The organism is Martelella mediterranea, assembly GCF_021021415.1.
Lineage (GTDB): Bacteria > Pseudomonadota > Alphaproteobacteria > Rhizobiales > Rhizobiaceae > Martelella > Martelella mediterranea_C.
This window is the reverse complement of the sequence record NZ_JAINWJ010000009.1, coordinates 170,379-223,877: the sequence shown is the minus strand read 5'-3', so window position 1 is coordinate 223,877 and position 53,499 is coordinate 170,379. Positions and strand designations below refer to the sequence as shown.

The 53,499-nt window shown below is 63.0% G+C and carries 55 protein-coding genes and 1 pseudogene (2 of these 56 running past the window's edge); 44 read left to right on the top strand and 12 right to left on the bottom strand.

Annotated elements, in window-relative coordinates; all coding sequences use genetic code 11:
- Positions 1-36: 36 nt before the first annotated feature.
- Positions 37-261: pseudogene (locus K7H91_RS07835) on the bottom strand (Lrp/AsnC family transcriptional regulator); the annotation flags it as partial.
- Between the two features lie 114 nt (positions 262-375).
- Here K7H91_RS07835 and K7H91_RS07830 point away from each other — a divergent pair.
- The 8 genes from K7H91_RS07830 to K7H91_RS07795 all read left to right on the top strand — a co-directional run bounded on the left by K7H91_RS07830 (position 376) and on the right by K7H91_RS07795 (position 7,578).
- Complete coding sequence (locus K7H91_RS07830) at positions 376-1,419, top strand: ornithine cyclodeaminase (RefSeq protein WP_230719649.1); 1,044 nt, start codon at positions 376-378, stop codon at positions 1,417-1,419.
- Between the two features lie 3 nt (positions 1,420-1,422).
- Entirely contained in the window at positions 1,423-2,352 is a 930-nt protein-coding gene (ctlX, locus tag K7H91_RS07825; RefSeq protein ID WP_230719648.1) for a citrulline utilization hydrolase CtlX, read from the top strand.
- Between the two features lie 81 nt (positions 2,353-2,433).
- The gene (locus K7H91_RS07820) at positions 2,434-3,363 is read left to right on the top strand and encodes a LysR substrate-binding domain-containing protein (RefSeq protein ID WP_230719647.1); all 930 of its coding nucleotides are present in this window, start codon (positions 2,434-2,436) and stop codon (positions 3,361-3,363) included.
- Between the two features lie 152 nt (positions 3,364-3,515).
- Entirely contained in the window at positions 3,516-4,286 is a 771-nt protein-coding gene (locus tag K7H91_RS07815) for an ABC transporter ATP-binding protein (protein ID WP_180902463.1), read from the top strand.
- Between the two features lie 96 nt (positions 4,287-4,382).
- A complete protein-coding gene (locus K7H91_RS07810; protein ID WP_180902462.1) occupies positions 4,383-5,147 on the top strand; it encodes a transporter substrate-binding domain-containing protein in 765 nt (254 codons plus the stop codon).
- A 5-nt stretch (positions 5,148-5,152) separates the two neighbouring features.
- Positions 5,153-5,842 carry an ABC transporter permease gene (locus K7H91_RS07805; protein WP_269066075.1) on the top strand — a complete coding sequence of 230 codons (690 nt, stop codon included), beginning with the start codon at positions 5,153-5,155 and terminating at the stop codon, positions 5,840-5,842.
- Positions 5,839-6,531, top strand: coding sequence for an ABC transporter permease (locus tag K7H91_RS07800; protein ID WP_230719643.1), 693 nt, complete (start codon positions 5,839-5,841; stop codon positions 6,529-6,531). The genes K7H91_RS07805 and K7H91_RS07800 overlap by 4 nt, the downstream gene beginning before the upstream one ends.
- Positions 6,532-6,606: 75 nt before the next feature.
- Positions 6,607-7,578 (top strand): arginase family protein, encoded by a 972-nt coding sequence (locus tag K7H91_RS07795; protein WP_230719642.1) that lies wholly within the window; start codon positions 6,607-6,609, stop codon positions 7,576-7,578.
- 102 nt (positions 7,579-7,680) lie between these two features.
- On the opposite strand, the gene K7H91_RS07790 is transcribed toward K7H91_RS07795, so the two are convergent.
- The gene (locus K7H91_RS07790) at positions 7,681-8,604 is read right to left on the bottom strand and encodes a LysR substrate-binding domain-containing protein (RefSeq protein ID WP_230719641.1); all 924 of its coding nucleotides are present in this window, start codon (positions 8,602-8,604) and stop codon (positions 7,681-7,683) included.
- A gap of 146 nt (positions 8,605-8,750) precedes the next feature.
- Between K7H91_RS07790 and K7H91_RS07785 the strand changes: the two genes are divergently transcribed.
- From K7H91_RS07785 to K7H91_RS07745, 9 genes are all read left to right on the top strand, one after another.
- Entirely contained in the window at positions 8,751-10,358 is a 1,608-nt protein-coding gene (locus K7H91_RS07785; protein ID WP_230719640.1) for an ABC transporter substrate-binding protein, read from the top strand.
- Positions 10,355-11,458, top strand: a complete 1,104-nt coding sequence (locus tag K7H91_RS07780) for an NAD(P)/FAD-dependent oxidoreductase (protein WP_230719639.1) — start codon at positions 10,355-10,357, stop codon at positions 11,456-11,458. The genes K7H91_RS07785 and K7H91_RS07780 overlap by 4 nt, the downstream gene beginning before the upstream one ends.
- Before the next feature lie 31 nt (positions 11,459-11,489).
- Complete coding sequence (locus K7H91_RS07775) at positions 11,490-11,840, top strand: RidA family protein (RefSeq protein ID WP_230719637.1); 351 nt, start codon at positions 11,490-11,492, stop codon at positions 11,838-11,840.
- A 63-nt stretch (positions 11,841-11,903) separates the two neighbouring features.
- A complete protein-coding gene (locus tag K7H91_RS07770; RefSeq protein ID WP_230719636.1) occupies positions 11,904-12,911 on the top strand; it encodes an ABC transporter permease subunit in 1,008 nt (335 codons plus the stop codon).
- The gene (locus K7H91_RS07765; protein ID WP_230719635.1) at positions 12,904-13,818 is read left to right on the top strand and encodes an ABC transporter permease subunit; all 915 of its coding nucleotides are present in this window, start codon (positions 12,904-12,906) and stop codon (positions 13,816-13,818) included. Before K7H91_RS07770 ends, K7H91_RS07765 begins: the two co-directional genes overlap by 8 nt.
- 2 nt (positions 13,819-13,820) lie before the next feature.
- A complete protein-coding gene (locus K7H91_RS07760) occupies positions 13,821-14,639 on the top strand; it encodes an ATP-binding cassette domain-containing protein (protein WP_230719634.1) in 819 nt (272 codons plus the stop codon).
- Positions 14,639-15,523 (top strand): ATP-binding cassette domain-containing protein, encoded by an 885-nt coding sequence (locus K7H91_RS07755; protein WP_230719633.1) that lies wholly within the window; start codon positions 14,639-14,641, stop codon positions 15,521-15,523. Before K7H91_RS07760 ends, K7H91_RS07755 begins: the two co-directional genes overlap by 1 nt.
- Entirely contained in the window at positions 15,513-16,619 is a 1,107-nt protein-coding gene (locus K7H91_RS07750) for an alpha-hydroxy acid oxidase (protein ID WP_230719632.1), read from the top strand. The genes K7H91_RS07755 and K7H91_RS07750 overlap by 11 nt, the downstream gene beginning before the upstream one ends.
- The gene (locus tag K7H91_RS07745; protein WP_230719631.1) at positions 16,616-17,701 is read left to right on the top strand and encodes an NAD(P)/FAD-dependent oxidoreductase; all 1,086 of its coding nucleotides are present in this window, start codon (positions 16,616-16,618) and stop codon (positions 17,699-17,701) included. The genes K7H91_RS07750 and K7H91_RS07745 overlap by 4 nt, the downstream gene beginning before the upstream one ends.
- 678 nt (positions 17,702-18,379) lie before the next feature.
- On the opposite strand, the gene K7H91_RS07740 is transcribed toward K7H91_RS07745, so the two are convergent.
- The 5 genes from K7H91_RS07740 to K7H91_RS07720 all read right to left on the bottom strand — a co-directional run bounded on the left by K7H91_RS07740 (position 18,380) and on the right by K7H91_RS07720 (position 23,215).
- Complete coding sequence (locus K7H91_RS07740; protein WP_230719630.1) at positions 18,380-19,411, bottom strand: methionine synthase; 1,032 nt, start codon at positions 19,409-19,411, stop codon at positions 18,380-18,382.
- Between the two features lie 29 nt (positions 19,412-19,440).
- On the bottom strand, positions 19,441-20,418 hold the full coding sequence (locus K7H91_RS07735; RefSeq protein WP_269066079.1) for a DUF1852 domain-containing protein: 978 nt from the start codon (positions 20,416-20,418) through the stop codon (positions 19,441-19,443).
- A 274-nt stretch (positions 20,419-20,692) separates the two neighbouring features.
- Complete coding sequence (locus tag K7H91_RS07730; protein WP_230719628.1) at positions 20,693-21,565, bottom strand: LysR family transcriptional regulator; 873 nt, start codon at positions 21,563-21,565, stop codon at positions 20,693-20,695.
- Positions 21,566-21,662: 97 nt separating this feature from the next.
- Positions 21,663-22,286, bottom strand: coding sequence for a class I SAM-dependent methyltransferase (locus K7H91_RS07725; protein ID WP_230719627.1), 624 nt, complete (start codon positions 22,284-22,286; stop codon positions 21,663-21,665).
- Positions 22,286-23,215, bottom strand: coding sequence for an NAD(P)/FAD-dependent oxidoreductase (locus K7H91_RS07720; protein ID WP_230719626.1), 930 nt, complete (start codon positions 23,213-23,215; stop codon positions 22,286-22,288). Before K7H91_RS07720 ends, K7H91_RS07725 begins: the two co-directional genes overlap by 1 nt.
- 134 nt (positions 23,216-23,349) lie before the next feature.
- Here K7H91_RS07720 and K7H91_RS07715 point away from each other — a divergent pair, with 134 nt between their 5' ends.
- The 16 genes from K7H91_RS07715 to K7H91_RS07640 all read left to right on the top strand — a co-directional run bounded on the left by K7H91_RS07715 (position 23,350) and on the right by K7H91_RS07640 (position 36,822).
- Positions 23,350-23,826: an RrF2 family transcriptional regulator gene (locus K7H91_RS07715; protein ID WP_230719625.1), complete on the top strand. Its 477-nt coding sequence runs from the start codon at positions 23,350-23,352 to the stop codon at positions 23,824-23,826.
- Positions 23,827-24,288: 462 nt separating this feature from the next.
- A complete protein-coding gene (locus K7H91_RS07710; protein WP_230719623.1) occupies positions 24,289-25,737 on the top strand; it encodes a YfcC family protein in 1,449 nt (482 codons plus the stop codon).
- A gap of 14 nt (positions 25,738-25,751) precedes the next feature.
- The gene (locus tag K7H91_RS07705) at positions 25,752-26,981 is read left to right on the top strand and encodes an arginine deiminase (protein ID WP_230719621.1); all 1,230 of its coding nucleotides are present in this window, start codon (positions 25,752-25,754) and stop codon (positions 26,979-26,981) included.
- Positions 26,982-26,992: 11 nt separating this feature from the next.
- Entirely contained in the window at positions 26,993-27,994 is a 1,002-nt protein-coding gene (argF, locus tag K7H91_RS07700; RefSeq protein WP_230719619.1) for an ornithine carbamoyltransferase, read from the top strand.
- 2 nt (positions 27,995-27,996) lie between these two features.
- Positions 27,997-28,911, top strand: coding sequence for a carbamate kinase (arcC, locus tag K7H91_RS07695; RefSeq protein ID WP_230719618.1), 915 nt, complete (start codon positions 27,997-27,999; stop codon positions 28,909-28,911).
- 15 nt (positions 28,912-28,926) lie between these two features.
- Entirely contained in the window at positions 28,927-29,694 is a 768-nt protein-coding gene (locus tag K7H91_RS07690) for an SDR family NAD(P)-dependent oxidoreductase (RefSeq protein WP_230719617.1), read from the top strand.
- Positions 29,695-29,722: 28 nt separating this feature from the next.
- Positions 29,723-31,129, top strand: coding sequence for a F0F1 ATP synthase subunit beta (atpD, locus tag K7H91_RS07685; RefSeq protein WP_230719616.1), 1,407 nt, complete (start codon positions 29,723-29,725; stop codon positions 31,127-31,129).
- Between the two features lie 2 nt (positions 31,130-31,131).
- Complete coding sequence (locus K7H91_RS07680; protein ID WP_230719615.1) at positions 31,132-31,536, top strand: ATPase; 405 nt, start codon at positions 31,132-31,134, stop codon at positions 31,534-31,536.
- Complete coding sequence (locus tag K7H91_RS07675) at positions 31,533-31,829, top strand: AtpZ/AtpI family protein (protein WP_230719614.1); 297 nt, start codon at positions 31,533-31,535, stop codon at positions 31,827-31,829. Before K7H91_RS07680 ends, K7H91_RS07675 begins: the two co-directional genes overlap by 4 nt.
- A complete protein-coding gene (locus K7H91_RS07670) occupies positions 31,810-32,118 on the top strand; it encodes an ATP synthase subunit I (protein WP_230719613.1) in 309 nt (102 codons plus the stop codon). Before K7H91_RS07675 ends, K7H91_RS07670 begins: the two co-directional genes overlap by 20 nt.
- Entirely contained in the window at positions 32,109-32,804 is a 696-nt protein-coding gene (locus K7H91_RS07665; RefSeq protein WP_230719611.1) for a F0F1 ATP synthase subunit A, read from the top strand. The genes K7H91_RS07670 and K7H91_RS07665 overlap by 10 nt, the downstream gene beginning before the upstream one ends.
- Positions 32,801-33,091, top strand: coding sequence for a F0F1 ATP synthase subunit C (locus K7H91_RS07660; protein WP_230719610.1), 291 nt, complete (start codon positions 32,801-32,803; stop codon positions 33,089-33,091). The genes K7H91_RS07665 and K7H91_RS07660 overlap by 4 nt, the downstream gene beginning before the upstream one ends.
- A gap of 4 nt (positions 33,092-33,095) precedes the next feature.
- Positions 33,096-33,854, top strand: a complete 759-nt coding sequence (locus K7H91_RS07655; protein ID WP_230719609.1) for a F0F1 ATP synthase subunit B — start codon at positions 33,096-33,098, stop codon at positions 33,852-33,854.
- Positions 33,844-35,373, top strand: coding sequence for a F0F1 ATP synthase subunit alpha (locus tag K7H91_RS07650; protein WP_230719608.1), 1,530 nt, complete (start codon positions 33,844-33,846; stop codon positions 35,371-35,373). Before K7H91_RS07655 ends, K7H91_RS07650 begins: the two co-directional genes overlap by 11 nt.
- Positions 35,357-36,268 (top strand): F0F1 ATP synthase subunit gamma, encoded by a 912-nt coding sequence (locus K7H91_RS07645; RefSeq protein WP_230719607.1) that lies wholly within the window; start codon positions 35,357-35,359, stop codon positions 36,266-36,268. Before K7H91_RS07650 ends, K7H91_RS07645 begins: the two co-directional genes overlap by 17 nt.
- Before the next feature lie 143 nt (positions 36,269-36,411).
- Positions 36,412-36,822, top strand: a complete 411-nt coding sequence (locus tag K7H91_RS07640; protein ID WP_230719605.1) for a CBS domain-containing protein — start codon at positions 36,412-36,414, stop codon at positions 36,820-36,822.
- A gap of 41 nt (positions 36,823-36,863) precedes the next feature.
- Here K7H91_RS07640 and K7H91_RS07635 read toward each other — a convergent pair whose 3' ends face one another.
- From K7H91_RS07635 to K7H91_RS07625, 3 genes are all read right to left on the bottom strand, one after another.
- Complete coding sequence (locus K7H91_RS07635) at positions 36,864-37,604, bottom strand: Crp/Fnr family transcriptional regulator (RefSeq protein ID WP_230719604.1); 741 nt, start codon at positions 37,602-37,604, stop codon at positions 36,864-36,866.
- A 61-nt stretch (positions 37,605-37,665) separates the two neighbouring features.
- The gene (locus K7H91_RS07630; protein ID WP_230719603.1) at positions 37,666-38,031 is read right to left on the bottom strand and encodes a DUF5368 domain-containing protein; all 366 of its coding nucleotides are present in this window, start codon (positions 38,029-38,031) and stop codon (positions 37,666-37,668) included.
- Between the two features lie 12 nt (positions 38,032-38,043).
- Positions 38,044-39,345 carry an NAD(P)/FAD-dependent oxidoreductase gene (locus K7H91_RS07625; protein WP_230719602.1) on the bottom strand — a complete coding sequence of 434 codons (1,302 nt, stop codon included), beginning with the start codon at positions 39,343-39,345 and terminating at the stop codon, positions 38,044-38,046.
- Positions 39,346-39,851: 506 nt separating this feature from the next.
- On the opposite strand from K7H91_RS07625, the gene K7H91_RS07620 reads away from it, so the two are divergent.
- The 6 genes from K7H91_RS07620 (at position 39,852) to K7H91_RS07595 (ending at position 46,551) form a co-directional block, all read left to right on the top strand.
- Entirely contained in the window at positions 39,852-40,559 is a 708-nt protein-coding gene (locus K7H91_RS07620; protein WP_230719601.1) for a gluconate 2-dehydrogenase subunit 3 family protein, read from the top strand.
- Positions 40,560-40,562: 3 nt separating this feature from the next.
- Positions 40,563-42,335 (top strand): GMC family oxidoreductase, encoded by a 1,773-nt coding sequence (locus K7H91_RS07615; protein WP_230719600.1) that lies wholly within the window; start codon positions 40,563-40,565, stop codon positions 42,333-42,335.
- Between the two features lie 10 nt (positions 42,336-42,345).
- Complete coding sequence (locus tag K7H91_RS07610) at positions 42,346-43,674, top strand: c-type cytochrome (RefSeq protein WP_230719599.1); 1,329 nt, start codon at positions 42,346-42,348, stop codon at positions 43,672-43,674.
- 335 nt (positions 43,675-44,009) lie between these two features.
- A complete protein-coding gene (locus K7H91_RS07605; RefSeq protein ID WP_230719598.1) occupies positions 44,010-45,212 on the top strand; it encodes an acyl-CoA dehydrogenase family protein in 1,203 nt (400 codons plus the stop codon).
- A gap of 30 nt (positions 45,213-45,242) precedes the next feature.
- Complete coding sequence (locus K7H91_RS07600) at positions 45,243-46,187, top strand: LysR family transcriptional regulator (protein ID WP_230719597.1); 945 nt, start codon at positions 45,243-45,245, stop codon at positions 46,185-46,187.
- Positions 46,171-46,551 carry a flavin reductase gene (locus K7H91_RS07595; protein ID WP_230719596.1) on the top strand — a complete coding sequence of 127 codons (381 nt, stop codon included), beginning with the start codon at positions 46,171-46,173 and terminating at the stop codon, positions 46,549-46,551. Before K7H91_RS07600 ends, K7H91_RS07595 begins: the two co-directional genes overlap by 17 nt.
- 211 nt (positions 46,552-46,762) lie before the next feature.
- Here K7H91_RS07595 and K7H91_RS07590 read toward each other — a convergent pair whose 3' ends face one another.
- Complete coding sequence (locus K7H91_RS07590) at positions 46,763-47,356, bottom strand: exopolysaccharide biosynthesis protein (protein WP_230719594.1); 594 nt, start codon at positions 47,354-47,356, stop codon at positions 46,763-46,765.
- Between the two features lie 269 nt (positions 47,357-47,625).
- Between K7H91_RS07590 and K7H91_RS07585 the strand changes: the two genes are divergently transcribed.
- Complete coding sequence (locus K7H91_RS07585; protein ID WP_230719593.1) at positions 47,626-48,333, top strand: DNA helicase; 708 nt, start codon at positions 47,626-47,628, stop codon at positions 48,331-48,333.
- Positions 48,334-48,397: 64 nt separating this feature from the next.
- Here the strand turns inward: K7H91_RS07585 and acnA are convergent, their stop codons facing one another.
- Complete coding sequence (acnA, locus tag K7H91_RS07580) at positions 48,398-51,091, bottom strand: aconitate hydratase AcnA (RefSeq protein WP_230719592.1); 2,694 nt, start codon at positions 51,089-51,091, stop codon at positions 48,398-48,400.
- 275 nt (positions 51,092-51,366) lie between these two features.
- On the opposite strand from acnA, the gene ccmA reads away from it, so the two are divergent.
- The gene (gene ccmA, locus K7H91_RS07575) at positions 51,367-52,032 is read left to right on the top strand and encodes a heme ABC exporter ATP-binding protein CcmA (protein WP_269066063.1); all 666 of its coding nucleotides are present in this window, start codon (positions 51,367-51,369) and stop codon (positions 52,030-52,032) included.
- A 3-nt stretch (positions 52,033-52,035) separates the two neighbouring features.
- Positions 52,036-52,695, top strand: a complete 660-nt coding sequence (gene ccmB, locus K7H91_RS07570) for a heme exporter protein CcmB (RefSeq protein ID WP_230719591.1) — start codon at positions 52,036-52,038, stop codon at positions 52,693-52,695.
- Positions 52,696-52,729: 34 nt separating this feature from the next.
- Positions 52,730-53,499: the 5' portion of a heme ABC transporter permease gene (locus tag K7H91_RS07565; protein WP_230719589.1), read on the top strand. It continues 1 nt past the right edge of the window; the window shows 770 of its 771 coding nt (coding positions 1-770); its start codon is at positions 52,730-52,732; the stop codon is cut by the window's right edge — 2 of its three bases fall inside, at positions 53,498-53,499.
- Positions 53,497-53,499 carry the 5' portion of a heme exporter protein CcmD gene (gene ccmD / locus K7H91_RS07560; protein WP_018064417.1) on the top strand. The gene runs 159 nt beyond the window's last position, so 3 of the gene's 162 nt are visible here — the first part of the coding sequence; it begins with the start codon at positions 53,497-53,499; its stop codon lies beyond the right edge, outside the window. The genes K7H91_RS07565 and ccmD overlap by 4 nt, the downstream gene beginning before the upstream one ends.

Genomic DNA, 53,499 nt, shown 5'->3' with positions numbered 1-53,499 from the left:
CCACAACAATCATAACACCTCTTCAAACAAACAATCCTCGTAGTCCTCGCGCACCCGCACGGTAAAGCCCATCAGGGTTCCGGTCTCGATCAGCCGGTCGAGGCGTTTCTGCACCGTGCCGCGGGCAATCCCCAGCGTGTCGGAAAGCTTGGAAAGCGAGGCCCGGCCATCGCTGCGCAGATGCGAAATGATGTCCCGGTCCAGGCGATCGGGAACGTATTTGGCCGTACTATGGTGTCGTTCACTACTCAAATTGATCATCTTCAATGGTCAAATCTACTAGTACCGACACATATTTAATACAGTTTTGCGCTTTTCGCTAGCATTCAAATCGGCATAGCTTTCCTGAAAGCACCAAAACGAAAAGAGGTTGAAATGCCGTCACCTTCCACAAAAGCCTTTGTGCCCTTCGTCAGTGTCGAGAACATGATGCGGCTGGTGCACAATGTCGGCATCGAGACGATGATGAGCGAACTGGTCGAAGCGCTTGAAGAGGATTTCCGGCGCTGGGACCAGTTCGACAAGACGCCGCGCGTGGCCGCCCACTCCGCCGACGGGGTGATCGAGCTGATGCCGACCTCCGATGGCGGCCATTACGGCTTCAAATATGTCAACGGCCATCCCAAGAACAAGCTGACGGGTCACCAGACGGTCACGGCGTTCGGGCTTCTGGCCGATGTCGCTACCGGCTATCCCGTCCTTCTGAGCGAGATGACACTGCTGACGGCCATCCGGACAGCGGCAACGTCGGCGATGGTTGCCCGTCATCTGGCGCCGAAGAATGCCGGGACGATGGCGATGATCGGCAATGGCGCGCAGGCGGAGTTTCAGGCGCTGGCGATGAAGGCCGTCGTCGGCGTCGGGGCGGTCCGGCTCTATGACATCGACCCCGCCGCCACCGAAAAGGCATGTCGCAATCTGGAAGGCAGCGGACTGTCGGTGAAGGCCTGCCGCTCGTCGGAGGAGGCGCTGGAGGGCGCCGAGATCGTTACCACCTGCACGGCCGACAAGCAGTATGCCACGATCCTGACGGATAACATGGTCGGGGCAGGCATCCACATCAACGCCATCGGCGGCGATTGCCCCGGCAAGACCGAACTGCATCCCGATATCCTGAGGCGCGCGACCACCTTCGTGGAGTATCCGCCGCAAACGCGCATCGAGGGTGAGATCCAGCAGATGGGCGAAGATTACGAGGTGACCGAATTCTGGCGGGTGCTTGAGGGAAGCCAGGCCGGGCGCACCGACGAACGCCAGATCACGCTATTCGACAGCGTCGGTTTCGCGATCGAGGATTTCACCGCGCTGCGTTATGTCGCCGAGCGGATCAAAGGCACGGAACTCTACGAGAACCTCGACATGATCGCCGACCCGGACGACCCGCGCGATCTGTTCGGCATGCTGCAGCGGGCGGTGTGAACCATGGCGCGTCCTTTCTTCTTTTCGCCGCAGGCGGCGAGCGCCGTGGTCATGGTCCGGCCGCATCATTTCACCGTCAACACCGAAACGGCCAATGACAACCGGTTTCAGAAGGTTCCCGAAACCGGGCAGGACCTCAGGCGCCGGGCCTATGATGAAATCACCAGCGCCGGCGAAACGCTCTCTTCAGCCGGCATTGCCGTGCACATGTTCGAGGACGAGGGAGACAAGACGCCGGATTCTGTCTTTCCAAACAACTGGTTTTCCACCCATGCCGGCGGACATGTCGCGATTTTTCCGATGAAGGCGCGAAACCGGCGGCTCGAACGCCGTCCGGATATCATCGAAACGCTGAAGCGCGACTATCGCGTTCAGGACGTCATCGACTATTCGGGGCTGGAGGCCGACGGTCTGTTCCTCGAGGGCACGGGCGCCATGGTGCTCGATCACATCGACAGGGTCGCCTATGTGGTGCGTTCCGAGCGCGCCGATCCGGTCGCGCTCGAGCGTTTCGCAACCCACTTCAATTTCGAGCCGATGGTCTTCGACGCGCGCGACCCTCAGGGCATGGCGATCTATCACACCAATGTCCTGATGTGCATCGGAACCGGTTTCGTGCTGATCGGCCCGGAGATGATGACCGAACCCGACCGGCGGGCCGAGATCCTCGACAGGTTGCGACGGACCGGACGGGATATCATTGCCCTCGACAATGACCAGATCGCCCGCTTTGCCGGCAATGCGCTTGAGCTTCAGGCGCCCGATCAGCGGTTGCTCGCCCTTTCCACGACTGCGCTCGACGCCTTGCGTCCCGACCAGATTGCAGCGATAGAAAAGACGGCAAGCATTGTGGCGCTGGACATTCCGACGATCGAGAACGCCGGCGGCTCGGTGCGCTGCACCCTGGCGGGCATTCACCTCGCCAGGCGATAGAAGCGGCCGGCCTGGGCGGTCGTCATTGCGTCAGGCGACGGGCCGTCAACCAGGACCGGGCGCCGAAACATTGAGGTCGACGTGAAGGATCTGCGACATCTGCCTTTGCAGACGCTGAGGACGTTCGAGGCAACCGCCCGCCATGGCAGCATGGCGCGGGCGGCGACCGAGCTCAACCTGACCGACAGCGCCGTCAGTCATCAGTTGCGCAGGCTGGAGGGCGATCTCGGCTATGATCTGTTCGAGAAGGCCGGGCGGGGGATCAGGCTCACCGATGCCGGGCAACTGTTTTACAAGACCGTTGCGAAGGCGTTGCAGGATATCCTGTCGACCGCGGTCATGTTGTCCGAACAGCCGCTTGCCGGCGGGCGGCTGGACATTGCCTGTCCGCCGATGTTCGCCAGCGCCTGGCTTGCGAAGAATATCGCGGATTTCAGCGAGAGGCACCCGACGGTCGAGTGCCACATCCGGCTCATCGAAAACCATCTCGTCCCTGAAACAGCGGATGTCGATCTCGGTATAATGTTCGGGCAGGGCGGATGGCCAAACCGGTGGTCGGCGCGTCTCGCCGATGTCGACATCACGCCGGTCTGCTCGCCGGTGCTGTTTCAGCGTCTGGAATATGCAACGCCGGATGCGGGTGCGTTGAAAAATTGTCTTCTGCTGCACCGCGATGACGGGGCCGAGTGGCGGCGCTGGCTTTCCGAATGCGGCCACGGCGATGTCTTCGACCGCGCCCGCCACCTTTATTGCAGCGATCTCGGCATCGCCATCGACCTTGCGCTCAACGGCGTCGGGTTTGCGCTTGCCAGCGAAACGCTGACCCGCAACGATATTCGACAGGGGCGTCTTATAAGGCCGTTCGGCTTCTCGATCGATGCCTTTGGCGGCTGGTATGTCGTTGCCCACCTACACAGCCTGGAGCGGGCCGGCCCGCGTCTGTTCCTGCATTGGCTACTGGCGGCCTTCGGTCAGGACGACATGATCGACACGCTACCTGCGCTCGATTGATGAAACCAGATCATGATTCGCTTGAAGAATGATCATTTGCGCAAAAATACGACACGCATCTATTGTGCCTTAAAATTAGACACCGGCGTTTGCCGGTGCCCGGCCCGCTCTGCGGGGAGATCTTCCGCCCGAGGCATGCTCCGGAGTATGAAATGGACAAACTCGCCGTCAGCGACATTCACAAATCATACGGCCAGCACGAAGTGCTGAAAGGCGTTTCGCTGCGTGCGGCCGCCGGCGATGTCGTCAGCATTCTCGGTTCCAGCGGTTCGGGCAAAAGTACTTTCCTGCGCTGCATAAACTTTCTGGAACGCCCGCATGAGGGCGAGATTGCGGTGGATGGCAAGAGACTGGAAACGGTGCGTGACCGCGACGGCATGCTGAGGGTGCTGAACCGCGGCGAGCTGCGTCTGATGCGCACCCGCCTTGCCATGGTCTTCCAGAATTTCTGCCTCTGGTCCCATATGAGCGTGCTGTCCAACATTATCGAAGCGCCGATCAGCGTGCTGGGTCTGTCGCGCCGCGAGGCGACCGAACTGGCGAAGGCGAACCTCACCAAGGTCGGCCTCGGCCTGGACGTCCTCGACAAATATCCCTCCCATCTTTCCGGCGGCCAGCAGCAACGTGTGGCGATCGCCCGCGCGCTTGCCGTTAACCCCGAGGTCCTGCTGTTCGACGAGCCGACCTCGGCGCTGGACCCGGAACTGGTGAGCGAGGTGCTCAAGGTCATGCAGGCGCTCGCCGAAGAGGGCCGCACCATGGTGGTCGTCACCCATGAAATGGGCTTTGCCCGCCACGTCTCCACCAAGGTCATGTTCCTGCATCAAGGCCGCGTCGAGGAAGAAGGCGCGCCGTCGCGCGTGTTCGACCAGACCGAGAGCGAACGCATGCAGCAATTCCTGGCCGGACAATTGCGGCATTGACCGGGCGCATCGTCACGCCGAGCGCCGATAAGAAATGGCAGACCGGATCTTTCCGCAACTGCCGCACCACCCCCTAAAACCACAGAGGACAGACTTATGAAAAGACTGCTTTCAGCCGCCGCCATCGCGCTTGCCCTTGCCGCCGGCACGGCTTCCGCCCAGACCGGCGAAAAGGTGATCGTCGCAACGGACGCGACCTTCCCGCCATTTGAATCGATCGACAAGGACGGCAAGCTCGTCGGATACGACATCGACCTGATGACGGCCGTGTGCGAGGCCGCCGAACTTAACTGCGTCATCTCCAATGCCGCCTGGGAGGGGATGATCCCCGGCCTCATCAGCGGCAAATACGATGCGCTGATTTCGCAGCTGACGGTGACCGACAAGCGCCGCAAGGTCATCGCTTTCAGCGACATCTACAGCCATCCGATCTTCCGCTTCGTCGCGGCCAGTGATGCAGATCTCACGATCACGCCGGAAGGTCTTGCCGACAAGACCATCGCCGTTCAGCGCGGCACGCCGATGGATGCCTATGTCACCCGCGTCTATGCCGACTCCGATATCAAGCGCTACGACACCGGCAGCGCGCCCTATCTCGATCTGGAAAGCAAGCGCGCCGATGTCGTGCTCAGCTATCAGGCACAGATCACAGCAGGCTTCCTGGGCGGCGACAAGGCTGAAAGTTATGAGCTTGTCGGCCCGCAGCTGACCGGCGAGGACGCGCCGGAATTCGGCGAGGGCGTGGCGATTGCGATCAGCAAGAAAAACACCGCGCTTCTGGAAGAGATCAACAAGGGCCTCGAGATCGTCCGTGAAAACGGCACGCTGGATGCGCTCAACGCCCAGTATTTCGGCGACTGACGGACATGCTCGTCGATTACACCTGGACGATCCTGGCGGGAGGAGGGATGACCCTTCTCCTGGCCTTCGCGGCGCTGTTGCTGTCGACGCTGATCGGCATGGCGGCAGCGCTCGCCAAGCGCTCGCACAGCAGGCCGTTGCGGGGCGCGGCGCAGGCCTACACCTTCATCGTCCGCGGGATTCCGGACCTCGTGATGATCCTGCTGGTGTTCTACAGCCTGCCGGCGCTGCTCAACCAGCTGTTCCAGCTCTGGGGTCTGGACTGGTGGGTCGAGTTTCCGCCGCTTGCGACCGGGATTGCGACGCTGGGGCTGATTTTCGGCGCCTATATGACCGAAACCTTCCGTTTTGCGCTGGAAAACATTCCGCACGGCCAGATCGAGGCGGCGCAGGCCTTCGGCCTCGGACGGGCGCGGATCTTCTTCCGGATCGTGTTGCCGCAGCTTATCCGGCTGGCGCTGCCGGGGTTTACCAACAACTGGCTGGTGCTGGCCAAGGCAACGGCGCTGGTTTCGCTGATCGGGCTGCAGGACGTCATGTTCCGGGCCAAGGGCGCAGCTGAGGCGACGGGACAGCCCTTTACCTTCTATCTCGTTGCGGGCGCATTCTATCTGACCCTCACGCTGCTTTCCACATTCTGCCTCGCGCGCGTCGCGACCCATTTCAATGCGGGAATGAGAAAGGCCGGAGCATGAACTGGGATATCATCGCCGAAAACAGCGGCCTGTTTCTCGAAGGCGCGAAACTGACACTGGTGCTGACCTTTTTCGCCCTTCTTCTGGCTTTTGCCATCGCCGTGCCGCTGTCTTTCCTGCGCAACAGCAATAACCGTGCGATCCGCGGCGCGGTTCACGCCTATACGCTGGTCTTTCGCGGAACCCCGCTTCTGGTGCAGCTCTTCCTGATCTATTTCGGCCTGGCGCAGTTCGAACTGATCCAGACGAGTTTTCTGTGGCCCTGGCTTTCGAGCCCGATGGTCTGCGTCCTGATGGCCCTTGCGCTGAATTCCGGCGCCTATACCACCGAGATCTTTGCCGGTGCGCTGCGTCATATTCCGCACGGCGAGATCGAGGCGGCGCGCGCCTTCGGCATTCCGCCGCTTGCCGCGGCGCGACGCATCCTGCTGCCGGCAATGCTGACCCGTGCGCTGCCGCTTTACGGCAACGAGATGATCATGATGCTACATGCGACCTCGCTTGCGAGCACGGTGACGCTTCTGGAGACGACCGGCGTCGCCCGGCAGATCTCGCTCAACGACTATATCCAGTTCGAACCCTACGTGACGGCGGCCGGCATCTATCTGGTGATGACATTTGTGCTGGTCTCCGCCTTCCAACTCGTTCAGCGCCGCTATGCCGGATACTTACAGCCAAGAAGACGCTGACCGACTGAACCATCCATATTCAAACAATGACAGACGATTTGCCCGCGTCCCGGACCTCGCAGACAAGGAGAAAACATGACTGAATCCGTCGATCTCGGCGTTCTTTTCGGCGCAGCCGCCGACACCAAAACCTTCCTCGGGCTGGACGCCTGCGGCGATCTGACGACGCTCGACGCCCCGATCGCCATCATCGGCGCGCCCTGCGCCACGCCCTATGCCAGCGCCGGCGCCTATTGCCGCAATGGTCCCGATGCGCTCAGGCGGGCAACCGCGCCCCTGACAGCCAATGTCGACCATTTCGACTTCGATCTCGGCGGTCCGGTGTTTCCCGAGGCTGGGCTGCGCGCCGTCGATTGCGGCAACCTGCCCTTCGACGAAAACGATGCGGCGGGCAACCGGGACACGATCCGCAAGGCCGTCAGCACGATCGTCTCACGCGGGGCCGTTCCCGTCCTGCTCGGCGGCGACGATTCCATTCCGATCCCGATGATCGACGCTCTCTCCGAGACCGGCCGGAAATATACCATCGTTCAGATCGACGCCCATATCGACTGGCGCGATTCCCACATGGGCGAGAACATGGGGCTGTCGTCGACAATGCGCCGGGCATCCGAAATGGTCCATATCGAGCGGATCATTCAGGTCGGCGCGCGCGGTATCGGCTCGGCGAGGACGTCGGACGTTGAGGATGCCAAACGGTGGGGCGCCAGCCTCTTTACCGCCCATCAGCTCGATCGCGACGGCTTCGCGCCGGTGCTCGACATGATCCCGGATGGTTCCGATGTCATCGTCTGTTTCGATGCCGATGCGCTCGATTCCACGCTTGTGCCGGGCGTAATCGCGCGCGGTCCGGGCGGGCTCTCCTATTTCCAGACCCTCGACCTTCTGTTCGGGATTGCCAAACGCGGCCGCATCGCCGCGATGGATTTTGTCGAATTCATGCCGGAGCGCGACATCGATGGGCTGGGCGCGCTGTCGTTTGCCCGCGTCATCACTTCCGCGCTCGGCATTCTCGCCCGTCAGCGCGCGGCGGCAAAGAGCGTCTAGTCCCGAGAGCAGCCTCTTTTCCGTGTCGTGGGGGAGGCGGTTATACAGTCCTGGCGCGGGTCCTGCTGCGCCCCGAAGCAGGTCCGCGCGATGTTTTGAACGTCAGGCCTCGGCTGCGACACTGGTTTCGGAGCCGTCGACATCGTAGCGCTGCAGTTCAGATCGCAGCACCTCGACGATCCGCTCCGTTGCAAGCGACGGGGGGCGCAAGGCCGGCAGCAAAACCCAGACGCTCATGGTGGTCAGCGGGACGATGGGACGGCGGACGAGCTTGTCTTCGCCGTAGCCAAGACCCACGAAGGGCGGAACGATTGATACGCCGGCGCCGCCGGCGACAAAATCGCAGATTGTTTCCGACATCGGCACCTCCACCACGGCGCGTTTCTGGACGCCGCGAAGCTGAAACGCGCGGTCGATGGTCATGATCGAACAGTCATCGCGCATCAGCCCTATGAAGGGCTCGTTCTTGAGGTCCTCGACGCGGATCAGACGCTGGCCCGCCAGCCGGTGATTTGCCGGCAGGACGCAGACCATGGCGAACCGCATCACCAGCTCCGAACGGACATTCGGGTGTTCGAACGGCTGGACCGACAGGCCTATGTCGATCTGCTGCCCTTCCACGAGTTCGCCGACGCGGGGGCTCGGCTGGCTCGAGATCGCGATATGCATCTTGGTCTGTCGAGCCATCATCGGGCCCAGCGCCAGGGCAAGGAAGCGCGCCGAGAAGGCCGAGGGCGCGGCGATCGTCACTTCCCCCCATTCCCGGTCACGCACGGCATGGGCGAGTTTCTGGATCCGGTCGGTTCCGGAAAAAAGCCGCGAAACCTCCGAGGCAAGCAGTTGCGCATCCGATGTTGGAAGCATGCGCCCGCCGCTGCGCGTGAACAGCCGGAAACCGCAACTGTCGCCGAAAGCTTTCAGCAGCTTGCTCACGGCGGGCTGAGAAATCCCGAGCCGCTCGCCCGCAAGCGTGACGGAGCCAGTTTCCATCACGGCATGAAACGCCTCAAGCTGACGGATGTTCATATGGCTTTCTCCGATAATTATGAGTTCTGGTTATATTGGCCGGATAATTACTGATTTGACAATCATACCGGCTTTGCACTCTCTTACAATCATCAAAAAAACGGCCGGGCAAACGATAGGCTTGAGCCGAGCAAGAAGGGAACGACATGAGCAAGCTGAAATATCTTTGCGGCGCAGCGATGCTGGCGCTGGCGCCTGCCGCCCATGCGGGCGTTCTGACCGTGTGCATCGAAGGCGCACCGGAAACCTTCAACCCGGAACTGACCAGCAACGGCACGACCGCCTATGTGCTTGGCCAGATTTACGATGGCCTGGTTTCGGTCGAGCGCGGCGGATCGCAAATCGAACCGGCGCTGGCCGAGAGCTGGGAGATTTCCGACGACGGCAAGACCTACACATTCCATCTGCGCCGCGACGTTGCCTGGCAATCGAACGACAGCTTCACGCCCACGCGTCCGATGAACGCCGATGACGTGATCTTCACCTTCGACCGGATGATGAACACGGACCACCCGTATCATCAGGTTTCCGGCGGCACCTATGTGACCTTCAACGCGAAGCTTGCCGACAATATCGATAGCGTCGAAAAGATCGACGACCACACCGTCGCCTTCAAGCTAAAAGAGCCGCTCGCCGCCTTCCTCGGTACGATGGCGCATGGCTCGATCGTCATTACCTCGGCCGAATATGCCGATGCCATGATGGAAGCCGGCACGCCCGAGCAGTTCGACCTTGAACCGATCGGAACCGGTCCCTTCGAACTGCAGGCCTATCAGACGGATGCGGTGGTGCGGCTGCTGCCCTTCGCTGACACCTGGGGCGCGGCGCTCGGCGACGACGAGCGCACGCCGATGGTCGATGCCGTCGTCATGGCGATTTCGGCGGATGCCACCGTGCGCCTGCAGCGGGCGGAAGCGGGCGAATGCCTGATCAGCCTCTATCCGAACCTCGCCGACCGCGCGCAAATCGAGGAGGCCGAGAATATCGATGCCGTGCAGACGCCGGTTGCCTCAACCGGCATGCTGCATTTCAACTTTCGTGACGACAGGCTGAACAAGCGGGAGGTCCGTCAGGCGCTCGCCCAGGCGATCGACATGGATAACCTCGTCGATGTCGTCTACAGCGGCATGGGCCATGTGACCGGCGCCGTCGTTCCGCCGGCAATGTGGGGTTCTGCCACCGATATCGGTCCCTGGCCCTATGATCCGGAGGATGCCAAAAAACTGTTGGCGGACGCCGGCTATCCGGACGGTTTCGAGGTCGATCTCTGGGCCGTGCCGGTATCGCGTCCCTACATGCCGAACGGCCGCCGCGCCGCCGAGATGATCCAGGCCGACTGGGCGGAGATCGGCGTCAAGGCCAATATCATGACCTATGAATGGGCCGAATATATTCAGCGCGCGCGCAATGGCGAAGCCGAGGTGGGCATGTTTGGCGGGATCTACGATTTTCCGGATCCGAGCCAGATTCCCAATAACTACCTGACCTGCAATGCCGAAGGCACGCCGGCGCCGTCGAATATCGGCGCATGGTGCGATGACGATTTCAACGCGGTCATGAAGAAAGCCGGCGCGATCTCCGATCAGGACGAACGCATTGCGCTCTACCACGAGGCCCAGCAGATCGTTCATGACGAAGTGCCGGTCGTCGTTCTCGGCGGCGCCGACACGATCACGGCGGTTAACGAGAAGGTTCACGGCTATGTCCCGGCGATTTTCGGTTCGTCCCGCCTTTCCGGAGTAACCGTGGAATGAAGGTAACCGTTATCGGCGCCGGTATTCTCGGCGCCAGCACAGCCTACCATCTGGCGCTTGCCGGCCATGACGTCACCATCGTCGACCAGGAGCATCAGGGCAAGGCGACGCTTGCGGGGGCAGGCATCGTCTGCCCCTGGGCCACCAAGGCCGATGAGCCCGAATGGTACAGCATGTACGCCGCCGGCGCCCGCTACTATGACGAGCTCGTTTCCGGACTTGCGGAAAGGGGCGAGACGGATGTCGGCTACCGCAAGGTCGGCGCGCTGGTGACGGCGGAGGATCCCGCCGAATACGATGCCGCCGGCGAACGTCTCGCGCAGCGCACGGCCGATGCGCCCGAGTCCGGCGGTTTCGAAGAGATCACACCGGCGCAGGCCCAGACGCACTTCCCGCCGATCAACAAGGCCTACAAGGCGTTCTACGTTCCAGGCGGCGCGCGGGTGAACGCCCGTCAGCTCGCCCCCGCCATGGTGCGGGCGGCCGTGAAACTTGGCGCGACCTTCATCAGCGATCTGGCGACGCTGAAGCTTCAGGGCGGCCGCGCGGTCGTTCTCGACGGGCGCGGCCAGCCGATACCATCTGAACAGGTCATCGTGACGGCGGGCGCCTGGGCATCGCAGATTCTTGCGCCGCTCGGCCTCGTCGATCCGGTAAAGCCGCAACGCGGGCAGATCCTGCATTTCGGCATCAAGGGGGTCGACACGTCGCAATGGTCGGTGCTGCTGCCGATGGCAAGCCATTACCTGCTCGCTTTCGACGACAGCCGGGTCGTGGTCGGCGCCACGCGCGAAGACGGCAAGGGCTTCGACTATCGCGTGACCTGCGAGGGGCAGCACGAGGTGCTGACAGCAGCACTTCGCTACGCCCCTGGCCTCGCGGATGCGACGCTCATCGAAACACGGATCGGCTTTCGTCCGGCGCCGCCGGAATTCCGGCCGATACTCGGACCGGTTCCGGGCATTGACGGGCTTGTCCTCGGCAACGGCCTGGGCGCCGCCGGACTGACGATCGGTCCCTTTGCCGGCCGTCAACTGGCGCGCATCGCCACGGGTCAGGCGGCGGAAGTGCCGCTTGAGCCCTACCATCCCGCCGCCTGACCGAGGCGGCGGCAACTTCCAAGGAAAAACAATGATCAAACGCCTGAATTCCCGTCCCCACCTGCATGGCGGGGTCGTCCACAATGGTGTGCTTTACGCCTCCGGCCACGCGGCCACCGATCTGAGCCTCGACATGAAGGGCCAGACCGCAGAAATCTGCGCCAAGCTCGATGATCTGCTCGCCCAGGCCGGCAGCGACAAGTCCCGGCTGCTGCATGCCCGGGTCTACCTGTCCGACATGTCCGGCAAGGCCGCGATGACCGAAGCCTGGACGGAATGGCTGAACGCCGCCGATCTGCCCTCGCGCGCCGCGATCGGCGGCGCCGATCTGGGCGATCCGCGACGTCTCGTCGAGATCGTGATCACGGCGGCAACCGACTGACCTCACCGCTGGGGTTTCCGGGTGGCGGGCAGCCGCCATCCGGCTCTTTGAAAGGATCGTCTCTTGCTCCGCTATCTCGTTGGAAAGCTTCTGGTGCTGATACCGACCTTGTTCGGCATCACCATCGTCGCCTTCGGTTTTGTCCGGGTGCTGCCCGGAGATCCGATCATGCTGATGGCCGGAGAGCGCGGCATGACGCCGGAGCGTCATGCCGAACTGATGAGACAGTTCGGCTTCGATCGGCCAATCTGGCAGCAATATCTCGCCTATCTCAACGACCTGCTGCACGGCGATCTCGGCACATCGCTTGTAACCCACCGCCCGGTGTCCGGCGATTTCCTGACCTTTTTTCCCGCGACAATGGAGCTCGGGCTTTGCGCCATGTTCCTTGCTATCCTCATCGGGCTGCCGCTCGGCGTTTTCGCCGCCGTCAAACGCGGCAGCTGGTTCGAGCAGATTTCCATGACCTCCGCCCTCATCGGCTATTCCATGCCGATCTTCTGGTGGGGACTGCTGATGATCATCCTTTTTTCCGGCACGCTCGGGTGGACACCGGTTTCGGGCCGGATCGGGCTTCAATACTATTTCCCTCAGCCGACCGGGTTCATGCTGATCGACAGCCTGCTTTCCGGTCAGGCCGGCGCGTTCCGCTCGGCGGTGTCGCACCTGATCCTGCCGACAATCGTGCTCGCCACGATTCCAATGGCGGTGATCGCGCGTCAGTCGCGTTCGGCGATGCTTGAGGTGTTGAGCGAAGACTATGTGCGCACCGCCCGCGCCAAGGGCCTGGGACCGGCGCTGATCGTTGGCCGCCATGCGCTGCGCAACGCGCTGATCCCGGTTGTCACGGTCATCGGACTTCAGGTGGGTTCGCTGATGGCGGGCGCCATCCTGACCGAGACGATCTTTTCCTGGCCCGGCATCGGCAAATGGATGGTCGATTCCATTTCCAAGCGGGATTATCCGGTGGTCCAGGGCGGCCTGCTCGTCATCGCCGTCGTGGTCATGGTCGTGAACCTGATCGTCGATCTTCTCTATGCCGTCATCAATCCGAGGATCCGTCATGGCTGAACCGCTCGCTCCGATCAGGCCGGATACGGCCGACGCAGGAACCGGCCGCGCCGCGTTTCGAGCCTTTTGGCGCGATTTCCGCCGCAATCGCGGGGCTCTGATCGGCCTCGCCGTTATCGTTCTCCTTATTGTCGTGGCGGTGCTGGCGCCTGTGCTTGCGCCGTATGACCCGACGCATCAGTTTCGCGACAACCGGCTCCTGCCGCCGTTCTGGCAGGCGGGCGGGCAACTGGCATTTCCGCTCGGGACGGACGCCGTCGGACGCGACATGCTCTCGCGGCTGATCTTCGGCGCGCGCTATTCACTGCTGATCGGCGCGATGGTGGTGACAATCGCGCTTGTCGGCGGCATCGTGATCGGGCTCGTGTCCGGCTATTTCGGCGGCTGGGTCGACAACGCCATTATGCGGGTGATGGATGTCATCCTCGCTTTTCCCTCGTTGCTTCTGGCGCTCGTTCTGGTCGCCATTCTGGGGCCGGGGCTCACCAATGCGATGATCGCCATCGCGCTCGTCCTGCAGCCGCATTTCGCCCGCCTTGCCCGCGCCAGCGTGATGAACGAGAAGGCGCGGGAATATGTGGTGGCAGACCGGATCGCGGGCGCCTCCGCCCTTCGGCTGATGTTCGCGACCATCCTGCCGAATTGCCTCGCGCCCCTGATCGTTCAGGCGACGCTGTCGTTCTCCACCGCCATTCTCGATGCCGCGGCCCTTGGTTTCCTCGGTCTTGGCGCCCAACCGCCGACGCCGGAATGGGGCACGATGCTTGCCGAAGCGCGCGAGTTCATCCTGCGCGCCTGGTGGGTGGTCACCTTTCCCGGGATCGCCATCCTTGTCACGGTCGTGGCGATCAATCTGTGCGGCGATGGCCTGCGCGACGCGCTCGACCCACGCCTGAAGAGGAGCTGAACATGGGCCACCTCCTTGAAATCCGCAACCTGACGGTCAGCTTCGAGACGGATGACGGACCGATGATGGCGGTGAGGGGGATCGACGTGCATGTCGACGCCGGCGAGGTTCTGGCCATTGTCGGCGAAAGCGGATCGGGAAAATCCGTCGCCATGCTGGCGGTGATGGGCCTTCTGCCCGACACCGCGACGGTTGCCGCCGACGCGATGCTGTTTGACGGCATTGACATCGCCGGCCTTTCGCCGCGCGAACGCAGGCGGATCATCGGCCGCGACATCGCTATGATCTTCCAGGAGCCCGTCGCTTCGCTCAATCCGGCCTATACCGTCGGGCTACAGATCGGCGAGGTGCTGAAGAAGCATCAGGGCCTCGGCCGGGCCGAGCGCCGCGAGAAGACGCTGGAATTGCTCCGTGCCGTCGGCATGCCGGAGCCCGAACAGAAAATCAGTGCCTTTCCCCACCAGATGTCGGGCGGCCAGTGCCAGCGGGTCATGATCGCCATGGCGATCGCCTGCCAGCCGAAACTGCTGATCGCGGACGAGCCGACGACAGCGCTCGACGTTACCATCCAGAAGCAGATCCTCGACCTGCTGATCGACCTTCAGGAGCGAAGCGGTATGGCATTGATTATCATCACCCACGACATGGGCGTGGTCGCCGAGACCGCCGAGCGCGTCATTGTCCAGTATCAGGGGCGAAAGCGGGAAGAGACGGATGTGCTGTCGCTTTTCGTCTCACCTCAAGACGCCTACACCAAGGCATTGCTTTCCGCACTGCCGGATCGCAGCAGCGGCGGGCCGCTGACGGGAGTGGACTTCTGATGGCCGGTCAGGAAACGCCCGTAATCCTCGAAGGTTTCGGTCTGGTGCGTGAATATCCCGGTCGCGCCCGGCTCCTGCGCAGGGCCGAGCCTGTCAGGGCGCTCAAGGGGGTCGATCTCAAGCTCAGAAAAGGCAGCACGCTTTCCGTCGTGGGGGAGACCGGCTGCGGCAAGTCGACGCTTGGCCGCATCCTGACGCTGATCGACCCGATGACCGAAGGCGAACTGATCGTCGACGGCGAGCAGGTGGATATCCGCCGCCATCACCTTTCGCCCGAACTCAGGCGCAAGGTCCGGATCGTGTTCCAGAATCCTTACGGATCGTTGAACCCGCGCAAGAAGGTCGGTGATGCGCTTGGCCAGGAACTGCTGCTGAACACCGCGCTCGACGGCGCGGCGCGGCGCGAGCGGGTTGGCGACATGCTCGAACGGGTCGGGCTCGAGCGAGACCATGCCGCACGCTACCCGCACATGTTTTCAGGCGGTCAGCGTCAGCGTATCGCGATCGCCCGGGCGCTGATGGTCAACCCGAAGATCGTGATTCTCGACGAACCGGTGAGCGCGCTCGATCTTTCGGTGCAGGCGAAAGTGCTGAACCTGCTTGCGGACCTGCAGCGTGAGTTCGACCTTTCTTACGTTTTCATCAGCCATGATCTCGGCGTGGTCCGAAGGATCTCCGACGAGGTCATGGTGATGAATGCCGGCGAGGTTGTGGAGCGCGGCGCCTGCGAGGCGATCTTCGCAAACCCGACCCACCCCTATACGCGGCAATTGCTTGCCTCGACGCCTTCCACAGACCCCGACGCCATCCGCGCGCGCCTTGCCCGTCACGCCGAACGACGGTCGCGGCCCTTCCAACCGACAGGAGATGAACGTGACCGATAGAGACGAAGAAGTCCGCCGCGACGATCGCTATGCCACGCGCGAAAAATACGCCTCTCTCAGGGGCATCCATGCCGCCGCGCGGCACAATCTCTCGGACGCGGTCTGGAACTACATGCATTGCGGCACGGGCGACGAAGTGACGGCGCGGAGCAATGTCTCGGCGTTCGATGCCTATCTATTCGACGCTCCGCTCTTTGCCGGCGTCGCCAACCCGGATACGCGCACGACCGTATTCGGCCATGAGCTTTCCTTTCCCGCCTTCACCGCGCCGTTCGGCGGCGGGGAAACGCTGTTTCATACAGACGGCATGCTCGCTGTTGGCCGTGCGGCCCATGCCGCCGGCATTCGCCAGATGGTTCCGGTCGCTGCCGGACATTCGCTGGAAGAGGTGCGCGCGGCTTCGCCTGCGGCCGTCATCTTCCAGATGACGTTCTGCGGCGAGGAAAACCATGTCATCGACATGATGCATCGCGCGAAGGACGCCGGCTATGAACGCATCTGCGTGACCTACTCGCCGATCCGCCAGTGGCGTGAGCGGATGATGGAAGACCGATTCTCGATGCCGGGAGCGGGAAAGCCGTCGAATTTCGGGCCGGGAAAATCGGACCAGGCGATGCTGCGCGAACTCCTGGACTTTACGAAGCCGCGCTGGGACTGGGCAAAGGCGGCGCGCGTGATTGCCGAGGCGCCGCTGCCCTGCATCGTCAAGGGCGTTTCCAGCAAGGCCGATGCGCGTGCCGCCCTTTCGGCCGGCGCCGAGGGGCTCTACGTCTCGAATTACGGCGGCCGGACGATTGATCGCGAGCCGGCCTCGATTAACACGCTTGCCGAGGTTCGCGCCGAGGCCGGGGCCGATGTCCCGATCGTCTTCGACAGCGGCATCCGGCGCGGCAGCGACATCGCCACCGCGCTCGCGCTCGGCGCCGATGCGGTCGCCCTTGGCCGAAGCTGCGCGCTGGGGCTTGCCGCGGACGGCGAGGCCGGCGTGAAACGCGTGCTCGATCTTCTGAAGGATGAGTTCTGGACGACCCTCGGCCATCTAGGCTGCTCTTCGGTGAGCGATCTTTCACCCGAAATTTTCCGGTCGCGACCATGAAAATCGCAGTTATCGGCGCCGGCGCAATCGGCGCGAACATTGCCTATCGCCTGAAGAAGCGCGGGGCCGACGTCGTCCTGATCGACAAGAGCGCGCCGGGAACGGGCACGAGCGGCGCCTCCTTCTCGTGGCTGTCCTCCTTTCCGCAACTGAGCTGGCCGGAAATGCCCGGCCGCCGGCAGTTGCGCCTCTCGGTGAATGCGCGCTTCGACCGGCTGGCAGAGGAACTGGGCGGCGACTGGCTGGACTGGTCGGGGACGCTGACGGTCGCAAGCGCCGTTCCCGACTTCGACAAGGCGGTGGCGCTCAGCAGGGAAGCCGGAGCGCAGGTCGAGGTCCTTTCCCCAAACGAAGTCAGCGATATCGAGCCGCAACTCCGCTTGCCGGAAGACGAGCGTGTGGCCTTCGAACTGCGTTCGGGCTGGGTTGACGCGCCGGCGATGATCGAACAACTGATCCGGGTTTTTACCCTCAGCGGCGGTGAATTGCGGATCGGCAGCGGCGTAGCGGCGATCGAGTATCGCGCCGAAGGCGTCAGCGGCCTCGTGCTTGAGGATGGCGCGCGGATCGGCGCAGATATTGTCGTCAACGCGGCCGGCGGCCACGCGACCCACATCGCTGCCATGGCCGGGCTTGCCATGCCGCTCGAACTCGTGCCCGGCGTCATGGTTTATGCGGGTGCAGGACGCCCTGATCTGCCACAACGCGTGATCAACGGCGCAAACTGGCTCCTGCGGCCGGATCGCGACCACGGCACGGCCATTCACTGGCGCGGCGAGGGGCTGACGGCAACCCATGGCAAGAACGGCATTTCAGGAACTGATATGCTAGCCGATGTCGCCAGCGCCGTTCCGTCGCTCGAAGGGCTTGAGCCGTCAGCCATGCGGGTCGGCATTCGCGCGATCCCGCCGGGCGGACCGGTCATCGGCTTCTTGCCGTGGCTTGCCGGATTCTATTTCGCGGTTTCCCACGGCGGCATCGGCTGGGGACCGGTCTGGGCCGACCTCGCCGCTCGGGAGATGCTGGATGGCACGGCGGCAACGGAACTCGACGGGCTGCGGCCCTCGCGATTTTATTTCTGAAGCCGGACCACCAGCCCACTTGTCTTGGAAAAAAATCCGCTCTCGAAGCAAAAATTGTAGGTTTCCTTTCCGGTTGTCACGGCAACAATCATCAAACCGGATCGGATTATTAAGCACCGCCAGGAGGAGCCTGATGGCGGGGTAACCCAGCCTCGGGAAGGCAACGCAGATGCTGGTGCTGCTTATACCCGCTACTAAATGCATTATATCGCAGGCCGTGAGATCCGCACAAAGCTATGGCCTGGGGCCGGTATCCAGAAGCACTTGCGTGAAAGGCCGCCATGATCGGGCTGTATCAGGCCCGGTCGTCGAGGCCAGGCGGGATCAATCACACCGGCCTCGTACAGGCCGCCGTCAAGGCCGATGAAGGCCAGCGCTGCGGCGAGAGCGGTCGCAGGATGGATGAGGCCTGTCATCAAAGCGATCGTTGAAGATTCGATGTTACCGCCGGGTTTCCTGCGGCTTGTTGCTGGCTCCATTCCTGAAGTTCGCTTTCATCCCGGAAGTCGAGATGGACGCCGTGACGAGGACAGGCCTATTGCCGCGATCGCGCGAAGCGCTGCGCGCGAGACGTAGTCTGCCGGACCGCCTTTGGCAGGCGGCTACGCTTCCCGGCAATGAGGCAGCGAGCTTTCCCTCCGGCGCTTTGCCGAGAATTTCAGAGCCATTTCAGTGGGCTTATACAGCCGCGATTTCCCGCCGGATGATTTCCGCGCCTGCCGAAAGGGCTTGCAGCTTGCCGCGGGCGACGCTGCGCGCAAGCGGCGTCATGCCGCAATTGGTGCAGGGGTAGAGCTTGTCCGCGTCGACGAATTGGAGCGCCTTGCGGAGAGTCGCGGCGACCTCCTCCGGCGTTTCGATGGCGTTGGTCGCCACGTCGATCGCCCCGACCATCACCTTCTTGCCGCGGATCAGTTCGATCAGTTCCATCGGCACATGCGAGTTGTGGCATTCCAGCGAGACCAGATCGATATTGGAGGCCTGAAGCTTGGGGAAGGTTTCTTCATACTGCCGCCATTCGGAGCCCAGCGTCTTCTTCCAGTCGGTATTGGCCTTGATGCCATAGCCATAGCAGATGTGAACCGCCGTTTCGCATTTCAGCCCTTCGATCGCCCTTTCGAGCGTGGCAATGCCCCAGTCATTCACCTCGTCGAAGAACACGTTGAAGGCGGGCTCGTCGAACTGGATGATGTCCACGCCGGCCGCTTCCAGCTCGCGCGCTTCCTGATTGAGAATTTTGGCAAACTCCCAGGCAAGCTTTTCACGGCTCTGGTAATGGGCGTCATAAAGCGTGTCGATCATCGTCATCGGACCGGGCAGCGCCCACTTGATCGGACCGTCGGTCAGGCTGCGCAGGAATTTCGCATCTTCGACGAAGACCGGCTTTTCGCGCGACACGGCGCCGACAACGGTCGGAACGCTGGCATCATAGCGATTGCGGATCCTGACCGTCTCGCGCTTCTCGAAATCGACGCCATCGAGATGCTCGATGAAGGTCGTGACGAAGTGCTGGCGCGTCTGTTCGCCATCGCTGACGATATCGATGCCCGCGCGCTGCTGCTCGGCCAGCGTCAGCCGCAGCGCATCCTGTTTGCCCTCGGCCAGTTCATCGCCCTCGAGCTTCCAGGGGGACCAGAGCTTTTCCGGCTCTGCGATCCAGGCGGGCTTGGGCAGGCTGCCGGCGGTCGATGTGGGGAGCAGTTTGTTCATGATCGCGACCTTGTAGGTTCTTGGATGGGTCAAAGGGCGTGTTGCGCTGACAATCGGCCCAGAAGGGATGCGTGGGGCTTGATGAAATGCTCCTCCGCGAACCTGCCTTGCTCGATGGCGAGCCGGGTTCGTTCCTCCCGGTCATAGACGATACGGGTGAGCGAATGGTCGTTCTGCTTCAGGTTCGGTTTGTAGCATTGGCCCGCAACCGAGTTCGCGTTGTAGATCTCCGGCCGGTAGATCCGCTGGAACGTCTCCATGGTGCTGATGGTGCCGATCAGTTCCAGATTGGTGTAGTCGTTGAGCAGGTCTCCGAAGAAATAGAAGGCCAGCGGCGCCGCGCATTCGGGCGGCATGAAATAGCGCACCTGCAATCCCATCTTGCGGAAATACTGCTCGGTCAGCGACGGCTCGTTGGCCTCGTATTCAACGCCCAGGACGGGGTGCCGGTTTGCGGTGCGGCGGTAGATCTTGTTTTCCGAAACGCTGAGGCAGATGACCGGGGGCTTGCGGAAATGCGCCTTGTACGCCTTCGAATTCACGAAGCACTGGAAGAGCTTTCCGTGCAACTCGCCAAAATCTTCCGGCACGCTGAAACCTGCCCGGTCCCTGTTATGCTCGGGTAGCCGGATGCTGAAATCATAGTCGCGCACATAGGAGGAGAAGTTGTTTCCCACGATGCCTTCGATCCGCGCGCCGGTCCTGCGATCGAGGATCGTCGTCTTCAGCACCTCGATGGCCGGGAAAGCCTGGCCATTGCCGCCAATATCCAGTTCGGCGGAAATGATGTCGAGCTCGACCGCGTAACGGTCGCTTTCCGGATTGTCCCAATGCGCGAGATCGTTGCAACGATTATCGATCATGCGCAACGCGTTGCGCAGGTTCTCCTGCCGGCGCTCGCCGCGCGCCAGGTTCGCGAAATTGGTGGTCGTCCGCGTGGCATCGGACGGCTCGTAATTTTCGTCGAAACGAATGCTCTTGATCGTGAAGGTGAGGTCATTGGTCATCGTGGTATCCTGGCTTCCGAGAAAGCGCGCGCTGGCATTGATTGCGTTTTCGAGGCCTGTCGAGCCTGCCCCGTCGGCCGTCTTCATGAGACGACGGCTCAGGCGTTGGGTGTTGTATGCCCGAGTTTTCCCATGATAAAAAATGATTATTTTTCAGAAAAACATGACACGTCGTCATGTTGAGACGATCCGTTTCGGAGCCGCCGCGCGACGATGCCCGTTCGTTGCATGGGCACGACAAACGACCAGGCGTCGCCGGCCCTCCAGCGAGGGCTCAGATCTGAACGGCCTCGGCCAACCCCATGAAACCATCCATGTAAGCGGCCCGGGTGCCCTTGCGGTGGCCGAGATGGATGGATTTGGCGATGCCTTCGCCAATCCGCACGCCCGTCACCCCCTTGGCCTCGCGCAGAAGCCAGTCGGGGGTGGCGCTGACGGCGCGGCCGGACGCCACCAGCCGCAACATCAGGTCGGTCGTCTCCACTGTGCGGTGGCGGCGCGGCAGGGCATGGGCGGGCACGAGAAAGCGGGTAAAGATATCGAGCCTTTCGCGGGAAACCGGATAGGTGATCAGGGTTTCGCCCGCCAGGTCCTCCGGCTCGACCGATTGTTTTCGCGCGAGCGGATGCGTTTCGGCCACGGCCAGAACCAGTTCGTAATCGAAGACAGGCCTGTATTCGAGCCCCGCGCGCTCGATCGGATCGGGGGTGACGAGAATATCGATTTCGTGGCTCAAAAGCGCGGCCAGCCCGCCGAACTGAAAGGCCGTGGTCACGTCCAGTTCGACATCCGGCCATTCCGCCAGGAACGGGTCGACCACGCGCATCAGCCAGTCCTGGCAGGGGTGGCACTCCATCCCCACCCGGATCGCGCCGCGCCGCCCGCGCGCATAATCCTCGATCACCGTCGCGCCATGTTCCAGTTGCGGCAGCACCCGCTGCGCAAGGCCGAGAAGATAGTCTCCGGCAAGCGTCAGGCGCAGCTTGTGCCCCTCGCGCTCCCAGAGCTTGACGCCATAGCGGTCCTCGAAGCGGCGGATGGCATGGCTGACGGCCGATTGCGTCAGGTTCAACTGCTCGGCCGCCTGGGTCAGACTGCCCGTCCGGTCAATCTCGCGCAGAATGGTGAGGGGCTGGATGTCGATCATGGAGCATGAATCCCAGTCATAAATGTGAACTTATGGTCGAATCCACGTCATGATAGAGAAGTGATCTCGTCTTACCAAGAGCCCATAGCAGCTCTGCTCAGCCGATGCGTTGAAGGAAGATGATATTGTCCTTCACCAGCGCGGTCTGTCCGCCCGGCCCCTTTGCCACGCGCTCGATCTGGCAGACGCAGTTTCTTTGCCAGTCATGGGCGACAATATCCATCGCGCGAAACGTCTCCTCGGCGGTGGGCGGCGGCGTCTCATTCGACGACCATGACCATGGCGCGTACGAGCCATGCTCGACGATCAGCAGATGTCCGCCCGGCCTGACGACACTGGCGGCGCGCGCCAGAACCCGGGTGCGCGGCCAGTCGTGCGGGGAATGCAGAAAGCTTGCCGTCACCAGATCATAGTCGTCCTCGGGGAAGGAAATGGCGAGATCATGCACCTCGAAGCGCATGCGCTCCGCGACGCCGGCGCGCCGCGCATTCTCCGCGGCATATTCCAGCGCGACGGAGGATATATCGACGGCCGTCACCTTAAAGCCTCGCCCGGCGAGCCAGACGGCGTCATCGCCCTTGGCGCAGCCTAGCTCCAGCGCCGCGCCGGCGACAAGCGGACCGGCAAACTGGGCAAGCGCCATCCCCGGCTTTCCGGATGAGGTTGGCGTGGCCTTGGAATAGAGATCGTTCCAGAATTCATCCTGTGCGACCGCCTGCATCACGATGCCCTCCCATTCTGCGGTCTGAAATCGGGGTCGAAGATCAGCGAGCGATGGGCAGCGCCGCCGGCCATCACCCCCGCCGCGGCTGCCAGCGTCGCGTTCGGCATCGGACTGGCCAGATCGCCGGCGGCGAAGACACCGGCAACCGTCGTCGCCTGCATCTGGTCGACGGCAACATAAGGCCCGGTCGGCCCGTCCCGCAGTTCGCAGCCCAGTTGCGCCGCGATGTCGCTGGAGGGCGCTGTCTGCGGCGCGAGGAACAGCCCCGCAAGCGGAACCATCCGTCCGTCTTCCAGCCGCACCGCTTCAAGCGCCGGACCGGTTCCGATAAGTTCCACCACCGGCGTTTCCTCGATCTGCACGCCCCGGCTCTTCAGCGATTGCACTTCCTCATCAGTCGGATGGAATGCTCTCCCCGTAAACAGCGTCGTCTGCCCCCAGTCGGGCAGCAGCATCGCCTGATGGAAGGCCATCTCATCGCGCGCCAGCACGCCGACGGGCTGCCGGTCGAGCTCATAGCCGTGGCAATAGGGGCAATGCAGCACGCTTGCGCCCCAGCGTTCGGCAAGGCCGGGCAGATCCGGCAGGCTGTCGCGCACACCATAGGCCAGAACGATCCGCCGGGCGGCGACGTCGCTGCCGCCCGCCAGCGTCACGCGGAAACCTTCGCCCTCCCGCCGGGCTGAAAGTGCCGCTTCATCGCGAAAACGAACGGTCGGATAGGCGCTCAGCTCTTCGCGCAACCGCGCCTTGATCGCGACCGGGCTTTGCCCGTCCTGTCCCGGAAACCCGTGCGATGCTTCAGCGAACCGGTTTCTGGGCATGCCGGTATCCAGCACCAGCACCGCCTTTCGCGCCCGCGCCAGCTGCATGGCGGCGGACATGCCGGCAAAGCTGCCGCCGATAATGAGAACATCATGATCCATAGCCTGCTCCTGTGTTCGGTTTTAATGTATTTTTATGAGTTACATGAAATCACAAAACCTGGCAAGACATGAAACTTTCATTGTTGCGTGATGGATGCTAAACAAAAGATGCCCAAACGCCAGGAGCCCATTTCATGCCGCGCGATCTCCGCCTCTCCCGCATGCTGCACGTGCTGATCCATCTCGACCGGCATGTCGAGCGCGCGACGTCGGATCAGATCGCCGGGATGATCTCGACCAACCCTGTCGTGGTGCGGCGCATGATGGCGGGCCTCAGGGACAAGGAAATCCTGATCTCGGAAAAGGGCCATGGCGGCGGCTGGCAGCTGGCGCGGCCCTTGAGCGCGATATCGCTGCTGGATGTCTACGAGGCGATCGGCAGCCCGCCTCTGTTCAACATCGGCCCCGGCGCCGAACCCGCCGATTGTCTGGTGGAGAAGGCCGTCGACGCCCGGCTTGATCTCGCGATGCAAGAGGCCGAGCGCCGGCTGTTGCAGCAGTTTTCCGAAATCTCGGTGGAAGACCTGGCGCAGGATTTCGAGCACCGGTTCGCCGCGCTTCAGGCCGATGCGGGTGATCGGGAAGCGGCCTTTTCGCATATCAAAGGCTGATGTGTCTGCATGAGGGCGGCCTCCATGAAAGATGAGCGAACCCGATTTGCATTCAAGACACCGCCCCATAGAGATGATGTGCTCTGACTGTAGGGCGATATTCTCGATCTGGAGCGCCATATCATGGACCGCACGCACAAGACAGGGATGATATGATGACGTTTCCGCCTCAAACCGACATCTCCACGCAACCGCCGGCAACACAGTCAGCGCAGCTTGCGCTTTGAGCGTGGGGCTTTGATGCGGTGGGCTTTCGTCTCATCGGCTGCCGTTGGCGGCACTGTGCCGAGCTGAAGAGCCGACGCCACTTATGTTGCCTGTTAAGCGCTTTCGCGCCATTTCAAATCCCGGCGCGTTAACCTCGGTCAATGCGATGCCGCGGGAATTCGGCTCAGGTCCATTTCGAAAGGACCCTTCAGGGCGCAAGCCGGGGGAGCTCCCTTGTCAGCCGGAGGACCGCACATGACCGATCAGACCACGCCGCCGGGCGAACCGGCGCCAGAGCTTACATCCCGTTTTCCGACAGCCTACACGATCCTGTTTCTTCTGATCGTGTTCGTGGCCGCGCTGACCTGGATCATTCCGGCCGGCCAGTATGACCGGGTGATGAATGAGGAGGTCGGGCGCGAAATCGCGGTCGCCGGCACCTATCACGAGGTCGACCCCAACCCGCAGGGCTTCGTCGACGTGATGCTGGCGCCGATTGCCGGGTTCTACAATCCCGACAGCTATGCGGCCAACGCCATCGACGTGGCGCTTTTCGTTCTGTTCCTGGGCGGCTTCCTCGGCGTGGTGAATGCCACCGGCGCGATCGACAAGGGGATCAAGGCGGCGATGTTCGACATGAAGGGGCACCAGATATGGATCATTCCGATCATGATGGGTCTTTTCGCGCTGGGCGGCACCACCTATGGCATGGCTGAAGAGACGCTGGCCTTCTATGCCATCCTGATCCCGGTCATGATCGCCGCGGGCTACGACGCCGTGACGGGGGTCGCGATCATCCTGATCGGCGCGGGCATCGGCGTGCTCGGGTCGACGATCAACCCCTTCGCCACCGTGATTGCCTCCAATGCGGCAAGCATTCCCTTCACCGACGGGTTGATCCTGCGGCTGGTGCTCCTCTTGGGCGGTCTGGTGATCTGCGCGGCCTATGTCATGCGCTATGCCCATCGGGTCAGGACCGATCCGTCACGCTCGGTCGTCGCGAAACAGGCCGAGGCCCATAAAAAGATCTTTCTTCAGGACAAATTCGGGGAAGAAACCGAGGCGAAGCTGAGTGGCATCCAGAAGATCGTTCTGGTGATCTTTGCCACCACCTTCGCGGTGATGATCTGGGGTGTCTCCAGCCAGGGCTGGTGGATGGCGCGGATGAGCGCGCTGTTCCTCGGTTCGGCCATCGTCATCGGACTGATCTCGCGGCAGGGCGAAAAACACCTCACCGGTAATTTCGTTGACGGCGCGCGCGATCTTCTGGGCGTAGCGCTCGTGGTCGGGCTGGCGCGCGGCATCGTCGTCATCATGGAAAACGGGCTGATCGCCGACACGATCCTGCACGGCGCCGAACAGACGCTCGGCGGGCTCGGCGAGCTGGCCTTCATCAATGTGATGTTCTGGATCGAGCTCGGCATGAGCTTCTTCGTCCCGTCATCATCGGGTCTGGCGGTGCTGTCGATGCCCATTCTGGCGCCGCTTTCCGACTTTGCCGGCGTCGGACGCGATCTTGTGGTCACGGCCTATCAGTCCGCAAACGGGCTGGTGAACCTGATTAATCCGACCTTCGCAGTGGTCATTGGCGGGCTTGCCATCGGGCGGGTGTCCTATGATCGCTGGATCGTCTTCATCTGGCCGCTGATGCTGATCCTTCTGGTCTTCATCTCGGTCGTGCTGAGTATCGGCGCATTACTGTGAAAGAGAGGTCCGTTATGACCAGTCATCAACTCGGGGTTCATTCCGAAAGCGGCAAGTTGCGGCAGGTCATCATCTGCCGGCCCGGCCTCGCGCACCGGCGGCTCACGCCCGACAATTGCGAGCAATTGCTTTTCGACGACGTGTTCTGGGTCAAGCAGGCGCAGAAGGACCACGACGCCTTTGGCGAGGCGATGCGCAACGAAGGCGTCGAGGTGCTGGAAACCGGCGCGATGCTGGCGGAGATTCTGGACAACCCCGAGGCCCGCAAATGGGTGCTCGACAACCGCATCTCGGCCCAGCATGTCGGCATCGGCATGCAGCGGGAGTTGCGCGACTGGATGGACACGCTTGAGGGCGCCAAGCTTGCCGAATATCTGATCGGCGGGCTGACGGTCGCCGATCTGCCGTTTGAGGCCAAGGGCATGTTCGGCAGTTATCTCGGCTATCACGGTTTCATTCTGCCGCCACTGCCGAATTTCCTGTTCACCCGCGACAATTCGGCCTGGCTCTATGGCGGCGTCACGCTGAACCCGATGTACTGGCAGGCGCGCCGCCCGGAAACCCTGCTGACCGCCGCGATCTACCGGTTCCACCCGAAATTCGCGGGCAAGGTCGAGGTGATCTGGGGCGATCCGCTGGCCGATCACGGGCTTGCCACGCTTGAAGGCGGCGACCAGATGCCGGTCGGCAACGGCCTGGTTCTGGTCGGCATGGGCGAGCGCACCTCGCCGCAGGCCGTCGGGCTTCTGGCCGAGGCGCTGTTCAGCCAGGGCCGCGCCGAACGGGTGATCGCCTGCCAGATGCCGAAGGAACGGTCCGCCATGCATCTCGACACGGTCTTCACCTTCTGCGGCGGCGATGTCGTGACCAGCTTCAAGGAAGTTGCCGACGAGATGACCTGCTACGACCTGCACCCCGGCGAGGGCGGCAAGCCGATCGACATGCGTCACGATAAACGCCCGCTGTTCGAGGTCGTGGCCGATGCGATGGGCTTCAAGCGGCTGAAGGTCATTCCCACCGGCGGCAGCGATCCGTTCGAACAGTCGCGCGAGCAGTGGAACGACGGCAACAACGTGCTGGCGCTCAGGCCCGGTCTGGTGATGGGCTATGACCGCAACGACGACACCAATGCGGCGCTGCGCGCCGAAGGCATCGAGGTGATCGAACTGCCCGGCGCCGAACTCGGACGCGGACGCGGCGGCAGCCGCTGCATGTCCTGCCCGACAATGCGCGATCCGGCCTGAGGAGATAAACCATGGCTTACAATCTGAAGAACCGCCATTTCCTGACCCTGCGCGATTTCACCCCCCAGGAAATCGCCTTCCTTCTCAAGCTCGCGGCCGATCTGAAGACCGCGAAATATGCAGGCACCGAGGTGCCGACGCTCAGAGGCAAGGAAATCGCGCTGATCTTCGAGAAGGACAGCACCCGCACCCGTGTCGGCTTCGAAGTGGCGGCCCATGATCAGGGCGCGACGGTCACCTATCTCGGCCCGTCCGGCAACCACATGGGCCACAAGGAAACCGTCAAGGATACCGCAAGGGTGCTCGGCCGCGTCTATGATGCGATCGAGTATCGCGGCTTCGGGCAGGAGGTGGTGCAGACGCTCGCCAAATGGTCGGGTGTGCCGGTCTATAACGGGCTGACGGACGAGTTCCACCCGACACAGATCCTCGCCGATTTCCTGACCATGCAGGAACATTGCGACAAGCCCCTGCGCGAGATCGCCTACTGCTTCATGGGTGACGCGGGCAACAATATGGGCGACAGCCTGCTGATCGGCGGGGCCAAGATGGGCATGGATGTGCGGCTCTGCGCGCCGGAAAGCCTGTGGCCGACGGTCGAGATCCGCAAGGAGGCGGAAGGTATCGCGGCGGAAACCGGCGCGCGCATCACCGTGACACAGGATGTGGACGAGGCCGTGAAGGGCGCGGATTTCCTCTACACCGATGTCTGGGTGTCCATGGGCGAGGGCAAGGAGAAATGGGCCGAGCGCATCGACCTTCTCAAGTCCTATCAGGTCACGCGCGCGGTGATGGAAAAGACCGGCAATCCGCGCACGAAGTTCATGCATTGCCTGCCGGCCTTCCACAACACCGATACCAGCGTCGGCAAGGAAATCATGGATCAGTTCGGCCTCGATGCGATGGAGGTCACCGAAGAGGTGTTCGAAAGTCCCGCCTCGATCGTGTTCGATCAGGCGGAAAACCGGATGCACACCATCAAGGCCGTACTGGTCGCCACGCTGGGAGGTTGACCATGCTTGTCGTGGCCGCACTGGGCGGCAATGCCCTGCTGAAGCGCGGAGAGCCGCTGACGGCGGAAAACCAGCGCGCCAATGTCCGCGCTGCGGCGCAAGCGCTGGCCCGCATCGTCAAGGCCGGTCACCGTCTGGTCGTCACCCATGGCAACGGCCCGCAGGTGGGCCTTCTGGCGTTGCAGGGCGCGGCCTACAAGCCGGACGAAGCCTATCCGCTGGATGTGCTCGGTGCGGAAACCGGCGGCATGATCGGCTATATGATCGAGCAGGAGCTTGAAAACGCGCTCGATCATGCTCAGCCGGTCGCCACGCTGTTGACGCAGGTCGTCGTCGACGGGCGCGACCCGGCCTTCGGCAAGCCGACCAAGTTCATCGGGCCGGTCTATGAGCGCGAGGAGGCCGAGGCGCGCGCCAAGGCGGCGGGCTGGACCATTGCGCAGGATGGCGACAAGTGGCGGCGGGTCGTGCCGTCGCCCGCGCCGCAGGAAATCCCGGATATCAGGGTGCTGCGGCTTCTGCTGGATCAGGGCGTGATCGTGATCTGCACCGGCGGCGGCGGCATTCCCGTGCTGCGCATGCCGGATGGCAGCATGACCGGCATTGAGGCGGTGATCGACAAGGACGCGGCCAGCGCCCTTCTGGCGCAACAGCTCGGCGCCGATGCGCTGCTTTTGCTGACCGATGTGGATGCGGTCTACACCGGTTTTGGCACGGATGACGCGGCGGCGATTGCCGAACTTACGCCTGAGAAGGCCCGTTCGCTCGACCTGCCGGCCGGGTCGATGGGGCCGAAGATCAAGGCCGCGGCGGATTTTGCAGGCCATGGCGGACTGGCCGGGATCGGCCGGCTCGATCAGGCCACCGCCATTCTGGAGAAGCGGGCCGGGACCCGCATAACTGCGGAAACAAGCTGAGGGAAGGAAAGAACCATGCAACGTCTGAAGGACAAGACCGCACTCATTACCGGCGGGGCCGCCGGAATCGGACTTGAGACCGCACGGCTTTTCTTGGCGGAAGGCGCGCGTGTGGCGCTGGTCGACCTGCGCGAGGAGGATCTGAAGACGGCGGCCGAAACGCTTGGCTCGTCCGATGTTCTGACGGTCGCGGCCGACGTCTCCTCGCCGGAAGACACCGCACGTTATGTCCGAGAAACCGTGGAACGGTTCGGCCGGATCGACATTTTCTTCAACAATGCCGGGATTGAGGGCAAGGTCGCCCCGTTGACCGAGCAGAAGATCGAGGATTTCGACCGGGTCATCGCCGTCAATGTGCGCGGCCCCTTCCTGGGTCTCCAGAATGTTCTGCCGGTGATGATCGAGCAGAAATCCGGCAGCATCATCAACATGTCGTCGATTGCAGGGTTGAAGGGCAGCCCCAATGTCGCTCCCTACATCACCTCGAAACATGCGGTGGTGGGACTGACGCGCGCTGCTTCAGTGGAGGCGGCAAGCGCCAATGTGCGGGTCAACTCCATCCATCCCTCGCCGGTCAACACGCGCATGATGCGCTCGCTCGAAGACGGGTTCAGCCCCGGCCATGGCGAGGAGATCAAGAATCAGCTTGCCTCCACCATTCCTTTGGGCCGTTATGGTGAAAGCAGCGACATCGCCAATCTCGTGCTGTTCCTTGCTTCCGATGAATCCGCCTTCATCACCGGCGCGCAATATCCGGTGGACGGAGGCATGGCCGCAACGTGATGACCGAACGCCGCCCGGGAGGTCGCCTATGCAGGATGTAAAGCCGGATGAAGGTGTCCTGGATGCCGGAGAGGCCCGCGGGTCTGTCGTGGCGATCCGGGGCGGGATCATCGACGTGGCGTTTGAGGACAGGGTTCCCGGCATCAACAGTCTTCTCATGGCTGGCGACATTCCGATGGAGGTTGCCTCCGTGGTGGGCGAGCGCACCGTGCGCTGTATCGCGTTGAGCGTTGTCGGGGGCCTGGCGCTGGGCGCTGCGGTGACCGATACCGGCGCCGGGATCACGGTTCCGGTGGGCGAGGCGGTTCTGGGGCGGATGCTCGACATGTTCGGCAGGCCGCTCGACGGTCTGCCTCCGCCGGAGGCCGAGGATCGCCGCTTGATTCACGCCGCGCCGCCGCATCTTTCGGACCGGGTGCTGCGCGCGGAAGTGCTTGAGACCGGGATCAAGGCGATCGACCTGCTGTCGCCGATCGAACGCGGCGGCAAGACCGGGCTTTTCGGCGGTGCGGGCGTGGGCAAGACGGTTCTTCTGAGCGAGCTTATCCACAACACCGTCGAGCATCATCACGGCGTCAGCCTGTTCTGCGGCATCGGCGAACGCTCGCGCGAGGCCGAGGAACTCTGGCGCGAGATGGGCGAGGCTGGCGTTCGCGACAAGATGGTGATGCTGTTCGGCCAGATGAACGAGGCGCCGGGCGTGCGGTTCCTCGTCGGCAAATCGGCGCTGACGATGGCCGAATATTTCCGCGATACGCGCGGCCAGGACGTGCTGGTGTTGATCGACAACATCTTCCGATTCGTGCAGGCGGGCTCAGAACTGTCCGGGCTTTTGGGCCGGATGCCCAGCCGCGTGGGCTATCAGCCGACGCTGGCGACGGAGCTTGCGGAGCTGGAAGAGCGGATTTCCTCAACCCGCAAGGGCGCGATCACCTCGATCCAGGCGGTCTACGTTCCGGCCGACGATTTCACCGATCCTGCGGCGGCGCATATCTTCTCGCATCTTTCCGCTTCGGTGGTGCTGTCGCGCAAGCGCGCGAGCGAAGGTCTCTACCCGGCGGTGGATCCGCTGGCATCGACATCGGTCATGCTGACGCCCAACGTGGTGGGCCAGCGCCACTATGACACGGCGCGCGCGGTGCGCCGGACGCTCGCGGAATACGAGGATCTGCGCGACATCATCGCCATGCTGGGAATCGAGGAACTGTCGACGCATGACCGCGCCGTCGTCGCCCGCGCCCGGCGGCTTGAGCGGTTCCTGACCCAGCCATTCTTCACCGTCGGCGCTTCCGCCGGAACGACGGGCAGGCTCGTTTCCATCGACGAGACGCTGGACGGATGCGAGGCGATCCTGTCCGAAACCAGCTTCGACCAGCCGGAAAGCGCCTATTACATGATCGGCAGCCTGAAAGAGCTTGGCGAGGCGGCGACATGAGCATGGCGTCGCAAATGCAGGTTCATCTGCGTCTGCCCTCTTCCGTGTTGTTTGAGGGGGCTGCTACGCGCCTCAGGGCCGAGGCGGAGGACGGGGGCTTCGGCATTCTGCCCAACCATGTGGATTTCGTCACGGCGCTGGTGCCGTCGGTTCTTGTGCTGAGCGAGCCGGACGGGCGGGAGCGGTTCTTCGGCATGGACGAGGGCGTCCTGGTGAAAAAGGGACATACCGTCGAGGTCGCGGCGCGGCGCGGGATCGAAAGCGATGATCTGGAAAGTCTGCGCGACCGCGTGGTCCGCAGCTTCGCCGAACTCGAGGACGAGGAACGCGTGGCCCGCGCCGCCCTTTCGCGGTTCGAGGCCGAGATGGTGCGCCGTTTCGCCAGTCTGAGGAAAATGCAGCCATGAACGAAGAGGACGACCGCTCCACCGACGAAATCGGCCGCCGCGCCGGGCGGATGAAGAAGGCGCGCGACAACCCCGGGCCGAGCCCGCTGCGCGGATTCGGAACCTTCGGTATGATCGGCTGGTCCGTGGCCGTGCCCACGGTGGGCGGCGCGCTTCTGGGCCTCTGGCTGGATCGCGTGGCGCCGCAGGGGTTTTCCTGGACGCTGGCGCTACTGCTCGGGGGCGTTGTCGTCGGCGCCTTCATCGCCTGGGGCTGGGTTGTAAAGGAAGGGAATGACGATGATCGCTCTTGACTGGACATTGGTGGTGCCCGGCCTGCTGGCCGGCGCCGCGGCGGCCGGCCTGTTTCTGGCCGGTCTGGCGCTGGGCATACGGTTTGTCATGCGTCGGTCGCGCCCGGCATTGCTGCTGTTTGTCAGCGCCGCGCTGCGCATCGCCGCCCTGCTCGGGATCGGCTGGTGGGTCGCGGGCATGGGCGCGCAGGCGCTCGTCGCCTTTGCCATTGGCTTTCTCGTGACGCGCACGATCATCGTGGCCGTGGTGCGATCGGGCGAAGCGCGCGAGGTCCCGAAATGCAACTGACGCCCGACGACACGATCGTCTTCACCGTGTTCGGCATCGGCATCAACGCCACGATCGTCAATACATGGATCATCATGGCGCTGCTTGTCGGGCTGTCGGCGCTGATCACCCGCAAGCTGCGCCCGGATGTGCCGCCGAGCCGCTGGCGCACCGCGCTCGAGGTCGTGGTCAGCGGCATTGTCGGCCAGATCGCGGAGGTGACGAGCCATCGCGATCCGCGCATTCTCTATTTCGTCGGCACGCTGTTCCTGTTCATCGTGACCGCGAATCTTCTCATGGTCGTGCCCGGTTTCGACACGCCGACCGCGTCGCTTTCGACCACGGTGGCGCTGGCGCTCTCCGTGCTGGTGGCAGTTCCGGTCTTCGGGATCGGCAGCCGTGGCCTTGGCGGCTACCTGAAGACCTATGCCGAGCCCTCGATCATCATGCTGCCCTTCAACGTCATCAGCGAGGCGTCACGCGGGGTTTCGCTCGCCATCCGCCTTTACGGCAACATCATGAGCGGTGCGGTCATTGCCGCCATCCTGCTGTCCATCGCGCCGTTCTTCTTTCCGGTGGTCATGGACATGCTTGGCCTGCTCACGGGTGTCATCCAGGCCTATATCTTCGCCGTTCTGGCGACCGTCTACATTTCATCGGCCACCGCCGTGCCCGATGCTTCCGACGATAAAAAGGACATGTCATGACTGACCTCTCCATCATTGCGTTCATCTCGATTCTGACCGCCGGGCTGACGGTTTCGTTCGGCGCGCTCGGACCCGCTTTGGGCGAGGGGCGCGCCGCCTCGTCGGCGCTCAGCGCCATCGCGCAGCAGCCCGATTCCGCCTCGACCCTGTCGCGCACGCTGTTCGTCAGTCTCGCGATGATCGAGTCGACGGCCATCTACTGTTTCGTCGTCGCCATGATCCTGCTGTTCGCCAACCCGTTCTGGAACGCGGCGATCGAGGCGGCGGCGCAAGGGGCCGGGGGCTGATATCATGTCGATCGACTGGATCACGGTCGGCGCGCAGATCGGCAATTTCCTGGTCCTCGTCTGGCTGCTCAAACGGTTCCTGTACCGGCCGATTCTCGATGGCATCGACGCGCGCGAGAGCGAGATTTCCACGCGTATGGGCGAAGCCGCGCGGGTCGAGGCGGCGGCTGAAAAGCAGAAGGCCGAATATGAAACCCGGATCGAGGCCCTGCAGGCCAGCCGCGCCGCGACTTTGGAGGCTGCCCGGCAGGAGGCCGAGAAGGAACGCCGCGACATGCTGGCCGAGGCCCGCAAGAAGATCGACCGCGAACAGGCAGAGCGGGCCGCGCAACGCGCCGAGGATGCGCGCGCCTACCGGGCCGAGCTGCAGAAAACCGGTGCCGAGGCGCTGTTGTCGCTGACCCGAAAGGCATTGACCGATCTCGCGGATGAAACGCTGGAGAGCCGCATTGTCGCCCGCGCCGTCACGCGTCTGCCCGAGGTGGCCGACAGGCTGCATGGCGAAGCGCAGCGGGCGGTGGCGCTGACGCGCGATCCGTTGCCCGAGGATGTGCGCGCCCGTCTGCGGGATGCGCTGAGTACCCTCGCGCCGGGCGCCGTCCTGAGTTTCGAGACCGATCCCGCCCGCTCGCCGGGCCTGAGCCTGAAACTGGGCAGCGCGCAGGTGGACTGGACGATCGACGATTATCTCGAAGACCTCGAGGCGATGCTGGACGAATCCATGGACGGCCTTGCGGCCAGGGGAGCGCGCGATGCCGAATGAAGGCGCACCCGAACCCGATACGGTCGATCTGATCCAGAAGCTTCTGGACAGTCCGCCGCCGCCGCCGCGTGTCAGCGAGATGGGCCGCGTGGAGGAAGGCGGCGACGGCGTCGCCATCGTCACCGGCCTTGGCGCGGCGCTGGCCGACGAAGTGCTGGAATTCGCCTCGGGCGTCAAGGGCATCGTGTTCGATCTGGAACCGGGGCGGCTGGGCGTCGTTCTGCTCGGCCCCACGGAAAACGTGGTGCCGGGAGAGACGGTGCGCCGCACCCGTCGTGTCGTCAACGTGCCGGTCGGCGCGCCGCTTCTGGGGCGGGTTGTCGATGCGATTGGCCGACCGCGCGACGGTCAGGGGCCGATCGAGACGAACCATCGCCGGCCCACCGAATGGCCGGCGGCGGGTATTCTCGACCGGCGGGCGGTGTCGCGACCGCTCGCCACCGGGCTGAAGGCGGTTGACGCGGCAGTCCCGGTGGGGATGGGCCAGCGCGAGCTGATCATTGGTGACCGGCAGACCGGCAAGACCTCGATCGCGGTGGATGCGATCCTCAATCAGCGCGAGACCGGCGTATACTGCATCTACTGCGCCATCGGTCAGCGCGGCGATGCCGTCGCCAAGGTCATCGGCGCGATCCGCGAGGGCGGCATGATGGCGCGCACCGTCATCGTGGCGGCGGGCGATGAGGACGCGCCGGGGCTGGTCTATGTCGCGCCCTATGCCGCGATGTCGATGGCCGAAGCCTTCGCGGCCATGGGGCATGACGTGCTGCTGGTGCTGGATGACCTGACCCATCACGCCCGCGCCTATCGCGAACTGTCGCTGCTTCTGCGCCGCCCGCCGGGACGCGAAGCCTTTCCCGGCGACATCTTCTTCATTCATGCACGGCTTCTGGAGCGCGCGGGCCAGTTCGGCGAAGGGCGCGGGTCGATCACCGCCCTGCCGGTTGTCGAGACGCAGGCCGAGAACCTTTCGGCCTATATCCCGACCAATCTGATCTCGATCACCGACGGGCAGATTTACCTGTCGCCGCGCCTTGTCCGGCGCAACCAGTTTCCGGCGGTCGATCTGGGCGTTTCGGTCAGCCGCGTCGGCGGCAAGGCCCAAGCCCGCGCCTTTCGCGAGGTCGCAGGCAATCTGCGCGTCACGCTTTCGCAGTTCGAGGAACTGGAGGATTTCGCCCGCTTCGGCACGCGGCTGGACGAGGACACGCGCGCGCGGCTGGCGCGCGGGGCGGCGGTGCGGGCGGCACTGCGCCAGCCCGAGCGTGATCCGATGCCGGCGGCCGAACAGCTCGCCATCCTCATCGCCGCGACCAACGGTCTGCTGGACGGGCTGGACGAGGACCGGACGTGGCGCGCGATGGATGCGATCCGCCATGCCGTCCGCGAGGATGATGCCGGCCTCGCCGCGGGCATCGCGGCAGACGAACCCCTGACGGACGCGGTGCGCGCCGCGGTTGTCGCCAGGGCGCGCGAGGCCGTCGAAACCGTGGGAAAAGCCGATGACGCAGACGCTTGAACGGCTGACGCGCCGCGCCGACACGATGCGCAGCATTCGCGGCATCGTGCGCACGATGAAGACGGTGTCGGCGATCAATGCCGCGCCTTACGAGCAGGCGGCCCGCGCCATCGAGGCATATCGCGCCACGGTCCTGGACGGGCTGCACGCCTTCATTGCCGCGCAAGGCCCGTTGCCGCCGGTCAAGGATGTCGCCGGAGACCGGATCACGATCGCCTTCGGCTCCGATCACGGGCTTTGCGGCAATTACAACGAGATGCTGGCGGAGGAGGTTCTGCGCGGCGGCGACGCACCGGCGCGGGTGATCTGCATCGGCGCCCAGATGGAGGATGCGCTCGCGGGCCAGGGCATTGCGTCCGATCCCGCGCTGCTGCCGCCGGCGAATGTCGACGGGCTGGGCCGGCTTGCCGGGCGTCTGATCACCCTGCTCGACGATATCCGGGGCGCCAGGGGCGATGCCGGCATCACCGTGTCGCTGGTGTTCATGCAGCGGGCCGAGCACGGCCGGCAGGCGCCGGTAACGCGCAGGCTGCTGCCGCTCGACCCGGCCATGACCGGGGCTCTGGCTGCGCGCCCCTGGGCGTCGCGCAGCCTGCCGACCTTTTCCCTGCCGCCCGGGCGTATGCTCGCCGCGCTTGTCCGCAGCTTCCTTTTCACGGAACTCTACCTCGCAGCCGTCGAGGCGCTGGTGACCGAGAATGCCGCGCGCCTGGCGCGCATGCAGCAGGCCGAACGTGCAATCGACGACCGGCGCGAGGAACTGGCCGGCGAAATGCGCCAGCTTCGGCAAAGCGAGATCACCACCGAACTGCTCGATGTCATCATCGGTTTCGAGGCGTTGAAGACGCATCGAGGCAAGCGGCGCGGGAATGACGAACCCGATCAGAACGGTTAGGGACGGGAGCCCGCTTGATGTGTTTTTCGGGATGGTTGCGTTAACCGCAGTCAAAGCCCGCGGCGAAAGGCGACGCTATACTGAAAAGCAGCATTGAAGACGCGTTGGAAATTGCCTGTAGATGCCCGGTGTGGAGATCGGAGATGTTCGTCAAATCCATCATGCGTTGCCCCGTGACCACCGTCGGACCTGCGGCCTCGGTCCGGGCCGTGGCGGCGTTGATGAAAGAGTGCGACGTTGGCGCCGTCGTGGTTTGCGAGGCGGGGCGTATCGTCGGTATCGTCACCGACCGGGATATCGTGACGCGCTATCTTCCCAATGCTGTGTCCGATGTCGCGGTTGCCGCGATCATGACGCGCGGCGTCGCCACCTGTCGTCCGGGTCAGACGGTCCGCGAAGCGGCGAACCGCATGGGAGACCTGCAGATTCGCCGGCTGGTCGTCGTGGACGAGGCGGGCGCCGTCACCGGCATCATGTCGCTTGGCGATATCGCCAATGACGCCGATGAAGAGCTTGCGGGGCAAACGCTCGGCGAGGTGGTCGAGACGCGCTGAACGCGTCTTGTCGTGTCCGGAAGGCCGGCATCCGCCTTTGCTCAGGATCTCTGTTGCGGCCGGCGCAGCAGGATCTCCTCGCGGAACCGCGCAAGGTCGATCCCCGCAAGACCGCTCAGCGTTTCCAGATCGTTGAGGGAAATCTCATGATCATCGAGATTGGTGATCAGTCCGCTGCGTGCAAACCGGCGCATGGTGCGGCACACATGCACGTTGCTGAGGCCGGAAAACTCTCCGAGCTTGTGCTGGTTCATGGGCAGGAGGAAGCGCCCGTTCCGGGTCAGGCCAAGATGCTCCAGCCGGACATAAAGTTCCAGCAGCGTATAGGCGAGGCGGCACGCAGCACTGCTGCGGCCCATGCGCAACAACAGTTCGGACATGCGCGCTTGCGCCGTCACCAGCATCGCCGTGAGGAGCTCGCGCAGTTCGGCGTGTTCCGGCGCCGGGCCGTTGACGTGTTCCAGCGGTATCGTGACGTAGGTGATATCGGTCAGCGCCTCAACGGTGAAGGCGGCGACGGGGGCGACCGCAGCGCCGATCAACGAAAAATCGCCGGGCAGCATCACGTCGATGATCTGCACGCCGCCTTCGGGCAACGTCTTGGAAAGGGCCGCCCAGCCGGTCAGCAGCAACATCGAATGGGCGGCGTAGTCGGATTCCTGCACGACGTTGCGCCCCTTGACCGCTCGCCGTACGGCCTGTTTCGGGCGCAGCGCCGCATAGGCATCGACCGCCGAGCAGGGGGTGGCATGCGACGTCTGCAAGCTTACGCTGATCTGCATGGTGAACTCCCTCCATCGCTGATGCTTGCGGGCGGCTTTTCCCGCGTGATCCTGACTGTGTTTACTTGCCCTCGTCCGTGGTCCGGTCGGAGCCGATAAGCGCTTCGACGGTGTAGACGAGGATCGCCATGCCGATGGCGCCGGCCGCGGCCACGCCCAAGAGAACGATGACGTCTATCGGCCCGCCCATGTCGGACAGGCGCGAATGGGTCATGACCATGAGAAACCAGACCGCGGCCACCGCGCCGACCGGCATGGAAAGCTGCGCCAGCAGGAATTTTTTCCAACTGACCGAGCGGTCGCGAACGAGAACGTAGAAATAGGCCAGCGTCACGATCGCCGCAGCGGCAACCATGGCCCAGAACACGCCCCGGCCGAAAATTTCCTCGAGAACGGCGATCAGCGTCGAAAGTGTCATGTCTTTCATGTCCGGTCCTCCTCAGGCCTGGCCGCGCAACATTGCATTGTAGGTCGCCTTCAGTGCAACCTCTTTCATCAGCCAGCTTATCCAGAGTTCTTCCAGCGGGGCGATGATGCCGGGAAAAGAGGGCGTCAGATTGTTGCGGTAGTCAAACTCGACCAGCATGGCCCGGCCGATCCGGGTAATCAGCGGGCATGAGGTGTAACCGTTGTAGCTCGCTGTGCCCTCGCGGCCGTCGATGGCGGCGACGAGATGATCCTCGACCACTGGGACCTGCCACTTCACGCTTGCCGCGGTCTTGCCCTTGGGCACGCCCGCCACGTCGCCGAGCGCGAAGATGTCCGGGTAGCGTAAATGACGCAGTGTGTGCATGTCGACCTCAACCCAGCCCTGGTCGGTCCATTTGTCGGACCAGGACAGGCCCGACCCGCGAATGAAGTCCGGCGCGCGCTGCGGCGGGATGACGTGGATATAGTCGTAATCGATTTCCTCATTGCCGTCGCCAGTGGCGAAGGTGGCGCGCTTCGCGCCGGCGTCCACCGCCGTCAGCGTGCGCTGCAGGATCGTGTTGATGCCGCGGTCCTCGAACAGCATCCGCACCTTCTCGGCCACGATCGGCACGCCGAAGAGGGAGGATTGCGGCGCGGTATAGATCATGTTCATCTTGCCGGTGTTGCCCGCCCGGCGGGCGATATCGTCGATCAGAAAGGTGTGCTTGAGCGGCGCGCCGGCGCATTTCATCTCGGTCGCGGGCCGGGTGAATATCCCGATGCCGCCTTCCTCGGTAAACTTCTGCGCCGCCTGCCATGTGCGCGCGGCCTGTTCCGGTCCGCCATAAAGCCCGCCGATGCCGTTCTGGCCGATCATGTCCACGGAAAAGCCTTCGATCGCGCCGTAATCCAGAACCAGACCGGGGGCGAGCACCAGCCAGTCATAATCGATGGTCCGCCCGCTTTCCGTCGAGACCGTCCTGGTCTCGGCATCCACGGCGGCGACCTTTTCCGTGATCCAGTCTATTCCCTTGGGCAACCAGCGGCTTTCGTCCGATGTGACGTAAGAGGCCGGCTTCAACCCGGTTGCCACCAGCGTGAGGCCGGGTTGATAGAGATGCGTGGCGCGCGGATCGATGATCGTGATCCGCGCGCCCGCGAGCCGTTCGCTCAGCCGGTTGGCCAGCGCCGTGCCGGCGGCCCCGGCTCCGACGATGACGATCCTGGCCGACGTCGACACCTGCGCCCGGGCGGGCTTTGCCTCGGTCACCGGCAGCGCGGCCGCAGCGCCGCCGAGGGCTGCCAGGCCGAGGAATTCCCTGCGTTTCATCCGATCTTTCCTCCTCACAAGTAACAAATCGCGGTCGGGACGGCGGTCCCGGACTTCTTTCTGCGCGATAATCTGTCCCTGACAGCCCGGCCATGGTGGTAGCATGGCCTCTTCGGAAATGAAGATGGCTTGCCGGGCCTGCGGCTGTTCGGTCGCCGCCCCGGAGCAGATCATCGGTTGCAGTGATTATAGGTCGAAAACAGCGGCTCAAATTGACCGTGATCAAGTCAGCGCGGGACTTCATATGTCGGAACCGCGGGCAAAGTCCGGGCGTTTCAGTCAACCGGCTTTCAGGAGCGTCACCAAAAGTTTGGTCTTCTCTATCCGGGTCACATGAGGCAAAATGCCACATGTAAAGGATATCGGCCTGTCATCCTCGACAGGACCTGTCTTGTTTCCGGAGGCCACCCGGAAGCACAAAAGCCGCCTCCGTATCCGGAGCGAAATCCGGACTATTCGCAGGCGGGGAGAGATGACCGGCCCCCGGCCGGCGAAAGGAAATAATCATGCGTGACATGCCAGGACGTCCATCCCGGCGCGGGTTCCTCAAGGGAACGGCTGCCGGGGTGGCGATTGCTTCGCTTGCCGGCTCGGCCAATGCGCAAGCGCCCCGGAAGGAACCCCCGCCGCCGCTCGATCAGTATGAGCGGGTCTATTTCAACGAAGCCGAATGGGCGTTCGTCATGGCCGCCTGCGACCGTCTGATTCCCGCCGGCGGCAATGGTCCCGGGGCGATCGACTGTCGGGTGCCGGTCTTCATCGACCGGCAGCTCGCAGGAGACTTTGGCAAGGCTGCCACCTGGTACATGCAGGGACCGTTCGATCCCGCTGCCAATCCCACGCTCGGCTTCCAGAGCCCGTTGACGCCGGCGGAGATCTACCGCCAGGCGATTCCCGTTTTCCAGGACTGGTGTAACCAGACACATGGCGACAGTTTCGAAAATCTCGAAGCGGCAACACAGGATGCTGCGTTGACGTCGCTGCAAAAGGGTGAGGTGGGGCTGGCCCCCGAGCTGCGTGATTTCTTCCAGTTCCTGCTCGCCAACACCAAGGAGGGCTATTTCGCCGATCCATCCTATGGCGGCAATCACGATATGCAAGCCTGGGTCTATATCGGCTTTCCCGGCGCGCGCGGCGCCTTCACCTCCTGGCCGGGCCGCGAGAACGCGCAATATCCGCTTGGCCCCGTGGCAATCAACGGAGACAGGGCATAGATCATGGCAACGAGAACAGATCCCAAGAAAGACGTCGTCATCATCGGCCTCGGCTGGACCGGGGCGATCATGGGCATGGAACTCGCCAATGAGGGGCTCGAAATCCTCGCGCTCGAGCGCGGCGACGACCGCAGCACGGTGCCGGATTTTCAGTATCCCAATATTTTCGACGAACTGAAATACGCCGTCCGCTACGACCTGATGCAAAAGCCGGTCAACTCCACGCTGACCGTGCGCCACAATACGCAAGAGACGGCGCTTCCCTATCGCCACCTCGGCTCGTTCCTGCCGGGCGATGGCGTCGGCGGGGCCGGCGTCCACTGGAATGGCCAGAACTGGCGTCCCCAGGCGATCGAATATCGACTGCGCTCCTATGTCGAGGAGACCTTCGGCGCGGACATCATTCCGGAAGGCATGCAGCTTCAGGACTGGGGCGTGACGGCGGAGGAACTGGAGCCGCACATGACCAAGTTCGAGAGTGTGGCGGGCATTGCCGGCAAGGCGGGCAATATCAATGGCGAGATCCAGGAGGGCGGCAACCCGTTCGAAGCGCCGCGCTCGGCCGAATATCCGATGCCGCCCTTGAAGAATACCTGGGATTCGGAGCTGTTCGCGGATGCCGCCCGCAATATGGGCTACCATCCGTTCCCGCGTCCTGCGGCCAATGCCTCGATCGAATACGTGAACGACTACGGCATGCAGCTTGGGCCCTGCAATTACTGCGGCTACTGCGAGCGCTTCGGCTGCAACAATTACTCCAAGTCGTCGCCGCAGGTCTGCATAATCGATGCGCTGAAACGTAAGCCGAATTTCAGCTACAGGACCCGCTCGGAGGTGCTGAAGATCGAAAAGGCCGCCGACGGCAAGACCGCCACGGGCGTGACCTATTTCGACGAGAAGACCGGCGAGGAAGTGTTCCAGCCGGCCGATCTCGTGCTGGTCTGCGCCTATTCGTTGCACAATGTCCATCTTCTGCTGTTGTCGGAAATCGGCGAACCCTACAATCCCGATACCGGCGAAGGCGTCGTCGGGCGGAACTATTCCTACCAGATGACCGGCGGCACCAGCCTCTGGTTCAGGGACAAGGTTTTCAACCCGTTCGTGGGGACCGGCGCGGGTGGCATGTCGATCGACGATTTTTCGATGTCGCAGATCGATTTTGCCAGCGAAGGCTTCATCGGCGGCAGCTACATCACCTGCGGCCACACGGGCGGACGCCCGATCCAGCAGATGTCTCTGCCGCCGGGCACGCCGGCCTGGGGCGCCGGCTGGAAGGAAGCCGTCGGAGAGTGGTACGGCCACAACCTGTCGATCGGCTCGCACGGCTCCAACATGGCCTATCGCGATACCTGTCTCGATCTCGATCCGACCTACAAGGACCGCCACGGCCGTCCGCTGATGCGCATGACCTTCGACTGGAAGGACAACGACATCAGGATGACCCAGTTCATGAAGGCCAGGATCGAGGAAATCGCCAAGAGCATGAACCCCGATGCCATGGCCTCGGGCTACAAGGGCGATGGCGCGCAATATGACGTGCGTCCCTATCAGTCGACCCACAATGTCGGCGGCGCGATCATGGGCACCGACCCGAAGACCTCGGCGATCAACCGTTATCTCCAGAGCTGGGACTGTCACAACGTCTGGGTCATGGGCGCTTCCGCCTTCCCGCAGAACATTCAGTATAACCCTACCGGTGCGGTCGGCGGCCTCGCCTACTGGGCGCTGGAGGCGTTGCGCAAGGATTACTTGCCCAACCCCCGGCCATTAATGTGAGGAGCGGATCATGAAAACCTTTTTTCGCATCATCCTCGCACTGATCGTCATCGGCGTCGTGGCGCTTGCGGCGATCATCTTCGTGCCGCCATTCCTCACCAAGCCGGATGACAAGCTGGCGGCCGACTGGGAGCCGGCCCCCGGCGAGGCCCGGTACGTCACCCAGATGGCCGACTGTCAGGCCTGTCACACCGCCGAGGGCGGCGAGCCCTTCGCCGGCGGCCGGCCGATCGAAAGCCCGATGGGCACGATCTGGTCAAGCAACATCACCCCCGATGAGCAAACCGGCATCGGCGGCTGGACCTATGATCAGTTCCACGCCGCCCTCGTTGACGGCATCGCGCCGGCCGGCGATCACCTCTATCCCGCCATGCCCTACGAAAACTACCGGCATATGAAGGAGGAGGATATCCGGGCGATATGGAGCTACATCCACAACGATGTCGCGGCGGTCGATAATCCGGTGAAAAAGACCGAGCTCGACTTCCCGTTCAACCAGCGCTGGGGCATTCGACTCTGGAACTGGGCGGCGCTCGGCAAACCCGGCTTCCGACCGGATGACGTGGCGAGCGAAAGCGATCAGCTTGCCCGCGGGGCCTATCTGGTGCAGGCGCTCGGCCATTGCGCGGCCTGCCACAGCCCGCGCAACATGATCATGGCGCAGGACGGCACCAATGCCGACAATCCGGCCTTCCTGACAGGCGGCGAAATCGACGGCTGGACGGCGCCCGATCTGCGCACGGCGGAATCCGCCCTGCAGACCTGGACCGACGCGGACCTGAAGGACTATCTGACGACCGGCCGCAACGCCCATTCCGCGGTGGTCGGCGAGATGCAGCTCGTGGTCGGTGAATCCCTTCAATACATGAAGGACGAGGATGCCGATGCGATGGTCGCCTATCTCCGGGCGATCTCGGACGTCACGCCCGACCCGCAGCCCGTGCCCGACGAGCGGACGACGGACCGGCTCGATGCCGCCGACGATCCGACGACGGCGAAGCTGAAATCGGCCGAAAACCTTTCGGACGGCGAGTTGCTCTATCTCAACAACTGCAATGCCTGTCACATGCCGGACGGCCGCGGCGCGCCCGGCGTGTTCCCGGCGCTGAAAGGCAACTCGCTGGTGACGGCGCCGACGACCAAGGGTCTGACCGAGGTCATCCTCCACGGCGCGACGCTGCCTTCGACGGCCGAGCGACCGGAACGGCTGGAAATGCCGCCCTTCGGCGACCGGCTGTCGGACGCCGATATCGCCACGCTTGCGACCTTCCTCCGCAGCGCCTGGGGCAACTCGGCCCCGGCCGTGAGCGCGGATGACGTCAAGGCCGTGCGCCAGTAACACCAAGGGCCCGCCGTTCGATGAGGCGGCGGGCGCCACAGTATTTCGTTTAGGAAACTCCCAAAAAAATTTGAAACCTAAAGCGAATCGGGTTGCAATTGCCTTGACTCGCAGCGAGCCGTCCGGCAGCGCACGGTTCGTCCTGATTGTTTCACATGAGAAAATAATATATTTAATATCAACTACTTAACAAAGTTTTAGTAATCGAAAAACTGTTACGACAGGACATCGATATTTCAATAATGAATTTCGCGCATTTATAAACTTAAAATTATTAATTTGCCTTATACAGAAAGCTGAGGCTTCCTGTCAGCAGCAATAGACAGGAGCCAACCATGACTGCCGACAGCCATGCCTTGCGCGAGGGCGACATTGTTACGACCAGTATTGATGGTGCTACATTGACGCAAACACCCGAATTTGAAACGCTTCTGGGCGTGCTGGCCGAGCGACAGCGTGAGTTCGAGGAACTGCGCCACATTCCCCGCGATGTCATAGCGCTCATGAAAAAGGCAAGGATATTTCGTTCCGCGACGCCGACCCGGTTCGGCGGCGATGCGCTCGCGCCGCATCATTTTCTGAAGATGATCGATGCCATCGCCACCGTTGATGGTTCAGCCGCCTGGGTTGCGGCCTTCGGCTCCGCCAACACCTACACTGCGGCCCTTTCGGTCGAAGCTCAGGAAGTCATGTACAGGGACGGTCCCGACCAGGTTTTTGCCGGCGGATTGCATCCGGTACAGGAGGCGGTGCGGGTGGAAGGCGGCTGGCGCGTTTCAGGCCAATGGAAGTTTGCTTCGGGCTGCATGGCGGCCGACTGGATCGGCGTTGGCATTGCCGGCCGTCGCGAGGGCGAAAGCGCCGATGCGCCGCCACTGGTGATGATGGCTGTGGCGCCGGCGGCCGAGGTCGAGATTATCGAAACCTGGGATGTCTCGGGCATGCAGGGCACCGGCAGCCATAATACCCGCGTGAAGGACAAGTTCTATTCCGACGCCTGGATATGCGAACGCGGCGCGCCGGGTATTTTTGACGACCTTCTCTATCGCTATCCGGCCATGGCCTATCAGGCAGAGGTTCATGCCGCCTGCAACCTCGGTCTCGCGCGCGCCGCGATCAATCAGGCCATATCGGTCGCCGGAGCCGCCAAGATCATGGTCGGCCATTCAAGGCTGTGCGACCGGGGCTATTTTCTGACCGGGATCGGCGAATGCGAAGCGAAATTGCGCAGCGCCAAGGCATTTTTCTATGAAGCTGCCGAGGCTGCCTGGGACAGCCTGCTGAAGGGCAACCCCGTCTCGGTCGAGGAGAATACGATGCTCCGGCTGAGCGCCAGCAATGCCGCCCGCACCGGCGCCGAAATCGTGCAGCATTGCTACCGGATCGCGGGCATGGGCGTCATCAGCAAGGATAACCCGATGCAACGCTATCTGCGGGATGCCATGGTGGTCACGCAACATGCCGCCGTGGCCGACCTGACGTTTGAAAGCGCGGGCCGGGTTCTGGTCGGGCTCGATGCGCCGCGTGGCTACCCCTGAGGCTTCGCCGGTATAGAAGGAGCGCTGCCCATGGATGACAGGCGCCTATTGCTGTTCGATCTCAATCTGATCAAGGTCTTCATCGCCGTCTATGAAGCGGAGAATCTGACAGTCGCCGCCCAGCGTCTCGGGCTCACGCAGCCGGCCGTCAGCCATGCCTTGCGGCGGTTGCGGGATACATTTGATGACAGGCTGTTCCTGCGCGCGGGCCATGAAATGCATCCGACGCCGGCAGCGACGGCGCTTTACGCGCCGTTTCAGCAATCAATGCGCATCCTGCGGGATTCTCTGGATTCAACGCTGACATTCGATCCGGCGACCTCAACACGGCAATTCCGGCTCGCCATGACGGATACCGGTGAATTCGTGACCTTGCCGCGTCTTCTGAACGCACTGCAGGCCGTGGCGCCGGGGGTCAATATTCAGACGGCCCGGGTGGCGACCGATGCGCTGGAAACGGCGTTGCGCGTCGGCAAGGTTGATGCGGCGATCGGTTATTGTCCGCTTTTGGAAGACACGGCCTGCCGCGGAACGTTTCTTTTGAAAGACCAGTTGATCTGTCTTGTGCGAAACGGCCATCCGGTTCTGGAAAAGGACTGGACCAGGGACAGTTTCTCCGAACTCTCGTTCATCGATGTCAGCCGGGAGGCAACGGGGTATCGCATGGCGCGGACGAGGATCGAGGATTTGGGCATCCAGTATCACATTGCGGCGCGTCTTGAGCATTTCACCATTCTGCCGGAGATCGTCCGACGCACCGACTATGCCGCGATTTTTCCGCGATCGGTTTTCTCCCTGATGCATCACCATGACGATTTGAAACTGTGCGAATTGCCATTCGCCATGCCGGATTATGAAATCAAGTTCTGGACCCATGAGATGTTCAGCGCTGACCCCGGCCTGCAATGGCTGAACGGGGTGCTTCAGCACGTGTTCGAACCACAAAAGGAAGGTTTTCATGCAAACCAGTCCTGAGAATTTTCGCCAGGCCATGGCGATGTTTCCCGGTGCGGTAACCGTCGTGACGACGGGCGAGGGCGACGGGCGCCGTGGAATGACGGCGACGGCGGTCTGCTCGGTTACGGATGATCCGCCAAGCCTGCTTGTCTGCATCAACCGCAAAACCGAAACCGGCGTTGAAATATCGCGCAACGGTCGGTTCTGCGTACAATTGCTGAACGATCGGGATCATGCGTTGGCGCTTCGCTTCGCAGGGGCGACCGGCCTGCACGGGGCAGAGAAATTCGAGCCGGGCCGCTGGCAGACCTGCGTCCTGGGCATGCCGCGCCTTGAAGGCGCGCGGGCCGCGCTTTTCCTGCGTGGTCACGGCCGAGCATGATGTCGGCAGTCACCGGATATTCATCGGGGAGATCAAGTAAATCGACCTTTCGGAGGATGGCGATGCGCTGGTTTACGTTCGCTCGACCTTTAGGAGCCTGATGCCCCACGTTTGAGCGTCGAACTCGAGGTCGTTGCCTTCACCCAGAACCCGGAAGAAGTCGGCCGGGATCGCCAGGAAAGTCACGATGGGGTGAAAAACGCGTGTGAGGTTACAGGATCACGGTCTTGCCGACCCACAAGCCCCCAGCAACCGGAATGATCGCCAGCACCGCGAACAGCCCGTCGCGGCTGAGCATCGAATAGGCGATCAGCGTGACCGCGAGGCCCAGAAAGGCGGAGGCGAACGGCACCAGTTCTAAAACCGGCATCAGCGCGCCAGCGAGTACGCAGGCAAGCGGCAGAATGCGATCCAGCGGGCTGCGGAACAGGAAAGAGAGGCGCCTGTGCGAATGGCGGTCGATGAAGCGCGTGAGGGGCAAGATCTTCTTCATCGCCTTGGCTGCCTTGTCACGTTCGATCGAGCGATGGCGGATGAAACCGGGCAGCCAGATGCTGTTCCGGCCGATCAGCCCTTGGGCCGCGATCAGCACGATCATGATGCCGAACAGGGAGGAGAGCCCCGGTACGCCGCCGAGCGGCGACATCACCAGCAAGGACGGCAGGATCAGCAGCGGCACGAAGGAGGCCGATCCGAAGGTCGACAGCATGTCGTCCACCGAAACCCGCGCGCCATCGGCATGGTCCAAAGCTTCTTTCGTGATGCCGCTCAGCGATTGCGGGTCTTGCTCGGTGCTGTCGCTCACGTGGTGCTCCGCGGGTGGTGCGCTTTTCAGGTGTTATCGGGTGAACGTCGGTAGTCGGACAACGTTCCGCCTTTTGCGGGGAAGCGTTCCGTTTGATCCACGCTTTTGCCGAATCGGATTTGCCGCTATCATGCGTATCGCGCGCTGCTCGCGCCGCCCCCCTCCATTCGGGAAAGCACCTGACGTGCCGAGCTTCACGATGAAACCGTCTGTCCGGACCATCGCATAAGGAGGGATTGCACCGTCGTCCGGGATGGAAGGTTTGCACCATGAAACTCTCCCGACCCGTTTACCGGTTGAAACATAGCGCCAGGAAGCTGGCGCGCGCGGAAGACATTCCGCTCAATCGTGCGCTGGACCGCCTGGCTATCCAGGAAGGCTTTGAAAGCTGGAGCGCGCTTGCCGCCTCCGTTCCCTCGGCCCGTTCCGTCAGCGGCATCTATGAGAAGCTCGCGCCGGGCGACCTGCTGCTGTCGGCGGCACGTCCCGGCCAGGGCAAGACGCTGCTTGCGCTCGAACTCGCGCTGAATGCCGCGCGCGCCGGCCACCGCGCCTTTTTCTTCTCGCTGGAGGAGACGGCAGTCGGCATGCTGCGTCATTTCCGCGCCCTGAACCGGACGCCGGATGAAGGCCGGCTCATGTTCGACGGCAGCGACAGGATTTCGGCGGACTATGTGACAACCTGCCTTGCCGCTTCGCCGACCGGCACGTTCGCGGTGATCGATTATCTACAACTTCTGGACCAGCGCCGCGAAAACCCGCCGCTTGACCAGCAGGTCCGGGTATTGCGCGCCCATGCCCGCCGCCATGGCCATATTCTCGTTTTCGTCGCCCAGATCGACCGTCGTTTCGAGGGGGCAAATCGGGCCTTTCCGACCCTTTCCGACCTGCGGTTGCCGAACGAACTCGATCTCGGCCTGTTCGACAAGGCCTGTTTTATCAATGCCGGGGCGGTCAGGTACGCAGAAACCGCCTGACCACAAAAAAGCCGGGCGGTTCGCACCGCCCGGCTCATGATTCTCAACCGTCAAACCAGCAGCTTTACGCCGCCAGGTCGCGCAGCACCGTTTGCAGGATGCCGCCATTGTTGACGTAGGTGAGTTCATCGAGCGTATCGATCCGGCAGAGGATCGGGACGTCCTTGACCGTGCCGTCGGAGAAGGTGACCTTGGCGATCTTCTTCTCGCGCGGCTTGATGTCGGCAAGACCTTCGATCGAAACGGTCTCGTCTCCCTTCAGCCCAAGGCTTTCCCAGCTTGCGCCGTCTTCGAAGGTGAACGGGATGACGCCCATGCCGACGAGGTTGGAGCGGTGGATACGCTCGTAGCTCTCGGCAATCACGGCGCGCACGCCGAGAAGGTTGGTGCCCTTGGCCGCCCAGTCACGCGAGGAGCCGTTGCCATATTCGCCACCGGCGAAGATGACGAGCGGAACGCCTTCCTTCTTGTATTCCATCGCCGCGTCGAAGATCGACATCTCTTCCTTGGACGGATAGTGGATGGTGTAGCCACCCTCCTTGCCGTTCGGGCCGAGCATGTGGTTGCGGATCCGGATATTGGCGAAGGTGCCGCGCATCATCACTTCATGATTGCCGCGCCGCGTGCCGTACTGGTTGAAGTCGGCAACCGCCACATCGTGGCCCATCAGATATTCGCCGGCAGGCGACTGCGCCTTGATCGAACCGGCCGGAGAGATGTGGTCGGTGGTGATCTTGTCGCCGAAGAGGCCGAGAATGCGGGCATCCTTGATGTCGGAAACGGCCGTCGGCGTCTTGCCCATGCCGACGAAGTAAGGCGGGTTCTGGACATAGGTCGAGTTGTCGTCCCAGGCATAGGTCTGGCCGTCGGGGATCTGAACCGCCTGCCAGTTGTCATCGCCCTTGAAGACGTCGGCATATTTGGTCTCGTAGAGTTCGCGGGTGACGTATTTCTCGATCGTCTCCTGCACTTCCTTCGAGGACGGCCAGATGTCCTTGAGGTAGACCGGGTTGCCGTCCTTGTCCTCGCCGAGCGGCTCGGTGGTCAGGTCCTTCCTCACCGTGCCGGCCAGCGCATGGGCGACAACCAGCGGCGGGGAGGCCAGGTAGTTGGCCTGAACGTCCGGCGAGATGCGGCCTTCGAAGTTGCGGTTGCCCGACAGCACGCCGGCGGCAATCAGGCCCTTGTCGTTGATGGTCTTGGAGACCGGGGCCGGCAGCGGACCGGAATTGCCGATGCAGGTGGTGCAGCCGAAACCGACGAGGTTGAAGCCGAGCGCGTCGAGGTCATCCTGCAGACCGGCCTTTTCCAGGTATTCGGCCACGACCTGCGATCCGGGCGCGAGCGAAGTCTTGACCCAAGGCTTGGTCTTCAGGCCCTTGGCGACGGCGTTGCGGGCAAGCAGCCCGGCGGCGATCAGCACCGAGGGGTTGGAGGTGTTGGTGCAGGACGTGATCGCGGCAATCGCGACGTCGCCATGGCCGAGATCGTAATCGGTGCCTTCGACGGCATAGCGCTTGTCGATCTCGCCCTTGTCCTTCTTGTACATGTCGACCATGGCTTCGGAAAAGCCGGAGGCGATGTTTTCGAGCGCGATCCGACCTTCCGGGCGCTTCGGACCGGCCATGGACGGCACGACGTCGCCGAGGTCCAGTTCGAGCGTGTCGGTGAAGACCGGATCCTCGCCGCCCGATTCGCGGTACATGCCCTGTGCCTTGGTATAGGCATCGACCAGCGCGATGCGCTCCTTGGTGCGGCCCGACATGTCGAGGTAACGCAGGGTTTCGAAGTCAACCGGGAAGAAGCCGCAGGTCGCGCCGTATTCCGGGCCCATATTGCCGATCGTGGCGCGGTCGGCGAGCGTCATCGAATCAAGGCCGGCGCCGTAGAACTCGACGAACTTGGAGACGACGCCCTTCTTGCGCAGCATCTGAACCACGGTCAGCACGAGGTCGGTCGCGGTGACGCCTTCCTTGAGCTGTCCGGTGAGCTTGAAGCCGATGACTTCCGGCAGCAGCATGGAAACCGGCTGGCCAAGCATCGCGGCTTCCGCCTCGATGCCGCCGACGCCCCAGCCGAGAACGCCGAGGCCGTTGATCATGGTGGTGTGGCTGTCAGTGCCCACACAGGTGTCGGGGTAGGCGACTTCCGCGCCGTCCTCTTCCTTGGTCCAGACGGTCTGGCCGAGATATTCGAGGTTGACCTGGTGACAGATGCCGGTGCCGGGGGGCACAACGCGGAAGTTCTTGAACGCCTGTTGGCCCCATTTCAGGAAGCGGTAGCGTTCGCCGTTGCGCTTGTATTCATATTCGACATTGTGGGCAAAGGCCTGCGGCGTGCCGAATTCGTCGACGATGACCGAGTGGTCGATGACGAGGTCGACGGGCACCAGCGGATTGATCTTTTCCGGATCGCCGCCGAGATTGACGATGCCGTCGCGCATGGCGGCCAGATCAACGACGGCGGGGACGCCGGTGAAGTCCTGCATCAGCACGCGGGCCGGGCGGTAGGCGATCTCGGCGCCGGCGGTGCCCTTGTCGTTAAGCCACTTGGCGACAGCAAGAATGTCGTCTTTGGTGACCGAGCGGCCATCTTCGTTGCGAAGCAGGTTTTCCAGAAGAACCTTCATGGAGAACGGAAGCTTCGATACGCCTTCGAGCCCGTTCGCCTCGGCCTTCGGCAGGCTGAAGTAAACATACTCTTTACCGTCCACATCGAGTGTGGAACGACATTCAAAACTGTCCAGTGATTTAGCCACGGATAAAACCCCGCTCATTCTGATTGGCCTAGACCAGCCGTGCGAACGCCCATGTACATACGACATAAGGATGCGGGTACGACCATTTCCGCTGTCCGCACGTGGGACAAATGCCCCAGGTTCGGCGCAAGGATGTGATTCACGCCGGCCGCTGGCGTGGTTGCGCATCTTATAGATAATTTCTAAGAAAGGTGCCAGATCAACTGTGTTGAAATTTGAAATTTTTTTAAATTTGTCGTTCGCACGGCAGAGACGGCTCCAGGGATAGAGACATCATGACAATTGCCGTCAGGGCCGATGATCTGACCGTGAGCCGGGGCGACCTGCTGATTTTCAGCGGGCTTTCGCTGTCGCTTGTCGCCGGCGAGAGCCTGGTGTTCACGGGCCCGAACGGGGCGGGAAAGTCGACCGCGCTCAGGGCAATGCTGGGGCTGGTCGGCGGGGCGGAAGGCAAGGCCTCGTTTTTTGCCGGCGACGGTGCCGAACCCCTGCCGCTTGCCTTCGCCGCCCATTATCTCGCCCATCTGAACGCCATGAAGCCGGAGATGACGGCGCGTGAAAACCTCGACTTCTGGAAGGCGCTGACGGGCGATTTCGGCGACGGCGTGGGCATGGCGGTCGATGATGCCGCCGATGCGGTTGGTCTCGCCGATGTGCTCGACCTGCCTTTCGGTTTTCTCTCGGCGGGCCAGAAGCGGCGGATCGCGTTTTCTCGTCTGTTATGCAGCCATCGCCCCGTATGGCTGCTCGACGAGCCGACTGCGGCGCTCGACAGCGCGGCGAAAACGCTGTTTTCCGGCCTCATGAATGCGCATCTTGCCGCGGGCGGGATCGTGATCGCGGCGACCCATGAACCGCTCGATCTCGCGCACACGAAGGAAATGCGCTTTGCCGGCCCGGTGCGGCTTGCCGCGGATCCCTTCATGGATGCGGAGGCTTAAGCGATGTGGGCGCTTTATCGCCGCGATGTGCTTCTGTCTGTCCGCGCCGGCGGCGGCGCGCTGGTGGGCCTGTTGTTTTTTCTGTCGGTGGTCGCGGTCGTGCCCTTCGGCGTCGGTCCCGATCTGGCGCTGCTGGCGCGGATCGGGCCGGCCATGGTGTGGATCGCGGTGCTGCTGTCGACGCTGATCGGGCTCGACCGCATGTTCCGTGCTGAGCGCGACGACGGCTCGCTCGACATTCTGAAAATGCGCGACGAGCCGCTGGTGCTGATCGTGCTGGTCAAATGTTTGGCGCATTGGACCGGCTATGTCCTGCCGCTCGTCATCTTGTCGCCGGCCATGGGGCTGTTGATGAATATCGGCCCGGCCGGGCTCGGCGCGGCTTTCGTCACGCTTCTCGTCGGCTCCCCGGCGATCACCTTTATCGGCGCGGCGGGGGCGGCCATCGCGGTCTCGCTGCCGCGCGGCGGGCTGCTGGTGCCGATCCTGATCCTGCCGCTCTCGATCCCGGTGCTGATCTTCGGCGTCGGGGCGAGCTATGCGGTGACCTCCGATATCGATCCGTTCCTGACGCCCTTCCTGCTGCTCACCGCGATCACATTGTTTTTTGCGGTGGTCGGCCCGGTTGCCGCGGCTGTGGCCTTGCGTCAGGCGGATGATTGAGCGAAACCATGATCGACAGCAAGCGGTGACGGCGATGAACCAGACGATGGCAAAGGGCGGAATGTTTTCGGGGCTTGCGAACCCGACGCGGTTTCTGGGCCTCGTCCGGCGCGTGCTGCCGGCCATGATCGCCGTCACCGTCGCGCTTTTCGCCGTCGGGCTTTATTTGTCCTTCACCTCCGAGGCCGATTATCAGCAGGGCGACACGGTGCGGATCATGTATATCCATGTGCCCGCCGCCTGGCTTTCGATGATGTGCTATGTGGTGATGGCGATTGCCGCGCTCGGCACGCTGGTCTGGCGTCATCCGCTCGCCGATGTCGCCCACAAGGCTGCCGCGCCGATCGGCGCCGCCTTCACCTTTCTGGCGCTTTTGACCGGCTCGCTCTGGGGCAAGCCGATGTGGGGCGCGTGGTGGGTTTGGGATGCGCGGCTGACCTCGGTGTTCATCCTGTTTTTGATGTATCTCGGCATCATCGCGCTGCACCGCGCTGTGGACGAGCCCCAGCGCGCCGCCCGCCTTGCCGCGATCCTGATCCTCATCGGCGTCGTCAATATCCCGATCATCAAGTTTTCCGTCGACTGGTGGAACACGCTGCATCAGCCTGCAAGCGTGATCCGGCTTGACGGGCCGACCATCGATCCGGTGTTCCTGTGGCCGCTTGCCGTAATGGCGCTCGCCTATACTTTCGCCTTTTTCACCATGCATCTTGCCGCCATGCGCAACGAGATCCTGCGCCGCCGCGTTTCCGCCATGCGCCGGGTCGCGGCCAGCCGGGCGGAAGCGCCGAGGATGACCCATTG

Excerpts from the sequence above, each read along its gene's own strand:
- K7H91_RS07810 (WP_180902462.1), top strand. The coding sequence starts at position 4,383 with ATGAAAAGACTGCTTTCAGCCGCCGCCATCGCGCTTGCCCTTGCCGCC.
- K7H91_RS07725 (WP_230719627.1), bottom strand. The coding sequence starts at position 22,286 with ATGCAGGCGGTCGCACAGGATGAATTCTGGAACGATCTCTATTCCAAG.
- K7H91_RS07760 (WP_230719634.1), top strand. The coding sequence starts at position 13,821 with ATGGGCCACCTCCTTGAAATCCGCAACCTGACGGTCAGCTTCGAGACG.
- K7H91_RS07740 (WP_230719630.1), bottom strand. The coding sequence starts at position 19,411 with ATGAACAAACTGCTCCCCACATCGACCGCCGGCAGCCTGCCCAAGCCC.
- K7H91_RS07595 (WP_230719596.1), top strand. The coding sequence starts at position 46,171 with ATGCAAACCAGTCCTGAGAATTTTCGCCAGGCCATGGCGATGTTTCCC.
- K7H91_RS07715 (WP_230719625.1), top strand. The coding sequence starts at position 23,350 with ATGCCGCGCGATCTCCGCCTCTCCCGCATGCTGCACGTGCTGATCCAT.
- K7H91_RS07600 (WP_230719597.1), top strand. The coding sequence starts at position 45,243 with ATGGATGACAGGCGCCTATTGCTGTTCGATCTCAATCTGATCAAGGTC.
- K7H91_RS07655 (WP_230719609.1), top strand. The coding sequence starts at position 33,096 with ATGTCGATCGACTGGATCACGGTCGGCGCGCAGATCGGCAATTTCCTG.
- K7H91_RS07815 (WP_180902463.1), top strand. The coding sequence starts at position 3,516 with ATGGACAAACTCGCCGTCAGCGACATTCACAAATCATACGGCCAGCAC.
- ccmB (WP_230719591.1), top strand. The coding sequence starts at position 52,036 with ATGTGGGCGCTTTATCGCCGCGATGTGCTTCTGTCTGTCCGCGCCGGC.
- K7H91_RS07790 (WP_230719641.1), bottom strand. The coding sequence starts at position 8,604 with ATGAACATCCGTCAGCTTGAGGCGTTTCATGCCGTGATGGAAACTGGC.
- K7H91_RS07735 (WP_269066079.1), bottom strand. The coding sequence starts at position 20,418 with ATGACCAATGACCTCACCTTCACGATCAAGAGCATTCGTTTCGACGAA.
- K7H91_RS07650 (WP_230719608.1), top strand. The coding sequence starts at position 33,844 with ATGCCGAATGAAGGCGCACCCGAACCCGATACGGTCGATCTGATCCAG.
- K7H91_RS07665 (WP_230719611.1), top strand. The coding sequence starts at position 32,109 with ATGCAACTGACGCCCGACGACACGATCGTCTTCACCGTGTTCGGCATC.
- K7H91_RS07785 (WP_230719640.1), top strand. The coding sequence starts at position 8,751 with ATGAGCAAGCTGAAATATCTTTGCGGCGCAGCGATGCTGGCGCTGGCG.
- K7H91_RS07635 (WP_230719604.1), bottom strand. The coding sequence starts at position 37,604 with ATGCAGATCAGCGTAAGCTTGCAGACGTCGCATGCCACCCCCTGCTCG.
- K7H91_RS07620 (WP_230719601.1), top strand. The coding sequence starts at position 39,852 with ATGCGTGACATGCCAGGACGTCCATCCCGGCGCGGGTTCCTCAAGGGA.
- K7H91_RS07625 (WP_230719602.1), bottom strand. The coding sequence starts at position 39,345 with ATGAAACGCAGGGAATTCCTCGGCCTGGCAGCCCTCGGCGGCGCTGCG.
- K7H91_RS07610 (WP_230719599.1), top strand. The coding sequence starts at position 42,346 with ATGAAAACCTTTTTTCGCATCATCCTCGCACTGATCGTCATCGGCGTC.
- K7H91_RS07585 (WP_230719593.1), top strand. The coding sequence starts at position 47,626 with ATGAAACTCTCCCGACCCGTTTACCGGTTGAAACATAGCGCCAGGAAG.
- K7H91_RS07745 (WP_230719631.1), top strand. The coding sequence starts at position 16,616 with ATGAAAATCGCAGTTATCGGCGCCGGCGCAATCGGCGCGAACATTGCC.
- K7H91_RS07765 (WP_230719635.1), top strand. The coding sequence starts at position 12,904 with ATGGCTGAACCGCTCGCTCCGATCAGGCCGGATACGGCCGACGCAGGA.
- atpD (WP_230719616.1), top strand. The coding sequence starts at position 29,723 with ATGCAGGATGTAAAGCCGGATGAAGGTGTCCTGGATGCCGGAGAGGCC.
- K7H91_RS07660 (WP_230719610.1), top strand. The coding sequence starts at position 32,801 with ATGACTGACCTCTCCATCATTGCGTTCATCTCGATTCTGACCGCCGGG.
- K7H91_RS07795 (WP_230719642.1), top strand. The coding sequence starts at position 6,607 with ATGACTGAATCCGTCGATCTCGGCGTTCTTTTCGGCGCAGCCGCCGAC.
- K7H91_RS07690 (WP_230719617.1), top strand. The coding sequence starts at position 28,927 with ATGCAACGTCTGAAGGACAAGACCGCACTCATTACCGGCGGGGCCGCC.
- K7H91_RS07670 (WP_230719613.1), top strand. The coding sequence starts at position 31,810 with ATGACGATGATCGCTCTTGACTGGACATTGGTGGTGCCCGGCCTGCTG.
- K7H91_RS07805 (WP_269066075.1), top strand. The coding sequence starts at position 5,153 with ATGCTCGTCGATTACACCTGGACGATCCTGGCGGGAGGAGGGATGACC.
- K7H91_RS07705 (WP_230719621.1), top strand. The coding sequence starts at position 25,752 with ATGACCAGTCATCAACTCGGGGTTCATTCCGAAAGCGGCAAGTTGCGG.
- K7H91_RS07710 (WP_230719623.1), top strand. The coding sequence starts at position 24,289 with ATGACCGATCAGACCACGCCGCCGGGCGAACCGGCGCCAGAGCTTACA.
- K7H91_RS07830 (WP_230719649.1), top strand. The coding sequence starts at position 376 with ATGCCGTCACCTTCCACAAAAGCCTTTGTGCCCTTCGTCAGTGTCGAG.
- K7H91_RS07680 (WP_230719615.1), top strand. The coding sequence starts at position 31,132 with ATGGCGTCGCAAATGCAGGTTCATCTGCGTCTGCCCTCTTCCGTGTTG.
- K7H91_RS07755 (WP_230719633.1), top strand. The coding sequence starts at position 14,639 with ATGGCCGGTCAGGAAACGCCCGTAATCCTCGAAGGTTTCGGTCTGGTG.
- ctlX (WP_230719648.1), top strand. The coding sequence starts at position 1,423 with ATGGCGCGTCCTTTCTTCTTTTCGCCGCAGGCGGCGAGCGCCGTGGTC.
- K7H91_RS07645 (WP_230719607.1), top strand. The coding sequence starts at position 35,357 with ATGACGCAGACGCTTGAACGGCTGACGCGCCGCGCCGACACGATGCGC.
- K7H91_RS07720 (WP_230719626.1), bottom strand. The coding sequence starts at position 23,215 with ATGGATCATGATGTTCTCATTATCGGCGGCAGCTTTGCCGGCATGTCC.
- K7H91_RS07775 (WP_230719637.1), top strand. The coding sequence starts at position 11,490 with ATGATCAAACGCCTGAATTCCCGTCCCCACCTGCATGGCGGGGTCGTC.
- ccmA (WP_269066063.1), top strand. The coding sequence starts at position 51,367 with ATGACAATTGCCGTCAGGGCCGATGATCTGACCGTGAGCCGGGGCGAC.
- K7H91_RS07800 (WP_230719643.1), top strand. The coding sequence starts at position 5,839 with ATGAACTGGGATATCATCGCCGAAAACAGCGGCCTGTTTCTCGAAGGC.
- arcC (WP_230719618.1), top strand. The coding sequence starts at position 27,997 with ATGCTTGTCGTGGCCGCACTGGGCGGCAATGCCCTGCTGAAGCGCGGA.
- K7H91_RS07615 (WP_230719600.1), top strand. The coding sequence starts at position 40,563 with ATGGCAACGAGAACAGATCCCAAGAAAGACGTCGTCATCATCGGCCTC.
- K7H91_RS07780 (WP_230719639.1), top strand. The coding sequence starts at position 10,355 with ATGAAGGTAACCGTTATCGGCGCCGGTATTCTCGGCGCCAGCACAGCC.
- K7H91_RS07605 (WP_230719598.1), top strand. The coding sequence starts at position 44,010 with ATGACTGCCGACAGCCATGCCTTGCGCGAGGGCGACATTGTTACGACC.
- argF (WP_230719619.1), top strand. The coding sequence starts at position 26,993 with ATGGCTTACAATCTGAAGAACCGCCATTTCCTGACCCTGCGCGATTTC.
- K7H91_RS07640 (WP_230719605.1), top strand. The coding sequence starts at position 36,412 with ATGTTCGTCAAATCCATCATGCGTTGCCCCGTGACCACCGTCGGACCT.
- K7H91_RS07675 (WP_230719614.1), top strand. The coding sequence starts at position 31,533 with ATGAACGAAGAGGACGACCGCTCCACCGACGAAATCGGCCGCCGCGCC.
- K7H91_RS07630 (WP_230719603.1), bottom strand. The coding sequence starts at position 38,031 with ATGAAAGACATGACACTTTCGACGCTGATCGCCGTTCTCGAGGAAATT.
- K7H91_RS07730 (WP_230719628.1), bottom strand. The coding sequence starts at position 21,565 with ATGATCGACATCCAGCCCCTCACCATTCTGCGCGAGATTGACCGGACG.